Below are 57671 nucleotides of genomic sequence, written 5' to 3' on the forward strand. Positions count from 1 at the left end.
GAGGTGGCGCGCGGACTGATCGACATTCTCGGCGGCAAACGCACGGAATTCCGCCTGGAATACCCCTGCCATTCCCCATATGCGAAACAGTGGTATGAATGCATTGCCTGTGCCACCCCTCTTGGCGTCGAAACGGGAGCCGTTATCATGCATGTGGATATAACGGAGCGTAAACTCGCCGAACTGGCCCTGCAGGATGCATTGGAACAAGCCGAACAGGCGGAACGGACCAAAACCACTTTTGTCGCCACGATGAGCCATGAACTGCGCACCCCCCTTAATGCGGTGATCGGCTATGCGGAAATATTGCGGCAATCCGAACTGACCCCCGAACAGGGCGAAAAAGTCGATATCATTAAACGATCAGGCCAGGCACTGGCGGCTCTCGTCGAAGACATACTGGAACTGTCCAACAATGAACTGACGACCGATGGCGCCGAACTGAATGAAATCGATCTGAGAAATATCATCTCCGATATCCGGGACTTTTTCTCTTCACGGGCAAAGGCACGGCATAATCAGATTGCTGTCCGGATATCGAAAGACATTCCAGAAACACTGTATGGTGACATGCGGCGGATCCGGCAGGTTCTGCTCAGCCTGATCGGTAATGCGCTGAAATTCACCGAAGGCGGCAAGGTCACTGTGGCTGCCGGGTTTACACCTGATATACCACAAGAAGCCTGCTGGATACGGCTGAGCGTGTCGGATACAGGTATCGGTATCCCGGAATCAGACCATGAACGGATTTTCGACCCCTTTGTCCAACTGCATTCCCACATGGCACGGGACCATGGCGGCGCCGGTCTTGGATTGACCATAAGCCGAAAGTTCATCACTCAGATGGGCGGTAGGATCAGCCTGGACAGCCGTCTGGGCGAAGGCACTCGGATCACTGTCGACCTGCCCCTCTTTGAGCCGCATGTTCTGACCGGTAATTCACCGGCCCTGCCACTGGACTGGGATGTCAAGCAGTCCAAGCACACCGTCCGTAAACCTTTACAGCGGCAGAAGAAAAAAGCCTGATCCCTAGTGGACCAATTCCCCCAAAGGCCAATGCGGCACACGACAGTCAGGATCATTCAGATACGCGGTTTCCCACCGCGCACGTGATTGTCGAGCGAGGCAATATCGATGAAACGCTCGATGATGGACATACGAGCCGCCTTCGGTTTTGAACTGTCCCGCCGCTGGCACCGGGCAGTCTGCATTTCGCGAAGGGCGTGACATTCTTCAAGGAGACGGCGAAATTCCGAATTGTCGGGAGATGCCCGACCGCTGAGGATAAAGACTTTGATCCGCTCAACCAAGTCATGCATGCGCGCGTCAGCCTCCTTTTCGTCCGGAGGCAAGACCGGATTATCGTTCCCAGATTGAGACACCGTCCGAACCATGCGGCAATCCGTATTCATTGACAGATTCAGGCAATACTGGCGGCGCGGTAAAATCAGACGGTTTATCAAGGGGAGAGGCGAAGCCCCTCATGAAAGCATCAGTCAGCCATGTCTGCTTTCAATCTCACCCCTCAGGAACGAGGTGGTAATAGCCTTGACGGCATCCACCATTTTCATCTGGTCCTCGGAATCCATTCCTTCGACAATGGCAATAAATTCCTGCACGGATGACAGACTGGCAACCTTGTCCATGATGCCTGCCATATAGGAAGACACCTGAGGATCACACTTCCTGAAGGCACGAACGAGATTTCTCTCTTCCATTGTCAGAGTCGTTGTGTCTGCTTTTTTAGCACTACCGACAATAGAATTGTCCAATAACTCTACAATGTCAACTCTGTAACGTGCCGCAATTACAGACAAAAGGTCAACGGTGCAGGGCCGGTCGCCCGTCTCTATATCGAGCAGGGAACGATAATTAATACCCAGTTCCTCAGCGAGTTGCTGTGCAGTTTCGCCATTTTTTTCCCGTACTTCTCTAATATAGACAGGGATGCGGGGAAGTTGATTGATCTGAAAACGCATTGACTATAAATCCTTCATTACACATATTTAAATGTACAATAATATGCCATTAATAGCCGATGACTTTTTAAAGGCATCATATATATTTTAGCAAAATGCAAACAAAAATTAAGACTCAACTTTCAAGAAAAAAATATCGACAATACTTGAAATGAGTTTTCCGATGGTGTCCGGGTACGACGCAGCGGTCAAAGCGCGGAGAACCGGCGCTTCGCTGGAATGTCAGATCAAGCAGATGAGGAATGTCAGCTAGAGGGCTCTTGCAAAAGCTGTGTTTTGCCGGATGCATAGACGTAGATTGTGGTCAAGGGACGGCGTTTAAGCGAATGAGACGCAGTGTATTTGTACAATCTTTTATTGCATGCATGACGCTGCCGGGCCCAGGCACGTCCCTGCCCTTCACGGACAACAATGACATCATTGCCGCCGTCCCGTTTGAGACGACGGGCAAGATCGTTGATGGCCGTGTTCTGCAAACGCCAGAACTGTGCCGTATCCTGAAGAACCAGGGCACAGTCATCCAAGGACGCATCGGGCGCGGCCGGACCTGCATATTCCGACAATTCAAAAAGTACATATCGCGACAGAGGTTGCTCCGCCGCATAATGATTCCGTATGCCGATAGAAGAATAGGCCCAGCTTTCGCCACGACAGAGTGACCGGGCCCATGCCCGGATCTGCGCAGGCACAAGCGTTGTCAAGGCTTCCGCCAGGTCGCGGTCAAGACCATGATCACGGATCAGAGCATGGACTTCAATATCCAGCCCGCCAACAGCGACCATGGTCAGGATCTGACGTGCCGTCATGCTCAAAGCACAGGACAATCCACTGACGGAGACACCGGTCATGACCAGACCATGCAAACTGCGGCAGCGCAGAATGTATTCACCCCGCCGGGCAGATCCGGCCAGCGATTTGATATATTCCATGAGACCGTCGGGGCTTTCGAGGCCAATATCGCATTCCGTATAAGCGATATCGGGCGCACACTCGGGGTCCGGAAAACATCTTTTCAATGCCTTAAGGCGCTGGTAACCATCCACCAACAGGGGCACACCATTCACATTGGTGATCCGCAACGGACCACCATAGACTTCAAACGGTTTTTTCTGGTCAAGGGCACGGCGCAAACGGGAAACGAGGAATTGAAAACGATCACCGTCTTCAATAACCGATATGGCCGGATCGGCAAAATAGTCGTAAACATTAAGACAATCAGCCAAGACTGCATCCCCTGGGAAATATTTTTAATATTCCCAATTATTTTTTAACTTTAATTGTCCTATATCGTAAAAAATATATCAATAATTATGTCAATTTTTAGGAAAATTTTTGTTCAATTAATCGCAAATATTCTTTCAGTCTTCTGGAAAGCGATTAAAACTCTGCGACGCTAGATCATTCCATGCTTTCTTCTGCTGTCATGGACAAACGCGGCGAGCCACCCAGATACAAGCAGGATACAGGCCATGTTCTCAGCAAAATGCGCCGGTATATCGAACGTCCAACTTCCGCAGCGAGAACACGCCCCCTCGCCAATAACCAATCCCCCGTCTGTAGGATCATATATGCGACAGACTGGAAGTCAGGCGGGTGAACAAGCAGGTCGGTACTGCCGATCGGATCATGAACCGGACATGCCGCTGACAAGGGAAACAGGGGGTAATCCTTCAAGAGCAACAACCTTGCCGGACAACCGACCACGTCAGCACGTGCCCCATCAGATGAACGGACCAGGGCATGTGCGTATTTGTAGGACCTGGCCGACCCGTATACTATGAACCCTGCCTTAATGAAAACAGGCCTTATCGCTATCTCCAGGGGTTCTCGGCAGCGATCAGAACAAGAACTGTGGCATGGTTTTCTGAAGCGGGTTTTGCCGGTTCGGAGAATTACGGATCGGCAATGAATACAGAAAAGCAGAGCAAACCAGTGGCCTGAGAGCAGGAGAAAGGCCGGATATGGGGAGGTAGATGGCTGGGGCGGCAGGATTCGAACCTGCGAATGCCGGTACCAAAAACCGGTGCCTTACCGCTTGGCGACGCCCCATCATACATTGCCTGAGTGCTGGCGTGGAGCGGGTTTTAATGAATGGAGGACGGTGTGTAAAGCCCCTTTCTGGGGAAAAGAAGCCGGCCGATCAAAAATATCATCCGGTAGATATCAGGCCCCCCTGTCCAGACGCAAACGATCCGGCCAAAGCCACCAACCAGGATACTTTCGCCCGAGATCGGCGGCAGCAACTGCTGCCGCCTCGGCACTGTCAAACAAGACAAAACAGGTCGGCCCGCTGCCCGACAAACGGGCAAGGCGGGCCCCGTTCAAGGCCGCCAGAATATCAAGCATATCCGCAATGGACGGCAGACATGCCAACGCCGCCTCAGTCAGACCGTTGACCGTGTCACGGGCAATCCTGTCCATATCCCAGACTGGTACATCCTCCAATACAGCGGAAAAGGCACGGTCGGAGTGCCGGTAGGCACGAAAAACATCCGGCGTCGCAAGCGGGACCCCCGGGTTCACCAGCATGATATGCGACGGCATGTCCAACCGGACTGGGGTACAAATCTCGCCGATACCAGCGACGCGTTGCGGATGCGGAGACAGACATGCCGGCACATCTGCGCCAAGTGAAAGGGCCAGCGCCGCCAGACGCTCTGGGTCCATGTCAAGTCCCCACCAGTCGCTGAGCGCGGTCAGAAGGGTCGCGGCATCGGACGATCCACCGCCAAGCCCCGCAGCAACCGGAAGCTTTTTATCCAGTCTCATATGGACAGTAAGGTCACGGTTCGTTTCCCGTGCCAGCAACCGTGCCGCCCTGACCATCAGATTGCCGTCACCGGCGCCGCCGGCATTCTTCAGCGCCCCGGCGAAACGGCCGTCAAGGGTGAAGGAAAATACCAGGCCATCCTGCAGGTACACCCTGTCGCCGCCTTCGGTAAAAACGAACAGACTGTCAATGAGATGGTATCCATCCGGTCTGCGGCCCGTGAGGTGCAGAAAAAGATTGACCTTGGCCGGGGCAACCCGGGTCAACGGTTTCACGAGGGATCTGCCCCGGATGCAATGGTCGTCTCCGGAAGTCCCCGGTCCAGTTTCATCAGAATTTCCGAGCGTTCTTCGGGACTGGTGACACGGATCAGAGCATGCCGCCACTGAAAGCGGGCCTCGAACCGGCGTCCCACGCGCCAATAGGCATCCCCCAGATGGTGATTGATCGTGGGGTCTTCCGGCTCAAGGCGCACGGCACGCTCCAAAGCGTCGACCGCCTGACCGTACTCACCTGTCAGATAATAAACCCAGCCCAAGGAATCGACAATGAAACCGTCATCGGGCCGGGCTTCGACGGCACGCAGGATCATCGTTTTTGCCTCGGCTATCCGCTCACCCCGATCAATCCAGCTATATCCCAGATAGTTGAGTACGCTGGGTTCATCGGGATTCAGTCGCAGCGCCGTAATCAGGTCGGCTTCAGCCCGGGGCCAATCATCCATGCGTTCGTAACAGACGCCCCGCGCGAAAAAGAGAAACCAGTCGCGTTCCTGTGGCTGGGGCAGTGTTTCTATGGCCCGGGTATAATATACCGCTGCCTCTTCAAAGGCGGAAGCGGACCGCTGGATATCCCCCAACACCGCCAAGAGGGTACGATTTTGCGGCTCATCCCGCAAAGCCTCGTGAATCAGACCGATGGCTTCGTTATCACGTCCGCCGGCGCGCAGGGCCTCGACCCGTCGGGTGCGGGCCGTGCGCCATAAGGGATTGCTGCGCGGCACGGCCTCATATGCGACCGACGCATTGTCAAAGGATTCCATTTTTTCATACAGAGACCCGATCAGCAGATGGACATCGGCTGCCGCCGGATCGAGATAGCTGGCAAGCTGCAGATAGATCAGGGCCGCCTGGGTGGACGGACCCTGGGCAAATTCACTGCCCAGGCGGTAAAAAACCAGACTGGCGGCTCCGAGCGGCGTGGCGGCGTGGCGCGAAGGGCCGCTTCCCCGAATGATCCGCGCCCCCTCGCGCAGCAAAAACGCATTATTGTCATAGCGCTGTACCTGCGCGTCCAGCATGCTGCGCGCCTTGTCGAGCGAAGCTTTGCGCCTGAGATAGTAGGCATAAGCGACAATGGGCTGCAGGGAGGCCATATCGCCACTGTCCACCAGGTTACGGTAAAGAACGCCGGCTTCATCCGAGCCCATATAGTCCAGCATATAGGCCAGTTGCTCATCGCCAATGGCCTTCAGGCGCGGATGACGCAGCAGGGGGCCCAATGCCTCGCGCGCAGCGGCTTCGTTTTTTTCCGCGGCATGGCTCCAGGCCGTCAGGACGGGCATGAACAGGCTGGCAAAACCTGATTGGGTATCATTTGCCGCCCGCTCCCGCACCAGTGACCAATTGCCGTCGCGGTAGGCGTCCAGCACACGCACAAGGTCGACCAGGTCATCGCTTTCCGTGATCTCGCCCTGCATCAGATCATCGGCGACCTGCGATGCATCATCCACATGACCCGCGAGCAAAAGCTGAAAAAAGGCACGGTCGGCGACAAAGCGGCTGGAAGGGTCCTGAACATGAGCCGCCAGATAAAACCGCGCGGCATCCGTCAGAGAGACCCCCTGACTGGCCAGCGTGGCGGCAAGGAAGGGACCGAACCGGCTGTCACCGTCACCGTCCCGGGTGCGGAATTCGGTGTGCCAGGGTGACGGCAGGGGTTGTGGACCAAGCGCCGTCTGCGTGCCGGCGGAGCAGGCAGACAGGCCCAGAAGCACTCCGGCCAAGAGTGGCCTGTAATTTCGCATTTCTTTCATCCTGTGCCCGGTCTTTGGGCTGAATCCAGGCATCCATCCTGTACCGGCGATCCCCCAGCGCCGTTCTACAAGCAACCTGGAACGTCGTGAAATATCCTTATCGATATAAGGCTGTAACGCGGCGATACAACAGGCATCGCCATACTGCCGCAGCGATGGACTTAGACGAAAAATCCACACCCTGCATAATAGGCCTCACATATTGGGATAATTCGGTCCGCCGCCCCCTTCAGGCACCACCCAATTGATGTTCTGGGTCATATCCTTGATATCGCAGGTTTTGCAATGGACACAGTTCTGCGCATTGATCTGCAATTGCCTGCCATTGTCTCCATCCACATATTCATAAACACCCGCCGGGCAGTAACGCTGCTCGGGGCCGTCATAATCGGGCAAATTGATCGCCGTCGGAACGCTGTCATCCTTCAGGGTCAGGTGGACCGGCTGATCCTCTTCATGATTGGTGTTGGAAAGAAACACACTGGACAGTTTGTCAAAGGACACCACGCCATCGGGCTTGGGATAATCGATCGGCTTGGCCTCGGAGGTTTTTTTCGTTGCTTCATTGTCACGGTGTGTGTGCCGGAAGGTCCAGGGCAACAGAAAACCGAGGCCTATGCTGTTCATCCACATGTCGAACCCCGCATAAATCGTCCCAAGTGTCGCACCGAACCTGGACAATGCGGGTCTCGCATTCCGCACTTTTTTAAGGTCGTCGTATATCCAGCTTGACTTGTAGGCCTGTTCATAGCTGTCGAGCAGAACTTCGCCCTCGGACCCGGCCTGCAACGCGGCAAAGGCACTTTCAGCCGCCAGCATGCCCGATTTCATCGCATTGTGACTGCCCTTGATCCGGGGCACATTCACAAAGCCGGCGGCACAGCCCACAAGCGCGCCACCGGGGAAAAACAGTTTCGGCACCGATTGCAGGCCGCCCTCATTGATCGCCCGCGCGCCGTAGGCCACACGGCGGCCGCCTTCCAGAAGAGGCCGGATCGCGGGATGGGTCTTGAAACGCTGCATCTCATCAAAAGGGGAAAGATAAGGATTTTCATAGTCCAGCGTTACCACGAAACCGATGGCGACCTGATTATTCTCCTGATGATAGATAAACCCGCCGCCCGCAGTGTCTTCCAGCGGCCAGCCCTGAGTGTGGATCACCGTACCGGGTACGTGTTTTTCAGGGTCGATATCCCACAGCTCCTTGATACCGATACCGTAAGTCTGAAAATCACTGTCGGCACGAAGATCAAACTGACTTTCAAGATGTTTGGTCAGCGACCCACGGCACCCTTCGGCGAACAGGGTGTATTTGGCGTGCAGTTCCATACCCGCCTGATAACCGTCCTTATGACTGCCGTCACGCGCCACCCCCATGTCCCCGGTGGCAATGCCCTTAACGCGACCATCTTCATGATAGAGCACCTCGGCGGCGGCAAAACCGGGGTAGATTTCGACGCCCAGGGCCTCCGCCTGTTCAGCCAGCCAGCGGGTCAGATTACCGAGGGAAAGCGTGTACATGCCCTTGTTGGACATCAGGGGCGGCAACAGCATGTGCGGCATTTCGGTCTTGCCGCTTTCGCTTAAAATCCAGTGATGATTATGCGTGACCGGCGTGTTGAGCGGCGCGCCTTTTTCCTTCCAGTCCGGGATCAGTTCATTCAGCGCCTTGGGATCGACAACGGCGCCCGATAAAATATGCGCACCGATTTCGGACCCTTTTTCAACGACGCAAACCATCAGTTCCCGGTCATTCTCCCCGGCCAATTGCATCAGCCGGATCGCGGTTGACAAACCGGCGGGGCCACCGCCCACGATCACCACGTCGAACTCCATGGACTCTCGTTCCATGCCCCGCTCCTCTCACATGCAATGCGGCCGACATTCCCGGCCGACCGCTTTCATCAACTTCAAAGGACCCAATGGCTCACGCCTCAAAACCGCCTCAAGGTCTTTCAAGGCGGCCTCCCGGCGTTTATGCCCGCTACACCAGTCCGCGTCAAACCTCAGCGTGTCGCATGGCTTTATCATGCCATGCGACATATTCTCCATCTTCTCACGGCAAAACCATTTTTTAAGATATATGTGATTTAGAGACATTGGGTCGTGTCTCAAGTCGCCTGGACACACAGCATCTTGCAAAACGCGGCAAATTGACAGAAATATTAAATAGATATTCTTAAAAGCGGCGCCTGCAAGGCAGGCAAACGGAGCAGAAGGAAGGCCGGCACCACCATGTCGCCAAGCGAAAACACAGCCTTGGCCGCACTGGATTGGCTTGTTGCCATGGGGGCGGACGATATGGTGGGAACTGTGCCTGTCAACCGTTTCGCACCACCGCCGGTAACGGACGCCGCGGCTCAGGACCGGATACAGGGCCAGTCGGGTCCGCCGCCGAAAGCAACCCCGACACCCATCGCCGCAAAACCGGTACAACCTGCCTTTGGCGCGGGTCCCGTCGCGGCGGCGGAAGCGGCGGCGCGCGTGTCGAGCCTGGACGAATTGCATGATGCGATGAGAGCCATCGATGGCGGCGTATACAAAAGGTCTGCCAAGTCCTTTGTTTTTTCCGATGGAACCCGCAAGGCTCCCCTTATGGTGATTGGCGAGGCCCCCGGCGCGGAAGAGGACCGGACCGGCAAACCCTTTGTCGGTCCATCCGGCCATCTGTTGGACAAAATGCTGGCAGCCGCAGGCTATAGCAGGGACAGGAACGCCTACATCACCAACATCGTGCCGTGGCGGCCGCTCGGAAACCGCAACCCTGAACCGGCCATGGTCAGCATGTATTTGCCATTTCTGCATAAACATATAGAGTTGTCTGGCCCGAAAGTCGTTTTGCTGATGGGGGCGGTGGCAGCCAAAACACTTCTGGAAACGGAAGAAGGCATTACACGCATGCGCGGAAAATGGCGGGAAATCCGGCTGGGTAGCGGCGTTTTCGACGCCATGCCGACTTATCATCCGGCCTATTTGCTGCGCCAACCCCATGCCAAGGGGCTGGCATGGCGCGACCTTCTGACCGTCAGGGACCGTATAAAGGCATGATTACCTCTACCATAACCGGGCGCAGCCTGATCGTTTCCTTGACAATACTGGCGATGTCAATCGCTGTTGCCGGTATTGCCCCGTCCGCGCGGGCTGCCCGGCAGGTCGGGGCGGAACTGGTGCCCCGTGTGCTGAGTGTGGAGGATATCGACAAATACCGCCGTATTCTGGAGGTGCAGGCCGATGGGCGGTGGAAAGAAGCGGACGCCCTTATCGACAGTCTGGAAAGCGATATCCTGATGGGGCATGTGCTGTTCCAGCGCTATATGCATCCAACCGCTTATCGCAGCAAATACAGCGAACTGGCCGCCTGGCTGAAAAACTATGCCGATCATCCAAGCGCCTGGCGGGTTTACCGTCTTGCCCGGCGGCGCCAGGCACGCGCCCATGCGCCGCGCCGTCCGGAAGAAACACGCTATCCCGGTGTCACCGGCCAGTCGGCGGCGCCAAAACCGGCCGCACCGAAACGGGCCAAGGCAGAACGCACCAGTGTAAACCGCATGCTGTCGCGCGTACGCCGCCATGTCCGCCGGGGCGAACCGGAACGCGCCGAAAAACGATACTGGGCCATGCATGCGCGCGACATTCTGGTCCCCCACGAGGAGGCCGATGCCCTGGAGCGCATCGCCGCCAGTTACTATTATAAAGGTAACGACATCAAAGCCCGCGCCCTGTCCATGGAAGCGGCAAGACTGGCCCGCGCTTTTGAACCCACCAGTGACTGGACGGCGGGGCTGGCCCATTGGCGGCTGGGCGATCCATCGGGTGCCTACAGTCATTTCGATACGCTAGCCCGCAGTGACCGGGCCAGCAAATGGCTGTTGGCCGCAGGCCATTTCTGGGCCGCGCGCGCAGCCCTTCAGATCAACCGTGCGGGACTGGCGCAGGACCACCTTCTGGACGCCGCCGGATACACGGAAACCTTTTACGGCCTGATCGCCGCCCGCCAGTTGGGGCTTGATCCGGTCATTGACTGGACGCCACCGCCATTGACAGCCAAGGCGATGGACAAACTGCTGGAACACAGGGCGATAACGCGCGCCATCGCCCTGACCGAGATCCGGCGCGACGACATCGCGGATGAAGAATTGCGTTTGCTCTGGGGCCGCGAGGGCACGGATGTGCAGGACGCACTGCTGGCGTTTGCAGCGGCTGTAAACCTGCCTGCCATACAGATACGTCTGGGCCGTGTCGGCGGCACCGGACATATAGCCCCGACAGCGGTACGCTATCCCCTGCCGGAATGGGCGCCTGTGGACGGGTTTCGCATTGACCGGGCCCTGATTTTCGCCATGGTGCGCCAGGAAAGCGATTTCCGCACCCGCGGCCTCTCCCGCGCCGGTGCGCGCGGCCTGATGCAGGTGATGCCAGCCACCGCCAGTTATATCGCCAGAGATCGCTCCCTCTTCAGGCGCAACCGAAACCGCCTGTACGAACCCGAGTTCAACATGGCATTGGGCCAGCAATATATCGAACATCTGCTGGCCGAAGACTATGTCGAGGGTAATCTGTTCATGCTGCTGGCCGCCTACAATGGCGGTCCGGGCAGCCTGATCAACTGGAAAACGGAAGTCCCTTATGAACAGGACCCGCTTCTGTTCATTGAATCCATAGGATTTTACGAGACAAGGATATATATCGAACGGGTGATGGCCAATCTTTGGCTGTACCGCATGCGCCTAGGTCAGGACACACCCAGCCTGGACGCCATTGCATCCGGTGCCTGGCCTGTCCTGGAACTTCTGGATACAGCGGATGAAAGGCAGATCACAGCCCAGCGCGCCGCCCGCCTTGCGGCACGTGTCCGTCATATTGCCGATGACTAGATCAAGCACCGCAAACCAGAGCCCGTCAGCGAGACAGCGATGCCAGACGACAGCCCACGCTTCATCCCCGTCAATATAGCCGTTCTTACAGTATCGGACACGCGGACGCTGGATGATGACAAGTCAGGCCGGACGCTTGTCAAACGGATTGAGAAAGCGGGGCATTATGTTGCCGCGCGTACCATCGTGTCCGACGACGCCAAGGATATCAAAAGCCAGATCAAGAACTGGCTGACCGATGATCAGATCCAGGTCATCATTTCAACGGGCGGCACGGGCATAACGGGGCGCGATGTAACCCCGGATGTCTTTGAGGCCCTTTATGACAAAGCCATTCCCGGCTTCGGCGAACTGTTCCGCATGTTGTCCTACGAGACCATCGGCACCAGCACGATCCAGAGCCGCGCGACCGCCGGCCTCGCCAAGGGAACACTGCTGTTCGCCCTGCCGGGCTCGACCGGGGCGGTCAAGGACGCCTGGGACAAAATACTGGTCAGTCAGCTGGACAACCGCCACCGACCCTGCAATTTCGTCGAATTGATGCCCCGTTTTGCGGAAGGCTGACCCACGGCACCGAACGGGTGTGCCCACCGCGCGAACGGCCTTGTGCAACCATGCATACTTTCTCCTTTGCGCACTGCTTCACCGTCGCCTAATGTCAGCCTGGACATGACAGTTTCGTGACGGACGGGGCGGCTTTCGTACCGGCAAACGGTCGCCGCCGCAGGGCCGCACAGTGGGGGTAAAACAGCGTGGACGATACGGTTACGGCAGGATCGGGCGAGGATCGCGGCGGCTTTATCAATTTTCTAGTGGATCTGATCCGTCTTCTTGACAGCTTCGTCTTCAGCGAAGTGACCGTTGCCGGCATTTCCATCGCCTGGATTGTGGTGTGGATGGCGGCACCGATGGTGGTGCTGACCTTTTATTTCGGCTTCATCAATTTGCGCAGCTTCAAACGCGCCTACAAAGTATTGACGGGGCGGTATCACGACAGCACTGCCCCCGGTGAGGTGACGCAGTTTCAGGCCCTGTCAACCGCTTTGTCCGGCACAGTGGGTCTGGGCAATATTGCCGGCGTGGCGGTGGCCATATCCCTCGGCGGGCCAGGCGCCACATTCTGGATGATACTGATCGGCCTGTTCGCCATGACACTGAAATTCGCCGAATGTACGCTGGGTGTAAAATACAGGGAAATCCGCGCCGACGGCACCGTCGCGGGCGGCCCCATGTATTATCTGGAAAAAGGGTTGAAAGGGCGCGGCCTTGGCCGGTTGGGCAAGGGGCTGGCATGGACCTATGCCCTGCTGGCTGTGCCGACCCTGCTACAGGTGGCCCAGGTCAACCAGGCATACAGCCAGGTCAGTGCCGTTACCGGCCTGAACGGCCAGGGTTGGGCCTGGAGTTTCGGCGTGGCAATCGCGCTGTTGACGGCGGTTGTCATCATCGGCGGCATTCGTTCCATCGCCAGTGTCACAGCCCGTCTGGTGCCGCTCATGACGGCAGTGTACATTACCGCCGCCATAACCATCCTTATAGGCCATGCGGGCGCTATTCCGGATGCATTCATGACCATTATGGCAGGAGCTTTCAATCCTGATAGCATCACAGGCGGCATCGCCGGCGTGATTATCATCGGGATGCAGCGCGCCGTCTATTCCACGGAAGCGGGCCTCGGGTCGGCCACCATGGCGCATGCGGCAGCCAAGACCAACGAACCCGTGTCGGAGGGCATGGTGGCCCTTATGGAACCTTTCGTGGATACAGTGGTGGTATCGACCATGACGGCACTGGTGATCATCGTCACCGGTCTGTACCGCGTTGAAGGGTTGAATGATATCCAAATGACATCCGCCGCTTTCGGATCGGTCATAAGCTGGTTTCCCTATGTCCTGGCCATCGCGGTTCTGATGTTCGCGTTTTCGACCATCATCAGTTGGGGCTATTATTCCGGCAAAATCTGGGAATTTGTCTTCGGCGGGTCGGAGCGATCGATGAATCTGTTCAAGATTGTCTTCTGTACGGCCCTCGTACCGGGCGCCGTTTTTTCCGTCCGTGAGGTTTACATGTTGATGGACAGCCTGTTTTTTCTGATGGCCATTCCCAACATTATCGGCATCTATTTCATGGCAGGAGAGTTGAAAAGCGACCTGAAAAGCTATCTCGCACGTTTGAAATCCGGCGAAATCGCCGAACGGATGCCCGAAAGCCGCTCTCTCGCCAAGGAGACAAGCGCACCATGATAAAGCGGGTCATTTTCTGCATCGCCGCGCCGATCGCGATTGCCCTAAGCGCCCTTGTTATGTCCAAGTTCACGGACTTCACACCGGTCCAAGCGGATCCCGCATCGGATATAACGGAAATCGCAATAACACTGGACCAGCTTCATGACTATGCGGCAAGTGCCGATTGGCCGCGCTATTTCGCACTGTATCACGCTGATGCCGTTTTTCTGGGGACGGACGCGGGCGAGCGCTGGGACAAGCCTACATTCCAGGCCTATGCCGCCCGCACCAAAGGCTGGATCTACACGCCGAGGGAACGGCACATCAATCTGACGCCAGACGGTCGGACAGCCTATTTCGACGAAATTCTCGACAGCCGGAATTACGGCACATCGCGCGGTACCGGCGTGCTGATTCGCGATAATGGCGCCTGGCGGCTGCTCCAATACCATCTGACCTTTCCGATCCCGAATGATCTGGCCAAAGAAATCACCATGATGATTCAGGGATTTGAGAGGAAAGCAACGGATACGGACGGATAACGGAACGGGTTTGTCTTGAAACTGAAGCCGTCGCCCCGCAAGCTGAAAAAAGGGATGGGACGCAAACGCGGTCAGGTCATTAACGGCCGACAAGGTTAACCGGAAACGGGTTGAGACCTTTCGGGGCTTTTTGTGCTCTGTGGAGATACCGCATGTTCAGCTCGGCGCTCGGCACAGGTGAAATGGCTGACAGCCTGAAAGAATTTTTTGCTTACTGGGGCCATCTCAGAGGCGAAAAAGACATGCTTGTGCCTTTTCATTTTACCTTTGACCTTGGCCGACTGGGCGCAATCCTGCCGCGTATGTGCCTGATGAAAAGGCTGACGCCGGACGACATCACCGTTGGACTGGCCGGCTCCGCCATGGATCAGGGATTTGCCCAACCGCTTACGGGTATGAATGTGTTTGACCTGACCGCCGCCGGCGAGCGCCCGCTTGCCAGACGGTTTTACAACGCCCTTCTGGATTGGCCATGTGGCGCCCACTTTCTGGAGACACGCCGCATCATGCGCAGCGGCGGAACAATGGCCATCGCCACGTCGGAAGTGATGCTTCTACCCCTGGCCGATCGCAAGGGCATGCCCGCCTACCTTATCGGGTCCGCCAGAATTTCCGGCGAGGTCGGTCCCCTACGGCTGACCGACCATATCTTTCACGATGACGCCGAACGTCGGCATATCCGCTTTCTGGATATCGGGCGGGGCACACCGCCCATCCACATGGAAATACCACCAAAGACCCCATTTGCGGCAGAACGTGCCGCCCGGCGCTGGTGGGAGCGTTTCCTGCCGCAGGGCCTGCGCCCAGCAACCTGGGCAAAGGCGCCGAAACCGGCCCACCAGGACAGTTGTGTGGAGACCTACGTTGAAGGTCTGGCGAATGAACGGACCGCACAGGGACCCGCTATAACATCCGGTGATCATATCACCAAACGCGGCGACACACAGGCGGTTCCCCTGTCGAAAGGCACCGGGGCAAAAACGCGCATTGTCTGAAACCGGTTCGGCAGAACGATCAGGCGGATTTCATTGCTCGGCCTGACCGATGCGCGAGGCCACCTTGAACATGAGGCGCGGGAAAAACCGCTTGATCCACAAGGCATGCATTTCCGCACCCTTGCCTACGGGTATTTCCGGCGTTCCTTTGTCAAATCCTCGCATGATGACCCTGGCGCAGTCTCCGACATCCATACCGCCGGCAATATTGTTGTCGGTCTGGCCGAAGCGGCTGCCATCCCCTTTCAACGCATTCTGTGAGATCGCTGTGCGGATAAACCCGGGGGTGATGGTCGTGACCTTGATACCCCGATGCGCGACCTCGGCACGCAAGGCATCGAAGAAACCCATCATGGCGTGTTTGGCGGCGCAATAACCGGTCCGCTGCGGCGCCCCAACCTTACCCGCGACAGAGGCGGTCACCGCCAGATGGCCGGATTCCTGCTCAAGCATGATTGGCAGCACAGCCTTGGTCAGGGCGATCTGGCCAAACACATCCACTTCGAACAACCGGCGGTATGTAGCCATGTCGGTGTCAATACAAAGGGCCCGCTGCGAAATACCGGCATTGTTGATCAGCATATCTATGCGCCCGGTAAACGCCTTGGCCGTCTGTACAATATCAGGCAAAGCCGTTTCATTCGTCACATCCAACGGCAGGATCATCACGGCATTCGCCTCTGTCCCTCGCTCCACACAAAGGTTTTTAACCCGTGCCAGTTCATCTTCCCGCCGGGCGGACAGAATCAAGGGGGTCCCGCGCGACGCAAATTCGAGCGCAAGTGCCTCGCCAATCCCGGAAGAAGCCCCAGTGATCCAGACCGTGTCACCGTTTGTCATCATACGTCCCCCTTGAAAGATCGGCCTCAGGCGATCAGACCGCGTGCGCGCCATGATTGTCTGAGGCTGCCATCAATTCCCAGTTCGGACAATATCTCATCTGTGTGTTGACCCAGAAGCGGCGGGGCCATATCCGCATGCATCAGTTCGCCGTCCAGACGCAATGGGGGCGCCACCTGGGGAACCGCGCCGGACAAGGGGTGCGGCAAGTCAAAACGCAAACCACGCGCAACGGCGCTCGGCTCGGCGAAGGCCGCATCCAAGGCATTGACCGGCCCGGCCGGCACACCCGCCGCCTTCAGGGACGATACCCAGTCAGACGTGGTGCGGCATGCCATGATCCCGGCCAGAACCGGTACAATATCGGCCCGGTTTTCCACACGGGCCCGGTTGGTGGCGAAACGCGCATCGTCTGCCAGACCCGGACGGCCGGCCACACGGGCAAAGGCCCGAAACTGGCCGTCATTGCCGGCTGCCAGCACCATCTGTCCATCCAGGGTCGCAAACACCTGATATGGAACGATATTGGGGTGTGCATTACCGCTGGGTCCGGGAACGTTGTCACCGATCAGATAATTCATCGCCTGATTGGCCATCAGTCCCAGACTGGCATCGAACAATGCCATATCGATATGGCGTCCACGCCGCCTGCCTGCCTGATCCGCCCGCCCGCGTTCATTCAGGGCCGCAAGAATGGCGATAACGGCATACAGACCTGTCGCAAGGTCAGCCATGGCAATACCGGCCTTGTGCGGGACGGCATCCACGCCCGTATCGGGCCCGGTGACGGACATCAGGCCGGCCATGGCCTGAATGACAAAGTCATACCCCGGGCGAACCGCATCAGGTCCGCTCTGACCAAACCCGGTGATCGAACAATAGACAATGGACGGGTTCAGTGCAGACAGGCTTTCATAGTCCAACCCATGGCGTTTCAGCCCGCCAGCCTTGAAATTCTCGATCAGCACATCACTGTCGGCAGCCAGACGGCGGATGATATCCCGACCTTCCGGCGTGGCAATATCCAGGGCCAGCGAGCGTTTGCCCCGGTTTGCCGCCAGATAATAGGCGGCCTCATCGGTTTCCCGGCCATCGGTGTCACGCAGGTAAGGCGGCCCCCAGCCCCGGGTGTCATCGCCACTGCCCGGACGCTCCACCTTGATGACATCGGCACCCAGATCCGCCAGCACCTGCCCGGCCCACGGTCCGGCAAGAACGCGCGACATATCCAGTACCCGCACACCCTGAAGCGGTTTCATACCTTACCCTCCCAACCTGGCCCGGCATGGAAAACCGGCCCCTTTGTCAAACACAGCATCACGTCATGTGCAACATGTTGCCGTTGCCATAACAGATGCGGCAGAGAGGGGCATTGCATTTGCAGCCCGATCCGACATAGCTTCGGGCGCAGGGCTCTTGTGCCCGTCTCCGAGTGAAAGGCCCCATGGGCAGGACAGACTTGATGCGCGACGCCATGCCGACACCGCCGACCCTGCAAAATATCCTGTCTCACGGTCTTGAAAAGGCCCGGCAGGAAGCCGGTATCCTCTGTCTGCTGACGGTGTTTTTCGGCCTGGTGGCCACCATTCTCTTAGCACCCGCCATTCAGGCACTGGAATCCATTGCCATATTGGCCGAACGCGCCAGCGAAACGCCCGACGCGCAACTTACCCGCATAGCCGAGATGCTGAAGGAAAAAAGCGGCCTGCTAATCGTCAGCCAGGCAATCGTTACACTGGCCATGGCCGTAATGCTGGTGCCATGGGCGCGGATCGCCGCCGGGCGCCCCCTGCCCCCGCTGGCAGGCGGAATGCCGGCGCTTGCCAAACGCAGCGTACGGGGTTTCTGGCACCTCATCCTGGCATGGTTGCTGAGCGTTTTGGCCTTTGTTATTGCTTTAACCATCGCCGAACTGACCGGCATGCTGTTCCGCCCTCTTGGCATGGCGCTGTTTTTTGCCGGGGCTTTATTCGCCCTGTGGTTCAGCATCGCCATCAATGCCCTTGCCCATTTCTCGTTAACGGCGGAGGCCCGTGGCAGACAGGAAACCCTGACGAGCAGCCTGATCCGCGGCCGCCTATTCCTGCGTCCCATGACGGCAAGCTTTGCCGTTCTGTTTATCGGCCTGCTGGTCGTCAATACGCTGGCCGGCACCGCGATCACCGTCCTGGTGCCCCCGTCCGTTGCCAATACGCTTTCCTATGTGGTCAGTTTCGGCCTGTGGTATCTGGCGACAGCCCTTTTCATCGCCGGAACGGGTCTGATTCCCGACCTGGGGATGATCCTCGGGACAGGCGAACAGGATCGCGGGCACTAGAGAATTCTCGGTACGGGACTGAAGGCACAACGGGAACGCCTGACGCACGCAGCCTGCAATGCCAACGCTGGGTATAGCCTCAAAGCTCTTTCGGATCAGGCTCTTCAAGACGTGAAACGCGGTGTCCGCTTGTCGAGAAAAGCGGCGATGCCTTCGGTGGCATCGGGGCCGGTATGAGCCTCGAGAAACAGACGGATACTTTCGGCATCTTCGTCCAGTTGTCCATTGGCGACACTCCGGATGGTTGCCTTCACGGCTTTCAGGGAAAAGGGCGACAAACCGGCAATCTTGTCCGCCAGATCCGCAACAGCACCGTCAAAATCGGCATCCTCATGAACGAAGTCCACAAGACCCATGCTTTTCGCCTCATCCGCCGGGATCAGGGCGGCTGTCAGCAGCAGGCGGCTTGCGCCCGCCATACCTGCCAGTTCCACGACCCGGCGCGTATCGCTTAACGGATACACCAGACCGATTTTTGCCGGCGTGATCCCAAAACGGGCACGGCGGCTGGCCACGCGCAAATCAGCGTGTAACGCCAGCCCGCAACCACCGCCCACGCAGGCACCGGGTATCGCGGCGATGACCGGCTTGGGTGAATACAGCAGGCGCTGCTGCGCTGCCCGGATGGCGCGCCGGTTTGCTTCACACCGGTCCGCATCGCCGGCAATGGCTTTCAGCTCGGCCAGATCGGCCCCGGCGCAAAATATGCCGTCAACGGCCGATCCCAGTATGATGACATGGACACCGGCCTCAGCTTCGAGGAGATCCAGCGCCACCGGGACAGCTTCCCACATGGCCTGGCTGAGGGCATTGCGTTTGTCCGCCCGGTTGATGAGAAGGCGACCGACAGCACCATCCACCCGGATATACAGAGGGCTGGAAGGATCGCGGATATCTATGGGGCGGTCGGGCGCAGGGACGGCGGTCATGACATCTCCTCAAAACATCAAAGGGGCCCGAAAAGATCGGGCTGGCGAGGTTGCGGCGGCGGTGGATCGGCGGCAGGGGCGTCCAGACAGGCCGGGTCATCGTGGGAGATCGCATTGACCCTGCGGGAAACCGGACGCCATTCGAAAGCCTCCTCGCCTGCCCATGAGAAACTGTCCAGAAAGCCGCGCGGCAGAGGGTCATGGGGTTCCAGCCAGCGCACATAATCAGACGGCTCCAGCACCAGAGGTTTGCGCGGATGCAGTTCGGCCATGGCACCGGGAGCCGGCCCCGTCAGAATCGCCATGGTCTCAAGGGCGCTGGCACCGTCCGGCCCCTGCCAGACGGACCAGATACCGGCAAAGGCCATGGGGCCGCGCCTCGGGGTGATTGCCCAGGGCTGCTTGCCGCCGTGGGACGCCCCCGCCTGACGCCCGCCGGTTTTTCCGCCGGCAGCCTGCCATTCATACCAACCATCAAACGGTACCAGACAACGGCGCCGGACGAGGCTGGCCCGGAAAGACGGTTTTTCGGCCACGGTTTCCACACGGGCATTGATAAGCGGCCTATCCGTGCGGCGTCCGGTTCTGGACCATTCCGGCACCAGCCCCCATTCGACCGCAGCCAGTTCCCGCCCGCCTTTGCGGCCCAGCGTATCGTCAGCGCACTGGCGCACCACCAGAACCGGCTGTGTCGGGGCGATATTGTAACGGGGCGGGATCGGGTGTGGCGTGTCCACATCGAACAGCGCGCGAAGGGTGTCGATCAGCGATGTCAGAAAATACCGGCCGCACATATCGCCACCCCCACAGGCAAAACACTGGTGTTCAATGCGGCGTCACTATAGAAGCGGGAACACCATGCGCCAAGACAGAGATGACAGAACCGCCGGAGAGCACCCGCAGAACACCATCCGCCCTGTACTGGGCGTGGGCGCCGTGGCGTTGCACGATGGCAAAGTGTTGCTGATCCGGCGCGCAAAACCGCCGCGCAAAGGGGAATGGAGCCTGCCGGGCGGACGGGTCGAACCGGGCGAAACGTGCAGACAGGCTGTCATCCGCGAAGTGGCGGAGGAAACCGGTATGACGGTTCGTATCCTGCGGCTTATTGACGTGGTCGACCTGATCGACCATGACACGGACGGGCGCCTTACCTATCATTACGCCCTGGCCGATTATGAAGCCGACGTCATCGGTGGCACGCTGACGGCTGCCTCCGACGCACTGGAGGCCGCTTTTTTCGACGCGGCTGCGGCCGTTCATATGCCGGCAGCCGCCGATACACGGCGCATCATCGCCAGCGTTCTGAAAGCACGCGGCCTGCTGACAGACGAAACGGAACAGACAGACGGACCAACGGCATGAGTGTTGAGCGGCCCAGACTTACCAATCTTCTCGGCATGGCCGGGCTGATAACCGGGCTCATGCTGTATGCGTTCCTGGCCGCAGCCATCGGTGACCGAATGGTGGACTGGCCGCTGGCCGTGCAGATGGTCTATTATGCCGCTGCCGGAGTCGTCTGGATATGGCCGGCCAAGAAAGTGCTCGACCTGCTGTCAAAAAAAGCAAACAGCCGCGACGGAAACAAGACGTGAATTCAGTCTGACGCCTTATTCAGCCGAGGCTTCCGAAGTAATGGCCTCAAGACCTTTGGTCATGGCGGTGATCTGTGGTGGAACCGGGTCCAGACCATGGCCGGCAACAAGCGCGCGCGGCTGCCGGTAAATCAGGCTGACGGCACCGTCATCGCCCTGTGTGACAAGGATTTTCAGCGGCAGATCAAGACCCGTTGTCTGGGCCTGCGCCATAACCGGCGCGCCCACTTTGGGGTGTCCGAAAACGACCAGCGTCGTCGGACGCAGATCAACGCCGACATCCTCCGCGCCCGACGCATGATCGATAACGGCGAACTGTTTCAGTCCGCGCTTGGCGATAGCAGCCGTCAGGCGTTCCAGCGTGGTGTCAAAATCATAAGAACTGGAAACGGTGACCAGAGTATCGTCGGCTGCCCGTACATACCCGGGCCCGCCTACAAAAAGCAGGATGCCCACAGTCAGAACACCAAGTAACACCCTCATCACCGCTTCCCCTTTTCCATCTTTGGCAGTCCTGCTTCAAACGGTCGGCAGGCTGTAATCCTTGAACCGGTCACGCAGATCCTTTTTGGAAATCTTGCCGGTTGCCGTGTGGGGAATATCGTCCACCACAATCATGTCGTCGGGCAACCACCATTTGGCCACATGGTCGCTCAAATGGGCGTGAACATCGTCCAGACTGACGCTTTCGCCGTCCTCCAGCGTGACCACCAGCAGCGGGCGTTCGTCCCATTTGGGGTGAGCGATGCCGATAACGGCCGCTTCCGAGATCGCGGGATGGGATATCGCGGCATTTTCCAGATCGATAGAGCTGATCCATTCACCGCCGGACTTGATCACATCCTTGGAGCGATCCGTGATCTGCATATAGCCATATTCGTCAATACAGGCGACATCGCCGGTGTCGAACCACCCATCCTGGTCAAGGATGTCACCGCCTTCATGACGGAAATAACTTTCCACCGTCCAGGGCCCGCGCACCATCAAATGGCCGGAGGATTTGCCATCGCGCGGCAGAATATTGCCGTTCGTGTCCTTGACGCACATCTCCACACCCAGAACGGCCCGGCCCTGCTTGCACTTGACGTCCAGCTTTTCCGCGTCCGACAATGTTTCAACAGCCGCATTGTAACTGCCAAGGGAACCGAGGGGGCTGAGCTCGGTCATGCCCCAGGCATGGTTGACGGAGACACCGTATTTCTCCTGGAACGCCTGGATCATTGTCCGAGGCGCCGCGGAACCACCGATGGTCACACGCTCCAGCCTGCCACAATCCTTTCCCGTGGTTTCCAGATATTTGAGCATGCCCATCCAGATGGTCGGCACGGCGGCCGTGACGGTGACGCCTTCCTCCATCATCAGTTTGTGCAGGACATCCGGTTCATGGTGAGGACCGTTGAAAACGATCTTGGCGCCGGTGGCCGCCGCAGCATAGGGAATGCCCCAAGCATTGGCATGGAACATGGGCACGACGGGCAATATGACACTGAGCGCGCCGATACCCAGCGTATCGCCGCATATCGCCGCCATGGTGTGCAGATAATTGGACCGATGGGAATAAAGCACGCCTTTGGGATGCCCTGTCGTACCGGAAGTGTAGCACAGGCCGCATGCGGTATTTTCATCGAACTCGGGCCAGTTCAACACACCGTCTTCCGCCGCCAGAAGCGTTTCGTAACAGTGGACGTTTTTCAGGCCGGTCTCCGGCATGTGATCCGCCCCCACCATGATGACGAAATGCTCCACCGTCGTCAGGTGCTCGGCCAGTTTTTCGATAAGCGGCACGAAGGTGACATCGAGGAACAGAATCTTATCTTCCGCGTGGTTCATGATATAGACGATCTGTTCGGCGAACAGGCGCGGATTGATGGTATGGGCAACCGCGCCAATACCGGAAATGCCGTACCAGCATTCCATATGGCGATGCGTGTTCCAGGCCAGTGTGCCGACCCGGTCCCCGAACTTTACGCCGAGGCGCGTGATGGCCTGGGACAGTTGACGGGACCGTTTGGCGACCTCACGGTAATTGGTCCTGATCTGACCGCCTTCCGGCAGCATCGAGACAAGCTCGCGGTCAGCGTGGTTCAGTTCCGCGTGTTCAAGCATTTTGGTGACCAAAAGTGGCCAGTCCTGCATTTGACCAAGCACTATACCCTCCCAAGGCTGGCTGATTTCCACATGCGACTATAGAGCGACCGGACCCGAGTTCAATCCCCTGCGACAAGGCTTTCCATCACTGCGGCCCCACAGCGGGCACAAGGGTGCCCATTCGGGTCACAAATCCGCCCTTTTTCCGGTTATTGTCATTACGATCAGAGGCATCGCGGATTTAAAGAGCACGACCCTGACCGATCGGCCCAATGCCTGTCTACAAAACGGACACGGCCGATTGATCCCGACAAAACGGCTCTTTATTGTGGCGATGCAATACCGGTATCCATGTCAGACCGTTGGCCAGATTATAAAAACGGACAGTTGCTTATGACCGCATATCTCCTTCGCCCGAACATATCGCGAAACGAACAACATGGGGCTGACGGGCTTCGCGTAGTCCTTTTCATGGTCATGGCGATCATTTTTCTGGCGTTTGCCCTGCCCCTGTCCGCGCAGGACGATCCCCCTGAAAGTACGGACGAAAACACTTATGACGAGGATACAATCGTCACCGAGGCGACCGACTATCTGGGCGAAGGCGCGGAAGGAATCGCCAAGGCGATCGAAGACATCTTCAAGAAGAACGGGCGGCCAAACGCCTATATCACCGGGTCCGAGGCCGGCGGCGGGCTGGTTGTCGGCCTGCGCTATGGCGGCGGCGAACTGCATCACAAGATCGAAGGCACACGCCCCGTCCACTGGACCGGACCGTCTGTCGGCTTTGATGTGGGCGCCAACGCGGTCAAGACCTTTGCCCTTGTCTACAATATTTACGATACGGAAGAAATGTTCGGACGTATCGGTGCGGTTGAGGGTTCGGCCTATTATGTCGGGGGCCTTGGCATCAGTGCTTACGGGGGCGGCACCAAAACGGTTGTCATGATCCGGCTGGGTGTCGGACTGAGACTGCAGGCATCCCTCGGTTACATCAATTTCACCAAGAAACGGAAGATCATCCCCTTTTAGGCGGAGACCTTCAGGACTAGGCGCCGCAAGTCCCGCGGCGCTTCTTCCATCGCCCAGAAAGCACCGGTTTCCAAATCCGTACCCGTGTCACCGGCAGGGATGGCCGTGATCAGCCAGACCCAGCCGCCCATGACGGAACGGCTTCTGTCATCCGGGGATGGCCGGGCCGGGCCGGTAGGGTGGGAATGCCAAACCCCGACAAGCGCCGGACCGCCCGTGCGCGCCGCTTTTTGCAGCCGGACATGCAAGGATGGGTCAATCTCGAAACTGCGGGCCGGATCGCCGTTTGTCACATTGGGGCTGAGAGCCACATCAGTGATTCGCACGCCGGCGGTTTCCCGCATGCCCAGCAACAATGCGCATGCTTCATGGGGCAAGGCTGCGCGCGCCGCCCCATTCAGGGCCGTCATGTCGGCACCGGCAATCCATACGCCGTCCGGTATTCCGGTCATCGCGGCAGACTGTAGCGCCGGATTTCCCGGCCCGTTTCCGCGTTCACCAGAACCAGATGGTCGCCCGATGCATTCCGGAAATGCAGCAGCAACCCCTCATCGCTCCACGTCGCGGCGATCAGTTCAGCCCCGTCCGGACGCACATGCATGACGGCGGTATCATCGGCCGGTGCCGGCGATACCGCCTGTTCCTGCCCTCCCCCGGACAGGCGGAAGGCAATCGTGGCGACCACAATGCCGAACAGCAGCAGAAATACGAGCCCCAGACCGATAACCAATGCCACCATGCCACGGTGGGCACGGGCAGGCTGTTCACCGTCTTGTGCCGGCGGATTTTCCGCAGTATCGGCAGAGGCTGCATCGAGTGCGGCGTTGGGGGTGACAGGATCGGGCATTGCCGCCATAAGGTGTCTCCATGGAAGAGGCCATCGAAATTCATGTCGCCGCGGAACAGAGCGGCGCCCGTCTGGACAAACTGCTGGCCGACAGCCTTCCGGACATCTCAAGGTCCCGCCTGAAAGCCCTGATCAAGGAAGGTCACGTGACCCTGGCCGGCGAGGCGCAGAGCTTAGTCACACCCTCGCGCACGGTCAAACCGGGCGAGTGTTATCTGGTGTCCATCCCGCCTGCGGCATCCGCCGAACCACTCCCGGAAAACATCCCCCTGACAGTCCTGTATGAAGACAGCCATCTTCTGGTGGTCGACAAGCCGGCGGGCATGGTGGTGCACCCCGCACCGGGGGCGGAACGGGGCACACTGGTCAATGCCCTGCTCCATCACTGCGGCGACAGTCTGAGCGGCATCGGCGGCGTGCGGCGACCCGGTATCGTACACAGGATAGACAAGGATACATCGGGACTGCTGGTGGTCGCCAAGAATGACATAGCCCATCACGGGTTGGCCGCGCTTTTTGCCGCGCATGATATAGACAGGCTGTATACTGCGGTCGTCCACGGTCATCCGGCTCCCGCCGCAGGAAAGATCGAAGGCGCCATAGGCCGCCACCCCCATGACCGCAAGAAAATGGCGATTGTGACCCGTGGCGGCAAGGAGGCCGTTACACACTATCGGACACTGTCCCATTTCACCAACAGAGGGGTCCCCGTCGGAGCCGAGGTCGAATGCCGGCTGGAAACCGGGCGGACCCATCAGGTCCGCGTGCATATGACATCCATCGGTCATCCGCTGATCGGCGATGGGGTCTATGGTGCGCGGCGGGCCGTCAGCCATCGCCTGCCGGCGGACCTGCGCGGCGCCATCCTCGGGTTTGGACGACAGGCCCTGCATGCCCGGCGCCTTGGTTTTCACCACCCGGTGACCGGGGTCTTGCTCGGTTTCGACAGTCCCCTGCCCGTGGACATGGCACGGCTGTTGACCGCCCTGCAGACAGCGTCGGAACAGTGATTTCCCCCATGTCTCGAGGTGCCGGATAAGCCAGACTTCACGAAGACATCACAAAAGCCTTCCCGGCACGGGGGTTTGCGCCAAGGCTCTCACACCCTATATTGGAAGAACAGTGCGGGCCGTCAATTGTCCATAAACAAGGCGTCCAAAGACCCGTACGGCGATAAAAGACAGCCAGGAACCCTTAAGGAACGCTCATTCATGACCTATCAAAGCAATCTGCCCACCCTGTCTCCGGACGGCAGCCTCAGTCAGTATCTTCAGGAAATCCGCAAGTTTCCGATGCTGGAGGCGAACGAGGAATACATGCTGGCCAAGGCCTGGACCGAGCATGACGACCGCGAGGCAGCCCACAAGCTGGTGACAAGCCATCTGCGTCTGGTGGCGAAAATCGCCATGGGCTATCGCGGATACGGCCTGCCTGTGGCCGATCTGATCGCCGAGGGAAATGTGGGCATGATGCAGGCCGTCAAGCGCTTTGATCCGGAACGCGGCTTCCGCCTGGCCACATATGCCATGTGGTGGATTCGCGCGGCCATTCAGGAATATATCTTGCGCTCCTGGTCGCTGGTGAAAATCGGCACCACGGCGGCACAGAAAAAGCTGTTTTTCAACCTTCGGCGTCTGAAAGGCAAAATCCAGGCGGTCGAAGAAGGCGACATGCGTCCAGAGCAGGTTACCCGGATTGCCGAGGAACTGGACGTTTCCGAAACTGATGTGGTGTCGATGAACCGACGCCTGACCGCGCATGATCATTCCCTGAACGCACCGCTGAAAGCCGACGCCGATGGTGAGTGGCAGGACTGGCTTGTGGACGATGCACCGGATCAGGAAACCGTCACGGCGGAAAAGGAAGAGCTAGGCCTGCGCCGCGAAATGCTGGGCACCGCGATGAAGGACCTGAATGAAAGGGAACGCCACATTCTGACCGAGCGACGCCTGAAAGACCCGCCCGTCACACTGGAAGAACTATCCAAGGAATATGGCGTCAGCCGCGAACGCATCCGCCAGATCGAAGTGCGTGCTTTTGAAAAGCTGCAAAAGGCAATGCGCCAGGCAGCGCAGAACATGATGCAGGACAATCTTGCCGGCACCTGAGCGGCCTTGAGTCCGCCCGGCTTCGAGCCTGCCTGAAAGTGCCGATGCCGGCATTGGCGGCAGGCATGCGAGTATACCGCCAACAGGCAGTGAATGGAGGACCGGTCGGCCCCCTTTACACTCAAGGTTTTATGTTAGAGCTTCGGACCGGATGGCAAGCCTAGAGGTCGCCGAGGACATCATTGCCCCATTTTTCGACCAGGCCCTGTTTCTGCTGATTGATCTGTTTCAGTTTGTCTTGAGCCAGGGCCTGTATGATGATGGCCGACACCCACGGTCCGATATACAGCAGAAGATATCCGAACGCGGCCGCACTGAACATCACGGCCAGCGCGATCATATCGGTGAAGATATTGACCATTTCACTTGGCCGCTGCCACAACAGGACCGCATAGGGCATAACGCCGGCTATGTTGCAGAAACCGACACACTGCAACCGTTCAGCCTGCCAGCGCCCGCGTCCTGTCACACCCAGAACGATGGTCGGCAAAAGGCCAACCGCCATAAGCGCCGCCACCTCCCAGCGAAAAAGGGCGATGCTGCCCAGAAGCACGGTAACAAGGGGCAAAAAACCCGATCCGTCCTGCCTGCGACGGCGCATGCGGCGGGCCGCCGCTCTCTGTGCCGGCGATCCGGCGGCCTTTTTGCCCACGCCAGCCTGGGCGGCGGGCGCCGCAGCAGACGGTGCCTGTGCCGGCGATTGTCTGGAGGCCGCCTTTTGCGATGTCGGTCTGGGTTTTACTTTCCGCCTTGGCATAGTGCGTTCCTAAACACCGGCCGCAGATCGCGGCCCCGGATATTCCGGCCTAGAAAATCTGACTGGCTGACACCAGCAGGAAGGTGGCGAATGCCACCACCCTTGCCGCGCGATATCCCTTCTGTTGGGCTTCAGGGTCCTGCGGAGTGACCTTGCGCATCAGGCGTCCCCGTTCACGGTCCAGACGCATGATGGTGGTCCGGGCGACACCGAATTGCCGCTCGTCCTCAAGCTGGATTCTCTCCAGATTGATCTCGCTGACCAGTCGCGAAATATCGCCGCCTTTTTTCGCCTTATCCAGAAGGGATTGGACCTTTTCCCGGCGCGCACGGTCTTTCAGTCCCTTGACCGCAGGCGCCAAGCCGTCAACCACCGCTTCCGTAAGACGCGGCAGGGGCCCCAGTTGCAGACTTTGCTGTAACTGACCGAAGAAATCCGCAGTCATAACCGCAAAACGCCCTCTGTCATTCTGGGCGGAGGCAAGCTTGTAGAACACACCGTCAAGATCCTGACCGTGCGCGGCGCAAAAAGCGGCGACATGACGGTCCAGGAGCACAGTCATAACCTTTACGTCGGCACCCAGGATTTCCATCGTCTTGGTAAACTGCTTGTTGGAGGCGACCCAGAAGCGTTCAAAACGCTGGGACAGGCAGGGCAAGGCGGGGTTCATTTCGTACAGCACACGCTCCATCCCGCGCCCCAGATTCTTGCTGCGGATAAAATCGAACATGCGTTTCATATCGTTGGCATGCTTGATCAGAACCGGGTTCCTGTCTCCAACCACTTCGGCCAGACTGGACAGAAATTTACCGTCCAGGATTTCGGAAATCGCGGAAATGACATCGCGGTCATCACGGGCAAAGGCATCGGCCAGCATGGCAGGCAGACCGTCGATAAAAAAGGACAGGCCCCGGTATCTTATGGGGCCGACAGGATGAAGAAACAGGCAAACCCGCGTCACCATGCGGTTGTCATCGGCCTGGGATGTGGAATACGCCCCCTCGGCCGGCCGCACGCCGAGCATGGACTCGGTGCGTTCGGTCAGCACCTCGTCCCTGAGGGCCGTCTGCGCCCAAACGGGAAAGTCGAGGGAGCGCAGGAAATGCGCCGCCTCCACCGGGTCCTGCCCGAAGGCATCGGCCAGAAGCCGCCGGTCCACATAGGCAACGCCCTTGAAATTGGTGGGCCGGCTCATGGTCCAGGCTTTCAAGCTGGTCCGCTTGGGCTTCTGCAATCCTTCGTACCAGTCAAGGATTTCCTGTGCACCCCACCGCTCTTCAAAGGCATCGGCCATCAACCCCTTGACAAGACTGCCAAGGGCGCCGGGCACATCGCGACCCCCGCTCATCGCCCAGTAAGACCCCTGATTGACCCGGGCCATCAGAAAACTGTCGCGCTGCCGCCCGGTCCATAAGGGTTGCCCGAAATACAGACACATCAGTGTCGCACCCAGTTGGAAATAGTCGGTGGACGCACCGCCACCACCCCGGCCCGTTTCCGTTGTAAACGCGCCCTCAAGCGGTTCCAGCGCCATGGGCTGCCGGAAACCGGGCGGCATGGTGACGCACTCGCCGAGCAGAACCTCGTCACTGTCGGGTGCGGTAAAGAAAATCCGCGACGGCTGGATAAAACGGTGTGTAATTCCCCGCTTATGCAGGCCCGCCAGGGCCTTGAGCAGTGACAGAACGATACTTTGCCGCAAACGGGTCGAATTGACGCGATTGTTCAGCTTGCCGTTCGCATCCAGCAGAACGCCGCCCGTGGGGCGCTGGAAAACGGTAACAAGGCGCTGCCTCCCGGCACCGACGGTAATCTGTGCCAGACCACGGTCCGCAGGGCAGATCAGATTGGGCAGAGGACTGGCCCGCAGGCTTTTATAGACCTCGTTGCGTACAGCGACAGTGGGTTCCTGGACAACGCAATACAGCGACCGTCCCGGCTGATCCGAATCCTTCACGGAATAAGCCGTGCCGCCCGGAGTGTCAAACTCAGGCAGAGGCTTGTCGGTTTCCACCTTGTACCGATCTGAAAAAGCGGTACGGCCCAAGGTATTCGTATCCACAGATGTATTCACAAGCTCCGTTCCCGAGCACCAACAATCCAAATGTGAGGCAAAATCAGTGCCACAGTTGAGTGCGCCACTCGAACCAAAACTACTATCGTATAAATTTTATATATCTCTCAGAATATATAAACAGTCTGAATGAAAAGCAGGAAATATGCAAATCCGGTCAAATTGAATCGATTTTAATCGAATTGATTTTGACCTGTTGCCCTAAAAGCACGCACCACTGCCCGTATGTGTCATTTAGACATACCACAGGCATGGATATTTCCCGCACAGACCAATGGAAAATGCGGGGACAGACTTTATCCCCGCAGCAACACGGTTCATCCCGCGTACAGTTTTCAGACGTAAATACCGGAATCCCGGTTTCGGTTAGTTTTGGAACGGGTCCTTGACCAGGATAGTGTCTTCCCGTTCCGGTGACGTGGACAGCATCGCCACGGGCACACCGATCAGTTCTTCGATCCGGCGAATGTATTTCACCGCCGTGGCCGGCAGATCCGCCCAGCTGCGCGCGCCGAAGGTGCTGTCTTTCCAGCCTTCCAGGCTTTCATATACGGGTTTGACGGCGGCCTGGGCTTCCATGCCGTAGGGCAGGTGGTGCAGTTTCTTGCCGTCCAGTTCATAGCCGACACAAACCTGAATTTCCTCCAGCCCGTCCAGCACGTCCAGCTTGGTCAGCGCGATGCCGTCGACACCCGCGACTGTCAGGCTTTGCCGTACCAGTACCGCGTCAAACCAGCCACAACGACGTGACCGGCCGGTCACGGTCCCGAATTCATGACCGCGTTCGCCAAGATGACGGCCGATATCATTGTCCTGCTCACTGGGAAACGGCCCGGCGCCGACCCGCGTGGTATAGGCCTTGGTAATACCGAGCACATAGTCAAGCGCGCGCGGTCCGGTGCCGGCCCCGCCCGCCGCCTGACCGGCAATCGTATTGGACGAGGTGACAAAGGGATAGGTACCGTGATCCACGTCGAGAAGAATGCCCTGAGCCCCTTCGAACAGGATACGGCTTCCTGTCCGCGCGGCCGCGTCAAGGGTGTGCCATACATTGGTGACAAAAGGCAAAATCTCATCGGCCACCGCCATCAGATCGTCGGCAATGCGCTTGCCGTCGATCTCGCCGTGTCCCAGACCGCGCCTGAGGGCATTGTGATGGGTCAGCGCCACATCAAGGCGGGCTTCGACCAGATCGCGTGACGTCAGATCGCACAGACGCAGGGCCCGCCGGCCGACCTTATCCTCGTAAGCCGGGCCAATGCCGCGCCGGGTGGTGCCGATTTTCACGCCCTTGCCCGCATCCTCGCGCAAGGCGTCGAGCTCGCGGTGATACGGCAGGATCAATGTGGCATTCGCCGCGACCTGCAATGTGTCGGGCGTGATCGTCACCCCTTGCCCGCGCAACGTGGCGATTTCCTTGATCAGGGCCCAGGGGTCCACCACGACACCATTGCCGATGATGCTGGTTTTGCCGCCGCGCACAATACCGGATGGCAGCAAGGAAAGCTTGTAGGTGGTGCCGTCAATAACCAGTGTATGCCCCGCATTGTGACCGCCCTGAAAGCGCACCACAACATCGGCCCGTTCCGACAGCCAGTCGACGATCTTGCCTTTGCCTTCGTCGCCCCACTGCGAACCCACGACCACCACATTGGCCATATTCCGTTCCCTTCATCAATCCTGGTTGTTCCGCGCGGACCGGATATGCGGTCGCGACCGGCTCAGAGTGCCCGAACGGTGCCATCCCGCCAGATATGCGAACATCCAAGCCGACGCGCCTCTTGCCCCGGCTCGGATACTTCTGTCAATCCCGCGACGGTGCGATGGCCGTCTTCGCGCAAGGCGGCGCCGATATCGGTGCCCGTGCCGAAAGGCAGAAAAATCTTTTCCGCCCGGTCCGCCGGCCGGACACTGGCCATCAAGCTGTCCAGATACACGGAAAATCCCGTGCTTTCCTCAAAACCGTCATCCCCGCCATCGATCAGATAGCGCCCGCCACGCGCCAGTTCTCCTTGCGCGCTGGCCGAGAACAGGGCAAAGCCGATGCCGGATTTATATTCAAATCCATGGGTTTCGCAGGGGTCGACCGTCAGCCGGACATCGTCGAGACGACGGTCAAGAGCATCGATCAACCGGCCCAGGCGGGCAACCAGCTGGCCGGCCGCACCGCTCAGGGCCAGTTCCCGCAATTGCGGGAGGACCGTATCCGCCGGCCCCGTACAGCCGATCAGCCGGGTGAACATATCGCGGCTGTGTTCCGGCACCACGGACAGACCGCCCACATCCTTTGCATCCAGGGCCTTTATCAGCGACAGACGGTCTTCCGCGTCCAGATCCAGCCGGTCCACCAGAAGACCAACAAGCGGCGCCAGCGTCAGATCGAGACTGAGACCGGCAATCCCCACTTTTTTCAGGGACGCCACGGCGAGAGCGATCACCTCGACCTCGGCCTCAAGACTGGCGCTGCCGATCAGTTCGACACCGGCCTGGATAAATTGCCGGGTGGGGCGCACCTGGCTGCCCTTTGTCCGCAGAACATTGCCGGCATAGGCCAGGCGCAAGGGACGCGGAGCGGATTTCAGCCGGGTGGCCGCCAGACGCGACATCTGTCCGGTGATATCCCCGCGCAGCGCCATGGGACGCTGTGTATCCGGGTCCATCAGGCGGAACATGGTGGCCGCGCGCACCGCTCCGGGACCGAACAGAATGCTGTCCTCATATTCCACCAGGGGCGGCGCGACACGGTCATACCCGTAGGCAAGGAAGGTTTCCATCAGGGCCGAGACCAGCCGGCCTTCCTGTTCGGCACGTGGTGCCAACTGGTCCCGGAAGCCTTCCGGCAGCAAGGCCCGGCGGGCATAGTGACCCGCCGCATTCTTTGCCATGGACTTGATCATTCGGTGGCCCCTTCGCCCCTGACGGTCATACCCAGCCTTCTAGAAAGACAGGCGTTTTACCTGGCGTACATGGGCGAGCGCAGCGACCTGGTCAAGCACAATATCCCTGAGGGCATCGTCAACGGCCACAAGGGCCACGGCTTCCTCGCCCTCTTCCCGGCGGCCAAGGGCAAAGGTGGCGATGTTGACGCCATTCTGACCGAGAAGCGAGCCCAGCGCCCCGATAAAGCCGGGTTTGTCGTCATTGACCACATACAGCATGTGCGGCGCCAGTTCGGCCTCGAGCCTGACACCGTTCACTTCCACGAGGCGCGGCGCCTGATTGGAAAACAGCGTGCCGGATACCGTGCGCGTGCGCTTTTCCGTTTCCACCGTCAGACGGATCAGAGTGTGATAGTCACCCTCGCGGTCATGGCTGACTTCGGTCAGGTCGATATTGCGTTCCTTGGCGATAACCGGTGCATTGACCATATTGACACTGTCCATCAACGGGCTGAGCAGACCGCACAATATGGCCGCCGTCAGCGGTTTCGTGTTCAACCCGGCGACATGGCCCTCATATTCCACGACAACGCGCTTCAGGCCGGTTTCCGTCAACTGTCCGGCAAAGCTGCCGATTTCGTCGGCCAGTGCCATATAGGGTTTCAGCCTGGGGGCTTCCTCCGCGCTCAAAGACGGCATGTTCAGGGCGTTCATCACCCCGCCGGTCAACAGAAAATCGGCCATTTGCTCAGCCACCTGACGGGCCACATTGACCTGCGCCTCGGTGGTGGCGGCGCCCAGATGCGGTGTACAGATGACGCGCTCATGTCCGAAAAGCGGATTGGCGGTGGCCGGTTCCTCGGCAAACACATCCAGGGCCGCGCCGGCAACCTTGCCGCCGTCAAGGGCCTCCAGAAGCGCGGCCTCATCCACCAGACCGCCGCGCGCGCAGTTGACGATACGCACACCGTCCTTCATCCGTGCAAAGGCCTGTTTGCCGATCAGTCCGCGCGTCTGGTCGGTCAACGGTGTATGCAGGGTAATGAAATCGGCACGGGACAGCAGTTCGTCCAGATCCACCTTGGTCACGCCAAGGTCGGCGGCCCGTTCGACGGACAGATAGGGATCATAGGCCAGGACCTTCATGCGCAGACCGAGCGCACGCTCGGCCACGATGGACCCGATATTGCCGCAGCCGATCAGACCCAGCGTCTTGCCTGTCAGTTCAACCCCCATGAATTTGGACTTTTCCCATTTTCCTTCATGGGTCGAGGCGTTGGCCTGGGGAATCTGGCGCGCCAGCGCCATCAGCATGGCCAGTGCATGTTCGGCCGTGGTGATGGAATTGCCGAAGGGGGTGTTCATCACCACCACGCCGGAATTGGTCGCAGCGGCCACATCGATATTGTCGACACCAATACCGGCGCGGCCGATGACCTTCAGGTTTTTCGCCGCATCCAGAATTTTCGGCGTGACCTTGGTGGACGACCGCACCGCCAGCCCGTCATATTTGGCGATGATGGCGGCCAGCTCGTCCTTGTCCAGGCCGGGTTTGTAGTCCACATCCAGCCCGCGTTCCTTGAACACCTGTTCGGCAAGCGGGCTCATTTTGTCGGAAATCAGCACTTTGGGCATGATCATATCCTTTGCAAATCTGTCTGCATGATGGAGGCCATCCCGTGCCGGACACACGCCGTCCGCCGTCGCACGGAATGCCGAAATTCTTTCAGCGGGTCAGGCCGACGCCTTGACGGTCGCGAATGCCCAGTCCAGCCACGGCATAAGGCGGGCCATATCCTCAACCTCGACCGTACCGCCGGCCCAGAGCCGGAGACCCGGCGGGGCATCGCGGTAAGCACCGATGTCATAGGCCACACCCTCGGCGTCCAGAAGACTGGCAAGGGTCTTGGCTTCCGCCGCCTGTTCTTCCGCGCTCAGCCCGGTGAACCACGGATCAACGATTTTCAGACAGACGGACGTGGTGGACCGGGTTTCCGGCGCGCGGGCCAGAAAATCAACCCAGTCGGTGCGGTCGGCCCATTCGTCAATAACGGCGAAATTGGCTTCCGACCGCCTGATCATGCCCGTCAGGCCGCCCTCCTCCTCAGCCCACAAAAGGGCGTCGATATAGTCTTCCACACACAGCATGGAAGGGGTGTTGATGGTCGCGCCCTCGAAAATGCCCTCGATCAGCCGGCCGCCCTTGGTCAGACGGAAGATTTTCGGCAGCGGCCAGGGGGGCACATGGCTTTCCAGACGGTCCACGGCACGCGGTGACAGGACCAGGACGCCATGAGCGGCCTCCCCGCCCAGCACTTTCTGCCAGCTGTATGTGACCACATCCAGCTTGTCCCACGGCAGGTCCATGGCGAAGGCAGCCGAAGTGGCGTCGCAGATGGTCAGGCCGGCGCGGTCGTCCGCAATCCAGTCGCCGTCGGGCACGCGGACGCCCGATGTGGTGCCGTTCCAGGTAAAGACGATATCGCGGTCGGCATCAACCGCGTCCAAATCCGGCAGGGTTCCGTAATCGGCCTCGAACAGTCGCACGTCGTCCAGCTTCAACTGCTTGACCACGTCGCTCACCCAGCCCTTGCCGAAGCTTTCCCAGGCCAGCATGTCGACACCACGGGCCCCCAGCAGGGACCACAGGGCCATTTCCACGGCACCGGTATCGGAGGCAGGCACGATACCGATCCGATACCCGTCGGGCACGCCGAGGATCTCGCGCGTTTTGTCGGTGGCGAATTTCAGCTTGGCCTTGCCGGGCCGGGATCGGTGTGATCGGCCAAGGGCCGCATTTTTCAGCGCCGTCTCCGCCGTCCACCCCGGACGTTTGGCACAGGGCCCGGACGAAAATTCCGGACGCAGGGGTTTAACACCCGGCTTGGCGGGTGTTTCGGTCTTCGTCGTCATATGTCTATCCTTCCAGATAGTTGCGCTGCGTTGGGGCAGCGTGTCCCGATGAAATGCCGACCTTGCAGACGGCTGCGTCCCGGTGGGGGGACGTACCCGTGGCTGACGCTACAGGAAGCTCGGGCCATGTCAACGGGATTTCCCGGAAAATCGGATGGGCCGGACCATCGGATGGGCGGAAAATCAGGCGGGACTGTTTTGACGACTGTAACAAAGGCTGTGCGCCTTTGCGGGACGGCCCTTTTTAAGCACGATCATACCGGACAGCGCCTGACGGCACACCCCCATAGGTTTTTACAGCTTACGTCATAGTTTATACCTATGCCGTGATCCACTATCATCTTATAGTGGCAAATATCACGCCCAATCATTGATTTATGAAATCCACTGATCTTGACGGAAAACATGTTTCGCAGCGAAGCCATTGAAGCCCAAAAACAAAAACTGCACGGCGACGTATTTCTGACGCAGCCCCTGCCCTTTTCCCTGATCACCCTGGCCGTGGCCGGGATTGTTTTTCTCGTCTTTTTCCTGCTTCTGAGCGGGTCTTACGCCCGCAGCGAACACGTCACGGGGCATCTGGTGCCGTCGAAAGGGCTGGTCAAACTACAGGCCAGCCAGTTCGGCACCCTGGCCGGCCTGCATATCCGCGAAGGCGATTTTGTCACCACGGGCCAGGCATTGGCGTCCATTCTGATTTCGCAAAATACGCCCGATGGCGACTCACCGACGCAAAAGGCGCTCGACGCCATTTTCCGGCAGAAAACCACGCTGCAAACCCAGATGACACTGGAACAGAACCAGTTGGAGACGGAAACCGCCCGGCTGGCGTCCGAAAGGGCCGAGGCGGCGCTGCGCATTGCCTCGCTGGACCGGCAAATTCAGCTTCAGGAACAGATCACGGCATCGGCTGAAAGTGCCTACATGGATGTGCAGGAGCTGCTGGAACGCGGCTATATCAGCAAGATCGAGTCCGAGCGGCGGCGCCAGACATGGCTGTCGCAGCAAAATCAGGAACAGCTGAAACAACAGGAACGGGCCGAAGCCCAGGCCAATCTGGACCGGCTGAACATCCGCCTTGAACAACTGCCCAATGAAAGCAGGCAGCGGCTGGCGCGTCTCAGGTCCCAGCAATCGGAACTGGATGCCAAACAGGCGGAACTGGAAGGCCGCCGTGCCTATGCCGTGACCTCGCCGGTGGACGGCAAGGTCGTCTCCATATCAAGCGCCGGCGTAGGCCGGTCGGTGGCCGCGGGACAACCTCTATTGACCATTCTGCCACGGGACAGCCATCTGGAGGCGGAGCTTTTCATTCCCAGCAGAGCCGCCGGCTTTGTCGAGGAAGGGCAAGAAGTCAGACTGCTGTATGATGCGTTTCCGTATCAGCGCTTCGGCTCCTTTCCCGCGACGATCACACAGGTTACCGAAAGCATCCTGTCGCCGGAGGAAGTGCTGGCGCCCTTCGCGGTGACGCAGCCGGTATACCGGGTCAAGGCCGCGATCGGAACGGACAGCATCGACATCAACAGCCGCAGGATCGCATTGCAAAGCGGCATGACCCTTCAGGCCAATATCATTCTGGAACGGCGCTCGTTCCTTGACTGGCTTCTCGATCCCTTGCGCGCCGTCGGAGACAGATCATGAGCATGTCGCCCCTGAATCTGTCCGGCCGGAACCGGCTGCCCATTATTCGTCAGAACGAAGCGGCGGAATGCGGCCTCGCGTGTCTGGCCATGGTCGCGACCTATTACGGCTTGAAAACCGACCTCGCCACCCTGCGCCGCAGATATGCCGCCAGCCTTCAGGGCATGACACTCAAGAACGTTATTGACGTCGCCGGCCGGATGGATTTCACATCGCGCCCCATCAAGGTGCCGCTGGACATGATCGCCCAGGTAAAACTGCCGGCCATCCTGCACTGGGACATGAACCATTTCGTGGTGTTGAAGTCGGTCTCGCGGGGCAAACTTGTGGTGCATGACCCGGCTTTTGGCGAGCGGGTCTTCAACCGGGACGAATTTTCGCAACATTTTACCGGCATCGCGCTGGAACTGACGCCGGCGGAAACCTTCGAAAAACGCGATGAAAGGGTGACACTGCGCCTCAGCGACCTGTGGGGCCGGATGTTCGGGCTGAAACGCAATCTGGTGCAGGTGTTTATCTTGTCGGTCATCCTGCAGCTTTTCGTGCTGACCAGCCCGTTCTATCTGCAGATCGCGGTGGATGAGGTTCTGTCCAAGTTCGACACCGATCTCCTTCTGGTCATCGCGCTCGGCTTTGCCGGTTTCACGCTGATCAACTTCATCACCGAGGCCCTGCGGGGATATGTGCTCCTGTATTTCGGCAGCATGATGTCCTATCAGATGGTCGGCAATCTGTTCCGGCATCTGATCAAGCTGCCGGTCGATTTTTTCGAAAAACGCCATATCGGCGATATCATCTCGCGGTTCGGCTCGATGGAACCCATCAAGGGCATGCTGACCGAAGGTCTGATCGCCAGCCTGATCGACGGTATCATGGCGGTGACCACCCTGATCCTGATGTTTGTTTACAGTCCGCTTCTGGCGATGATTTCGCTCGGGGCCTGGCTGATCTATTTCTGCCTGCGCATGATACTGTACCGGCCTTTCCGCACGGCGGAGGAAGACGCCATCGTCAGCCGCGCCAAGGAAAATTCCACCTTCATCGAGACCGTGCGCGGCATCACCAGTCTGAAATTGTTCGGCGCCGAAAGGCAGCGCGAAGCCGTCTGGCAGAATCGCTACGGCGACGTGATCAACATGAACGCCCGGGCGGAAAAGCTGAAAATCTGGTTCGAAAGCGCAAATGCCGGTATTTTCGGCCTTGAGCATATCATCCTGATTTATGTGGCCGCGAAAATGGTCATGGCCGGCGATTTCACCGTGGGCATGATTTTCGCCTTCATGGCTTATAAGCAGAATTTCACCGACAAGGCATCGGCCCTTGTTGAAAAAGCCATCGACTTCCGCATGCTGAACCTGCATCTGGAACGCATCGCCGACATCGCCCATGCCGAACAGGAAGATCAGGGCACGGACCTGCCGGATCATATGGATACAAAGCCCCTGGACGGCCGGATGACATTGCGGGATATCCGCTACCGCTATGCGGACAATACCCCCTTTGTCCTGAAAGGCGTCAGCCTGGACATCCGGGCTGGCGAGTCCGTCGCCATCATCGGTCCGTCCGGGTGCGGCAAGACCACGCTGCTGAAAATCATGACGGGACTGTTCCGGCCGACGGACGGCGAAATCCTGCTGGACGGCGTACCGCTTGGCGATTACGGCCTGGGCCAGTATCGCCGGCAGATCGGTGTGGTGATGCAGGAAGACGAGCTGTTCTCGGGCTCACTCGCGGAAAATATCGCCTTTTTCGACCCGGAAACGGATATGGCCCGTGTGGTGGCGGCGGCCAAGGCGGCCATGATTCACGATGAAATCATGGCCATACCGATGAAATACGAAAGCCTGGTCGGCGACATGGGCACCACCCTGTCCGGTGGACAGAAACAGCGCATCATGCTGGCCCGCGCCCTGTACCGTCAGCCGAAAATCCTGTTCATGGACGAAGGCACCGCCCATCTGGATGTGGCGACGGAGCGCACGGTCAACGACTCTGTCGCCAGCCTTGGCATCACGCGGATCATCATCGCCCACAGACCCGATACAATCCGCATGGCGGGCCGCGTCATGGAAATGCAGGACGGCTGCCTGAAGGAAATGGATTTCGCCGACCTTGCCCATATCGGCACCGGCCAGCCGGATAAAACAGCCGGTAAAAACACGCTTCCGGTTGATGAGCCGGAAGCTGTGTAAAGGCAACGGGAAGAAACCGGACACATCAGCCGACGCGCCCGGCGAACACCCGGGTCTTACGCCACGGTCGCAACGGTGTCGACCGCACCCGTCCCGATTTTGCGGCTGAGTTTTTGTTCCACGATCACCGCGAAATGATCGCATACATCCTGCAGGGTGCCCGTGGCAGCCGCCGCATACCACTGTCCCTCCGGATTGCATTCAAGAAAGACATGGCGACCGTCAGACGTTTCAATCGTGTCAAAGGCGGCATATTCAAGGTCGCTCCGCTCAAGAAACTCGCGCACGGCCTCGCCGAGCCCCTGCGGTGGATCAACGGCCACGAATTGAGCGCCGTACAGGCTGACCCCGCGATATTCCCCGCCGAAAAGCACACGCTCATCAGGCAGATAGCGGTCTTCGACCCTGGTCCGGTACCGGTATGAAAAAATCCGGTCACGGAAGCCGAAGGTCCGGTATTCGACCCCCTCGGCGATACGCTCCTGAAAGAATTGCGGGCAGTGGGAAAACTCGCCGTCATCGGCCTGGCTGATCGTATCGGCGTCAACGGGCATGGTGGGCAGGTTGATATATGTGTCTATACTGCCTGCCTGCGCCGGGACGGACCGTGCCTGGATGGGCTTGGCCACAGAGCGGGGATAGGCCCGGATAAAATCCCGGGCGTGCTGCTCGCCAACAAAATATGCGGTGTTCGGGATGGAAAAGCCCGCCTTTGCCGCCAGCGGAAACTGAAACATCTTGCAATCGGCCCTGCGGGCATGACGCGGCTGATAAATCTGTTCCCCTTCATAATGATATGCGAGTTCCGACAGAAATCCGGCCCATTCATTTCTTTTGATATATTCATCCGCCACCTCGGGGCCGGCCTGTCCGAGCAGCGTTCCTATCTTGATGCGCGTCCAGACCAGTGCCGGACGGCCCAGCGCCCTTCCATCGACGGACAGACTGCTGCGGCCGTTTTCCTCCACTGAAAAGCGGACGTCCCGGACGGTATCCGCGTCCAGAAACACATATGGCACATTCCGCTTTTTCAGGCAGTCAAGCACGCCGACCATCTGACCATCGGCAGACGCGCCAAGGACAAGCACATAAGAAGAATCAGACATTTCAGATTGCTTTCAACGTGTGTCTTAGAATCACAAAAAGAAGCCGGACAGCGCATGGTCGCTCCGCGACACGCCGCCCGGCAATCGATATGGAAAGTCCGCCCAAGTCAGGGCCCGACAATAGTATCGGAAATTGTTTGAGTGGTATCATTGTGGGACGGGTCCAGTCCGCCTCCGCTGCTCGGGTCCCACTCGGGGCTCAGGTCAAAACCGTTGGTGTTCGTTCCCCCGGCGATCTGGTCGAGTTCCACCTCGGACATTTCGGAAATAATCTCCTCACGCCGGTGGCGCGCCTTGGCAGTGGTCGTGATGCAGCTGGACCGCAGGATGAAAGGCTTAGGCATTATTTTCTCCCATATTTTTGAAAGAGAGAAAATACAACTTTTAAAATTAAACCACAACAAAAAACACCCAAAAGATGCATTATATAGAATACATGCATCAATCATACGCAAGAATTTTTTGAAAAAAGAATCTATACAAAACTTTACTCCAAAGGAATTACAATTAAATTTATTATAGATTTTATAAAACCAAAAAGGGAAGCCTTAAAAAGACTTCCCTTTTACTGTATTATGAAATCCCGGCATCAAAACCTGGGTGTGTGCTGACGGGATCGGAATTGGATGTGCTGTGATCACCGCCACTGCCCGGATCCCATTCGGGACTGATATCAAAACCATTGGTGCCACCGGCGATCTGGTCAAGTTCCACCTCGGACATTTCGGAAATAATTTCCTCACGCCGCTGATGTGCCTTGGCATCGCCCACAATCGTACTGGAGCGCAGAATGAAAGGTTTGGGCATAGTTTCCTCCTTGATCATGATCGGACAAGAAATACTACCATGGGATTCATTATCACCATTCACCTCTCCCAAAAAGGGATTTCCTTTTGTATGAGGGAAGAAAAAACACACCATCGACACCAAGATAATTTGGCAAAGGCTCCGGGGCACCGGTCAGCTTAATCCGGGCTGGCATCATGGCTTGGACCAATCACCCCTTCGCCGATCAGTTCCGTCCAGAAACTTATCGTTTCAGGACGCCCAACGGCATCGCCGACAGCCGTCAACACATCGGACAGGGTGAATTTCGGCCTGGACAGTATGAAATCAAGAATTGGTCGTGCTTCAACGGCGAAAACCCACTGGCGTTTGCCAAATTCCAGACAAACGCCGTCCTCGATCTGTTTCAGCCGGGAGGGGAAGAGCGAAAGGCATTCAAAATTCCGACCGTCATTTTCGACCACCCCGGCCTCATTCAGCAATGGCAGCGAATGCCGCTGTTTGGGCGGTAAAGTGGCCAGATGATTTTCCATGAACTCCCGCAGAGCACCTTGGCTGATCACGTCATCGATGAAAGCCGTCAGCTTTTCACGCAAGTCACTCTCATCACAGTGCAGTTGAAGGCCGGTGGCATCGCGCCCAAAATCCTGGCGCACCCAGTCCAGTTCGGCGGCCCTGGATGACAGAAAATACAGAAAATCTATTGGCCTGCGATTGGTGAAACCCACGGTGATATGCACCGAACCCTTGCCGGTTGACGCCGCATGATGCCACCACCCGCGTGGAATATAGAGAACATCGCCCTTTTTCAGCAGGCCCGACCAGTACGGTTTGATTGACGCCACATCCAGATCATAAACAAGATCCTCTTTCAGCGGAAACTCGCGAGTCTGTTCAAAGACCGCCCATTCCTTTTCCCCCTCCGTCTGGATGATGAAGACATCGTGATTGTCCCAGTGCGTGGCGAAACACTTATCCTGCTGGTAAGAGGCATAAATGTTAAGTCCGACATATTCCCCGAGCGCGGCGGTAAATGCCTCGGCAAGGGGCCGGGCCCGCAAGTCGGAATTCTGCACCTGGGTTACGACAAGGGAATATCCTTCCCTGAATGCGCGTGAAACCGCCGCCGGGGAAATACGGCTAAGCCCTTCGACCAGGGTACGGTCGACAAAACGATGTTTGGGCAGGCGGTTGCCGTCCTTGACCAGGTCCACGGCATCGGAACGCTCGCCACTGGCTTCGAGCAGGCGGTTCACACCGTTCCAGTCATAAACCAGGGCGGAAGGATTTGCCGCACGGGGAAAGTATGCGGGTCGACGGCCCCGTATCCCGCGGTTAAAAGCCGCAAGATCAATTCGGATGAAGCCATCCAGTTGGGTGTTTTCCAGCACTCTTTGGGTGTCCGGCATTCTTATTTATCCTTGCTTGCGTTTTTCCAGCCAAAATAGTCAGCCACTGCATCGGGATGCCACGCCAGAAGCTTGTCGGCATTGCTGCGGACCAGACGGTCCACCCGGCCGAAGACAAAGCCCTTGGCCCTTACCCAACCGGTCGGTGCGAAATCGGGACACCGGTGCCGGGACGGTTCATCGGATACGCTCATCGTCTTTGTCTCCCTCAAACAGGCCATGGCTCGTAAAACCACATCACCCAGATCCATTTCTCGCCTGCGCGCACCGGCGCGCCCCCATGCAGGGCACTCGGGTCAAGCACGCCCTCATCCGTGAAATTCCGGAAAATCACCCCCGCGCCGGCACGGGGTGTGATCTTCAGCCTTGCCTTGGGGAAAATGGTTTCGCCGCCGTCAAAACCGTCGTTCAGATAGCCGATAAAGGAATACGTCCGCCGGAGGCCGGGGCGTAAATCCGTGGACCGCGGGGCTTCGTCATAATGCGGTTTAAAGTGATCGCCGGGCCCATAGCGGATAACGGCGACGGTTTTGGTCAGATGCAGGGAACATCCGGTTTGACGGGCAATGGTTTCCGCGATGAAACGATACACCAGATCACCGGCGGACAGCGCCCAGATCGCTTCTTCTGATTGCCGTACCTCGGTCTGCCGGTCATCCGTCGGATCGCGGCCGCGTACGGTTGAAGGCTGTAGCAAGGGCCGTGACGTCATCTCGATATATGCAATCATAAGAGGTGAAAATATCCCATCAAACACCCTTAGGGACGGCTCTGATTTAGCGATCAACGGTTTCGGTATTTCAGCGGGGTCATGCTTTAAAATAAGGCCTTTTAAAACCTCCCAGTCAATATCGTTTTCACCGTCATTGAAACCTGAAAACTCCCCGTATTCCTCCATGAAATCGAGAATATACGAGGATATTTCGTCTCCTTCCGAAGCGGAAGTTTCCAAAACATTTCTTGTCAAATCAGGAATTTCTTGATTTTCAGGATGACTTAAAAGCGAAACAATCGCCAGCTGCCGCATGGAAATACAACAACCATCTTCCGCTGCCTTACAGCGAGTGGCTACCTCTTCCTGATAAGACAAGGTATGATGCGACAAGACAAAACCACTTTTAAAAGAAAAAATATTTTGATTCCAACCATAGCATGTGCCTTGGATTTCACAAGCGCTTGCGCATGTCAAAGGCCGACTCGGAGCATGAACCGGAAAATATCCATGGGATGAAAGGGGTTTCACCGGTCACGCCGTACCAAGGCGAAAGACGATGCCGTCGTAATGAACCGGGACCCACTGCCATGAGCGCTTCCATATCCGACACCGCCGCCAGTACCATGCCGGCTTCCATATTGCTGATCCTGATTGTTTCGATGACCATCACGGCCTGCGCCGGGAAACCGGACAGACCCGGTTTCGCCGGAAACGGGGCCGGCAGAATGCCGCCTGAACGGATCGATGCGATACGGGAAACCATGCTGGCGCGTTTCGATGCGGACGGGGACGGTGCCATGACCTGTGCCGATGTGACCACGGCCCGCTCGGAACTGTTCGTCAAACTGGATACGAACGGGGATGACAGCCTGTCGCCGAAAGAATACGGTGCCGTCAGTTTCGAGGACCGGTCCTTCCGCTTCTTCGAATGGAATACGGTGGACAGTGACCGTTCCGGTAGCATCAGCCTGGCCGAGTTCAAGGCCGTACCGGCAAGCCGGTTTTCCAACATCGACACGGATGACAACTGCATCGTGACAACGGAAGAAATCGTCGCCTTTGCCCGCGAACAGATGGCGGGGGGCAATCCCACCGGCGGACAAAGGCCGGGCGGACCCGGTGGGCGCCGCCCCCGCAATGTGGGTGTCTGAGCGGACCGCCCTCTTTGAAAGGACGTCGCCGATCCCGTGACTTTGGGGCATGGCAGACCGGCACACACTGATAAGGTATCCTCGCATCGCAACAGCCTGAAACTCTTGGAGCGAAGACAGCCGATGCAGCGTGCCATGACCAATATTCTCAGCAGTGATATCGGTATCAGCGCCCGGTTTTACCGGCGACTTCTGGGCATGGCGGATCATTACACGTCCGACTGGTTCATCATCCTGACCCACCCGGATATGCCGGGACTGGAGTTCGGTATTCTACAGGCGGACCATGAGATCGTGCCGGAAGCCGTGCGGGCAAAACCGTCCGGCGTCATGCTGACCTTTGTGGTTGAGGACTGCGATGCCGTTTTCAGCAGGGCCAGAACCATGGATGCAGACATCGTGGAAGAACCGCGAGACCTGTTTTACGGCCAGCGCCGGTTGCTGCTGCGAGACCCGGACGGCACACTGATAGATATCAGCGCCCCAATCGCGCCCAAGACGGCCTGACAGCGACAACCGGAAACCGCGTTACCCGGCGCCCTGTGGAACAACAGCTCACAGGCATATGTGCCTGCATGCGCCTAAAACATAGGGGGTTCAGCGTCCCTGCGCCGTCCTGATTTCAAACAGGTCGGCCCAGAAATGGGTGGCCAGTTCGTTGATGACGCGGCTTTCCGCATTGATCAGGATGGCAAGGCCGATATCGTGCTCGCGCGAATAGGCAAGGCTGGCACGAAACCCCTCAATCCCGCCGCCATGGTGGACAAGCATTTCGTCGCCGAACCGGTAAAGACGCCAGCCGACGCCGTAATGGGCCTCGGTCAGATAGTCGCGCCAGTAGCGGCGATACAGCTCGCGCCGGGTGCGGGTCTGCGGTGTGGTGAGCGTGTCAATCACATCCGGACTGAGGACATCGGCACGATACCCCATCTGGGCGATCAGCCATTTGGCCAGGTCGGTGATGCTGGCATTGACGCCGGCGGCCGGCGCCACGCGGTAATAATTTTTCGACGCGCGCACGGGCCGCCAGGTCTTGCCGCGACGGATATGGGGACTGGCATGATTGTCCGTGTCGAGAAAAGCGTCATAGCCGATAGAGGCATCGTCCATGCCAAGCGGGGCGAATAAACGGTCCCGCACCAAGGCGTCATAGCTTTGCCCCGTGGATTTTTCGATCACCGGCTCGATCAGGCTGAAGACGATATTCTGATAACCATAGCAACGTCCGGGACGGCAGAGGGGCTTAACGCTGCGGAACTTGGGTATGATCTTGTCAACCGACTGTCCCGCTTCGAGCAGATTGTCATAGGCATTGGGTACCAGCCCCGTGGAATGGCTGAGCGCGTGCCGCACCGTCAGCCGCCCGGCCCCTGCAGGGTCCTTCAGGCGGAAATCGGGGACATAGCGGACAAGCGGGTCTTCCCAGGTAAAGCGGTCCTCCGCCACCAGCATGGCGGTCAGCGTCCCGGCAAAGGTTTTGGATACGGACGCGATGGGAAAAACCGTGTCCGCATTGACAGGCGCCCCCTTCAGTGCGTCACGGGTCCCGAATGTGGCGATATGGACGATGCGCCCGCCGGCCACAACGGCAAACGCCCCGCCGGGCAACGGAGCGCTGTTCAGCCGGTCGGAAAAATAGCGGTCATAGCGTTGGACATAAGATTCAAGAGGCTCAGCGGAAACACCGGCCTGTCCGGCGGAAAAGCCCAGTCCGACAGCAAAACAAAGCGCAAGGCCGGCCAAATAACCCACAGTTTCCAACAAACGTTCCATCACCCGGATACCATGCCTGCAAAATATTGATTTAAGGTGAATCCAGAAATTTAACGATCTGCCTTATCGTCATGTCGGGTTTCTCCGCATGAAACCAATGCCCCGCCTGTTCGATTGTGCGGACACTTGCCTTTGGAAACAAGGCTAAAATTCTGTCCCGATGTTCGGGCCCAACATAATCGGACACCCCGCCGCGCAGAAACAGCGCCGGTCCGGCAAAGGGCATGCCGTCATCATTGCCGGCGGCAATGGCACCGTAATCCCGCACCAGCACCGGCAGGTTCAACCGCCACCCCCACAGACCGTCCTCCGCACGGCGCCAATTGGTCAAAAGAAAACCGCGTACGGCATCGGTTTCAACATAGGCTTTCAGAATATCGTCAGCGCCCTTGCGACTGTCGGGCGCGGCGGCGGCCACCTTTTCCATACCGCGCAGGATATCAGTGTGGTGAGAGGGATAGGTAACCGGAGCAATGTCGCCGACAATCAGCCGATGTACACGGTCCCCGTGGTCCAGCGCCAATTGCATGGCCACCTTACCGCCCATGGAATGGCCGAACAGATCGACACGATCCAGACCCAGCCGGTCCATTAATGCGATCACATCGTCCGCCATGACACCATATCCCATGGCATCCACATGAGGGCTGCGCCCATGGTTCCGCAGATCAGCGGCGATCACCCGCCGGTCACCCGACAGACCGCGCACCAGTGCACCCAGATTGTCTGCAGATCCGAACAGGCCGTGCAGCAGTATCAGCGGCACCGCGTCCCTGACAGCGCCCGTATCATTGCTATCGCGGTAAAACAGGTCCGTCATTATGCCACCTCTGCCCGCTCATGGCCGAGAGGCCCGTGCCCTGCCCCAAACCCCGGCGCGTTTTCAATAGCACTGCGGACAAAGGCATGGGCCAGGCGGCAGGCCTCCGGCAAAGGCAGCCCCGCTGCCAGGCCGGTTGCGGCAGCGCTTGATAATGTGCATCCCGTACCATGGGTATGGCGTGTCTCGATGCGCGGTCCCGTCAGACGCATGCAGCTGTCGGGCGTGACCAGAATATCGGTCAGCACGGTCTCCCGACCGTGCCCGCCTTTGATCAGGGCAGCACCGGCACCGGCGGCTATCAGGGCCTGTCCGGCCTGTTCCATGGCCGCCTTGGTATCCATGCCCAGCCCGGTCAGCACCGTGGCTTCCGGCAGGTTGGGTGTGACCAGACTGGCACGTGGCAACAGACGGGTTTTCAGGGCATCCACCGCATCGTCTGCCAGCAGGCGGTCCCCGCTGGTGGCCACCATGACCGGGTCCAAAACCACGGGTCCGGTATAACCGGCGGCGTCCAGGCTGTCCGCCACCGCCGTGATGATATCGGCATTGGCCAGCATGCCGATTTTCACGGCGTCCGCACCGATATCATCGAGAACGGCGGAAATCTGACCGCGCACGATGTCTTCCGGCACCAGATGAACGCCGCTGACGCCGGTCGTATTTTGTACCGTCAGTGCCACGATCGCCGCAGCCGCATAGTGTCCCAGACGGGTAACCGTCTTGATGTCGGCCTGAATACCGGCGCCGCCGGATGGATCGGACCCGGCAATGATCAGCACACGCCCGGGACCATCCGGCGACCGGGTCCCGCTGTCCTCCCCCTTTATTGCGGTCATCGGGTCGCGGCCTCGATTTCCCGGCAGATATCGTCGACAAGCCGGGTGATCTGCGCGTCATTGTCGCCTTCGGCCATGACACGGATCAGCGGCTCGGTTCCCGATTTCCGGATGACCAGACGGCCGCTGTCGCCGATTTCAGCCTCTGCCGCCCGGATGGACCGGGCCACGCCGTCCGCGGACAATGGATCGCCACCACTGTAACGGACATTTTTCAGAAGCTGGGGCACGGCTGTAAACTGGGCGCAAACCTCGGACGCCGGACGGCCGGCACGCTGCATTTCCGTCATCACCTGCAAGGCAGCCACCAGACCGTCACCCGTTGTTGTGAAATCGGACAACACGATGTGACCGGACTGTTCACCGCCCACATTGAACCCGCCCCGGCGCATGCGTTCAACCACATAGCGGTCACCGACGCGGGTCCGTTCCAGTGTCAGACCGTCACCGGACAGCACCCGTTCCAGTCCCAGATTGGACATGACGGTGGTCACCAGGCCGCCGCCCTTCAACCGCCCGTCGCGGGCCCAGGTCCGGGCGATCAACGCCATGATCTGATCGCCATCGACAATACGCCCGGTTTCATCGCACAGGATCAGACGGTCGGCATCCCCGTCAAGTGCGATACCCAGATCGGCGCCCTCTGCCCGTACGCGCGTGCACATCGCCTCCGGCGCGGTGGACCCGCAGGCGTCATTGATGTTGAAGCCATCGGGCGCCACACCGACCGGCACCACCTCGGCCCCCAATTCCCAAAGAACGGTGGGGGCCACCTTGTATGCGGCACCGTGAGCGCAGTCCACGACCACTTTCAGCCCGTCAAACGTGACACCGGCGGGCACCGTCGCCTTGGCGAATTCCACATAGCGGCCGCGCGCATCTTCCAGCCTCGTGGCCTTGCCCAGAGCGTCCGGCGCCGCCAGATGATCGTCGCCCGCCGCGTCGATCAGGTCTTCGATGGCATGTTCCTGAGCGTCGGACAGTTTATATCCGTCAGGTCCGAAAAATTTCAGACCGTTGTCATAATGCGGATTGTGACTGGCGGAAATCATGACGCCAAGGTCGGCCCGCAAGGATTTGACCAGCATGGCCACCGCCGGTGTCGGCATGGGCCCGACCATGATCACATCCATGCCGGCAGCGGTGAACCCCGCGGCCAGTGCCGGTTCATACATATATCCGGAGCGGCGCGTATCCTTGCCGATGACCACGCGGTGGACGTGGTCCCCGCGGATGAAATGGCGTCCGGCTGCCAGCCCGACATGCAATGCCGCATACGGTGTCATCGCGCCCTGATTGACCCGGCCGCGTATTCCGTCGGTGCCGAAATAGCGTCGTTCCATACGTCTGATACTCCATTAACCGGATGGATTGGCGCACGCTTTTTCCAGCGCCGCCATAAAATGTGGCGGAGTTTAACGCCCGGGTCGCCACGCGTCCATGCCGGCCATATCCATCTGTGCACCATCGGCAAGTGCCTGCGCAAGGCTGAGAGCCTGACGGGTTTCAGCGACGTCGTGAACACGGACAATCTGCACCCCGGCCAGCGCCGCCGCCTGTGCCGCCGCCAACGATCCCGCCAGCCGGTCGCCCGCCTCGTCGACACCGGTGAGGGCACCGATAAAGCGCTTGCGCGACGCCCCCACAAGCAATGGGCAGCCCAGACTGTGGAACAGCGCCGCACCGGCCAACAGGGCCACATTGTCCCGCACCACCCGCTTGCCGAACCCAAGTCCAGGATCAAGGATCAGCCGGCTCCGCTCGATTCCGGCGGCTTCAACGCGGCGGACATGGGTGTCCAGCGCGTCGAACACATCGAGCAGCACATCGTCATAGGCCGGCGCATCCTGCATATCGGCGGGGGTACCCTTGGCATGCATCAGGACCACAGGGGCATCGCTGCCGGCGGCAACGGCCAGACTGTCCGGGTCATGGGTCAGGGCCGACACATCATTCAGGATATGAACGCCGGCCGTCAGCGCCTGACGCATCACCTCGGCATGGCGGGTATCGACGCTGACAGTCAGACCGTCGGCCACCAGTCGCGCAATCACGGGAATGACACGTGCGGCTTCCTCGCCTTCCCATACCGGTGTGGCGCCGGGCCGCGTGGATTCACCGCCGACATCGATGATATCGGCTCCAGCGGCCGCCATGGCACGGGCGTGAGCCACGGCTCTGTCCACATCGACGAATTTGCCGCCATCGGAAAAGCTGTCGGGTGTGACGTTCAGCACGCCCATGATACGGGCACGCGTGAAGGGCATACTGACGGCGTCGCCCCGGTCGTTTGCGGTATCGAATACGAGCGGTGGACGCGCCGCCGTCATCCGGGCCAACTGGGCATCAAAGACTGGCCCAAGGCCGGACGGCAGCGTTTCGCGGAACGCCCGCAAATCGTCATAGGGCACAAGGGTATCCGTCAACCGTGAGCCGGGCGCCGACATATCGCGGACAACCGCACGCACGGCCAGGGCGCGCAGGGCGGCGCCCGCGACGGGCAATCCCTTACCTCCATAAAGAAAACCGGCGGGCTGAAGATAAATCCTCAGCCCGCCGGCATCCTGTATATTCGTGTCGTCCGTCATCGACATGTCATCCGCGACACACGACGCCCGCAGGCATCAGCCTTCGGGCTGGGGTTCACCATGATCAAGTCCCGCGCTGGGCACCGCGCTTGTCGGGGCGGCGGATTGCGGCGGACGCGCGGACGGTCCGGGGCCTTCATCCTTGCGGATATCCTCGCCCTTCAACAAGGCCTTGATCTCGTCACCGCTCAGAGTTTCATATTCCAAGAGGGCCACGGCCAGGGTGTGCAGATCGTCCAGATGGTCCTTCAGAATCTGCATGGCCCGATCATGCGCGCCGCCGACAAAGGTCTTGATCTCGGAATCGATCAGATTGGCGGTGTCCTCGGACACATTCTGCTGGCGTGCCACGGAATGGCCGAGGAAAACCTCTTCCTCGTTGGCGGAATATTGCAGCGGGCCCAGCTTGTCCGACATGCCCCACTGTGTGACCATGTTTCGGGCCAGATTGGTGGCGTACTGGATATCGCTGGCCGCGCCGCTTGTCACCGCCTCATGACCGAAGATCAGTTCTTCGGCCGCGCGGCCGCCCATGGCAATGGCCAGATTGTCATGCATCTTCTCGCGGCTTTGGGAATATTCGTCCCGCTCCGGCAGGCGCATCACCATGCCAAGCGCGCGGCCGCGCGGAATGATGGTCGCCTTGTGGATGGGGTCGGACGACTTGCAGTGCAGCGAGACCAGCGCGTGGCCCCCTTCGTGATAGGCGGTCAGCTTTTTCTCGTCCTCCGTCATCACCATGGTGCGACGCTCGGTGCCCATCATCACCTTGTCCTTGGCGTCCTCGAATTCTGCCATGGAGACGAGCTTTTTACCGCGCCGGGCCGCCATCAACGCCGCCTCATTGACCAGATTGGCCAGATCAGCGCCGGAAAAACCGGGTGTGCCGCGGGCAATGGTGTTGGCGTCCACATTGGGTGCCATGGGAATCTTGCGCATGTGCACGGCAAGAATTTTCTCGCGGCCTTTAATATCGGGATTGGGCACAACGACCTGACGGTCGAACCGTCCCGGACGCAGCAGAGCCGGGTCGAGAACGTCGGGGCGGTTGGTGGCGGCAATAATGATGATGCCTTCGTTCGCCTCGAATCCGTCCATTTCGACCAGCAACTGGTTCAATGTCTGTTCGCGTTCGTCATTGCCGCCGCCCAGGCCCGCGCCGCGGTGCCGGCCAACCGCGTCAATCTCGTCGATAAAGATGATGCAGGGGGCATTTTTCTTGGCCTGTTCGAACATATCGCGGACACGGCTGGCGCCGACACCGACAAACATTTCGACAAAATCGGAGCCGGAAATGGTGAAGAAGGGCACATTGGCCTCGCCGGCAATGGCGCGGGCCAGCAGTGTCTTACCGGTCCCCGGCGGTCCGACGAGCAGCGCGCCCTTGGGGATTTTGCCGCCCAGGCGCTGGAATTTTTGCGGATCCTTCAGGAAATCGACGATTTCCTCCAGTTCCTCCTTGGCTTCCTCGATACCGGCCACATCCTCGAAGGTGACGCGACCCTGCTTTTCCGTCAGCAGGCGTGCACGTGACTTGCCGAAGCCCATGGCGCCGCCGCCGCCGCCCCGGCCCTGCATCTGCCGCATGAAGAAAATCCAGATCGCGATGATCAGCAGGAAAGGCAACCAGGACAAAAGCATGCCGACGAAGATGCCGCTGTCTTCCTTCTTGACCTCCATGATCACATTGTTGGCGGTCAGGCGATCAACCAGTTTGTTGTCGTAGGGCATGACCGAGCGGAAGCGTTCGCCGCTGGTATATTCGCCGGTCAGGTCCTGGCCCTCGATCTCAACCCGTGCGACCCGGTTCTGCTCCACCGCTTCAAGGAACTGGCTGTAGGCGATTTCGGGCACCTGGGCATTGTTGCCCTGGAACAGGTTGAAGAGCGCCAGAAGCAGGAGGATAATCAACCCCCATACCAGCGCATTTCGCATAAGTCCGTTCACGATCGTTACCTTTTCTGTTGGGAAGGCGGCGTTGCCCCGCCCGTCCTGTCAAGGTTGTGACTGTCACGTCCCGTGCGCCGGGACGGTTTGCCGATGCCGCATATACCATGTACGCATGCCATGGACATGCGGATACAAAAAAAGCACGCTCCCACATCCCGGTGGGGTGAGAGCCGGCATCCGGCGCACGTCCTTCCTGCTAGACATAAGGTGCCCGGCCGTGCTTGCAAGAACAATTGACCGTGAGCGCCCCGTTTTTCCGTGAAAACGTAAACGCTCGGCCTAAGCCCCTGAAAAAGGAGGCGGACCGGCAGGGGCAATCCGGATTGCCGGCGCAGATACCGACCCGGGGATCAGATCCGGCCAGTGGGGAATGCTCACCAGCCTGTCCCCGCTGAAGACGGCCGGCAGGACCACGGCCACATCGTGCGGCAATTTGTCCCGGCAGACCGCCACGGATGGCGCAGGCAGACTGTTCCAGCCCGCTGTTCCGAGGGGGGCCGCCACAAACGCCGAAGACGATGGCATGACATCCGGCATGTGCACGCGGAAACGCCCGTCATATAGCAGAGTTTGCCCTGGGGTCAGCGTCGTGGATGGCATCGCGGCCAGTTCCCGCACGATAAACAGACTGCCACGCCGGATGAGAAACCGTGTCCCCGCCAGTGTCGCGCCCCTGAAAGCGGGATCGCGCAGGGCCAGCAATAGGTCTTCCAGACGGTCCCCGCGCGGGCCGTAAACGCCGCCTGCGCCACCCTGTGTCCCCATACCCTTTCCCGACACCCATTTCACCGTGGCGGCGAGCGCGCGCAATATCACCTCATCCGGGGCAAGGGCCAGACCGGCGCGGTCAAGAGAGGCAAAGCCCTCGGCCGCACAGACGATATACTGGCGCCCCCACTGATCCACATAATGGTCCAGCGCATCGCGGGCCCGGGCCAGACGCCGGGCGGTATCGGCCAGACGGGCCGGTGTCAGCCCTTCGAGGGGCGGCGCCTTCAGCAACCGGCGCGCCTGAACCCGCGTGTAGGACGGATCTTCGTTGGACGGGTCTTCAATCCAGTCGATATTTTCAGCCTTGAGAAAAGCGGTCAGGCGGCTTTTCGGCTGATCGAGAAGGGGCCGCACCAGGGCGGTCTCGCGGCACCCGGGCACAAGTGTACGACCGCGCATGGCAGCCAGGCCGGTCAGGCCGCTGCCGCGCGCCAGCCGCAGCAGCACTGTCTCGGCCTGATCTTCGCGGTGGTGGGCGGTCGCCAGCGTGTCGATGCCGTTGTCACGGCACCAGGCGGCCATCAGGCCGTAACGGGCCGCACGCGCCGCCGCTTGCACGCCGGTGGCCGGTTTTACCCCCTGCCAGGCAAGACGGTGATGGGCAATCCCGGCCTGTCCCAGCAAACGGGCGACAAAAGCGGCCTCGGACGCGGAAGCGGGTCTGAGACCGTGATCCACCGTCAGCGCCACCACCGGACGGCAACGTGCCGCGAGATGAACCAGCGCCATGCTGTCAGCCCCGCCCGACACGGCCACGGCCAGTCCGGCGGACACGGCAACGCCAAGACGGGACAGGGCCGCGTCCAGTTCAGAAGCGGTAAAAGGATCACCTGTGTCGGTGGTCAGGTGCGGCATCCGGCGGTTTCGCCAAGACGGCGGGCACGCGCCTGAAGGCGGGGGCTAACATTGTCGCCGATCCGGCGAAATTCGGCTAGCGCGTCGCAGGCTTCGGTATTGCTGTCAAGCTGGATCAGGGCATCCGCCAGTTCCACCAGCGCATCGCCGCGCTTTTCATGGTCCGGATGGTCGTCGATCACGGACAGAAGATGCCGCGCTGCCTGCGCGGGACGGCCCTGACGCAGCTCCACACGGCCCATCCAGTATTTTGCATTGCCGGTCAACTCGCCCGTCGGGTGAGCCTCGAGAAACAGGCCAAGCGCTTTTTGCGCCCGGTCCAGATCGTTGCTGCGGACAAAGCCGAAGGCATATTGATACCGGGCTTCCATATTGCCGTCCGGCAGGGCCACGGGCGCATTTTCCGGCACTGCGGGCGCGGCGGTGGGCGGCGATGCTGCCGTTGCCCCGGCAGCGGTTCCGGATGCCGCATCCGGTTCGGCGTCATCGGCCGGGGGCGCGGTGGTCCGCAGGGCCATCACCGCCTGCTCCGTACGGGACAAGGCATTGCTGACACGGCGCTGATCGAATTCAAGCTTTTCCAGACGCCCAGTCAGGTCACGCATCTGCCGCTCCACCGCGCCGACCTGGACCGCAAGATCGGCCAGCAGGCGACGGGTGTCGGCCGCGCCCGAACCGGTTGCGGCGGGGGCGTCCGGCAGAGGGGCCGCGGGCTCGCCTTCCGTGCCGAAAACACGCCTCTGCAAGGCACGCAACTGACGCTCAATGCGGTCAATACGGCGGTCCAGGTCGCGGCCCTGCGCCGACACATCGTCGCCCGTGACCATTGTCAGGGTGACCAACGCGGCGCAGGACGCAGCGATCATGAAAACATATCGCGGACGGAAAAAGACTTTGTCACGGCTCACGGTACTCTCCCTGTCGTCTTTGCGGTTGCCCGCTGTACCGGTGCACTGACATGGCGATCCCATCGCCCCGCAGACACCGGCACCGTGGATACCCGGCATATACAAATGTTTACACAGCCAAAATCTTTACATCGTCCCTGCCGAACCATGACCGGAAACATTTTGCCGCGACCCGGTTGTCCCCACTACCGGAATGCCGGATCTTCAGGCCGGCAGGCAAATCAGATGGCTGTCGGCAATACTCAAACCGCCTTATAGAGGCTGAGCATATTTGTAATACTGGGCACAATAATGGCCATATTCATAAATGCGAAAACCCCGCCCCGGCAAGACCGGAGCGGGGCCTGATCAAGACGAACGCTGCGCTTTACTCGACGACCAGAACGCCGCGGCGGTTCTGGCGCCAGTATTGTTCGCTGTTGCCGACAACGGCCGGACGTTCCTTGCCGTAGGATATAGTGCCAAGACGGCTGGACGGCACACCCAGAGCGACCAGATAATTCTTTACCGCATTGGCCCGGCGCTCGCCCAGGGCCAGATTGTATTCGCGGGTTCCACGCTCGTCACAATGCCCTTCGATGGTCACGCGCTGACGGGGGAAATGGTTCAGCCAATCGGCCTGCTTGCGCAATACATCGCGGGAGCGGGCGGTCAGTTCTGAACTGTCATAATCAAAGAAGATACGATCACCGGCATAGGCCGTCAGGCTTTCCTGATCGGCCGTCCCATACGGGTCCACCTGATCCTGGATCACCTGATCCTGATCGACACTGTCCGGGCGACCGGATTCGGTCTCACCCTGGTCAATCTCCGTGTCGACGGTTTCTGTTTCCGGTTCCGGCGTTTGGCTGCAGGCGGCCAGCAGCAGGGTCGCAATGGTTATAAAGGCAAATTTCGAGCCCAGGCGCTTGGACGTCATGCTTGCTCCCTCCAACAGATCGGGTCGCATCAAGGTAATTACAGACCCAAAGGACCATTATCATTACGCGCGGAAACCCTTGAAGCCCCTGGTAGACAGGCTTCCGCACAGTGGCGTCGCGGCAACTATACTGCCCGACTCCGCAAGGATCAAGCACGCAGGGGCGGCAAAAATCCAAGCAATGCCAAGAACTTTCATAGAATTGTCATTAGATATATTCCACAGGGCCGGTGGATTGCCCCATAAGCACGCACCCAGGGGCCCTTACGGGACCAACCCCAAAGCATCATTTCCGACTGCCGGACCGGTCAACGGTCCGGGGAGACCCACAAGGTCACACCGGTATGTGGAAGAAGACACTGAGGGCCGCGGCACCGGCGAAAAGCCCGATCAAAACGGCGGACCCCCGGTTCAACCGCAGCAGAAGTTCGTCATTGATCCGGCCGCGCAGTGAAAGGCCGATGCCCGACAGACAGACCCACCAGACCGCAGCCCCGAGAAAAACCCCAAGGACAAGGCCGCTGGCATCCATGAACGGATGACCGCTGTCCGCTCCCAGGTCGCCGATACCCGCCGCCGTGTAAAAGGCCAGCAGGCCGAAAAAGACCCCAGGATTGGTCAATGTGATCATGAAACAGGCCACCGTGCTGCGAAAAACCCCACCCTTCAGCGGGCGCATCCGGTCCACCGTTTCCATATGCGGGTGGGCCCGCCAGATATAAACGGCAAGCCCCCCCATGATCGCGGCGCCGAGGATTTTCAGGACAAGGACGTGGGTGTCGATAATGTCGTGCACGAAGTTCAGACCGAATGCGGCCAGACCGGCGTAAAAGGCATCGCCCAATGCGGCGCCAAGACCGATGACCACACCGTGCCGGGCCCGGCCGAACAGGGTACGTTGCAGCACCACGATATTGACGGGCCCGAAAGGCGCGGACAGGGCAAAACCGAACGCCAGCCCCCACAGCATATATCCCACCCAGTCGATCATACCCGTCATCCCGTTACCGGAACACCGTCAGGACATGTGGCGAACCATGGCAGCCGCCGCGCAAATAAAGAGTGGCATCGGTCGCGGTTCCTCGCCACAAGGGCCGGCAGGCTGACAGCACAGTCATTGCGGAAAAGGCACATGGGAATCCTTTACACCCGGTGCGGCACATTTGGAGCAATATGGCCGCCCTGTATGACGGGTCTTCTCTGTACGGGTCTTGGGGTATCTGTGTATGCGGCTGTTGTAGCCAAGAGACCGGGCCGGGCACAAGCACAGCCTGCGAGGCAGGCGCGATTGTCCCGAAGTCCCTTGACCCCGACGGAAAACTGGCCCATGTGAACCCTAATAACGGACCAATTTTGTCCTGATTTAACCCATGTATTCTTTCCCCTGATATGAGGCCTGCCATGCCGTTCCAGTGTCTTCCCCTTGACGACCGCGCCGTCCTGCGTCTG

Annotated in this window: 54 protein-coding genes and 1 tRNA gene (2 of these 55 cut by a window edge); 18 read left to right on the forward strand and 37 right to left on the reverse strand. The window is 59.1% G+C overall.

What is annotated here, in order from left to right; genetic code table 11:
- On the forward strand, positions 1-1026 hold the 3' end of the coding sequence (locus tag BXY39_RS01405; RefSeq protein WP_121937051.1) for a CheR family methyltransferase. It extends 2733 nt beyond the left edge of the window; the window shows 1026 of its 3759 coding nt (coding positions 2734-3759); its start codon lies off the left edge, out of view; it ends in the stop codon at positions 1024-1026.
- Between the two features lie 56 nt (positions 1027-1082).
- Here BXY39_RS01405 and BXY39_RS01410 read toward each other — a convergent pair whose 3' ends face one another.
- The 7 genes from BXY39_RS01410 to BXY39_RS01440 all read right to left on the reverse strand — a co-directional run bounded on the left by BXY39_RS01410 (position 1083) and on the right by BXY39_RS01440 (position 8635).
- Positions 1083-1319, reverse strand: a complete 237-nt coding sequence (locus BXY39_RS01410; protein WP_147453423.1) for a hypothetical protein — start codon at positions 1317-1319, stop codon at positions 1083-1085.
- 177 nt (positions 1320-1496) lie between these two features.
- Positions 1497-1979, reverse strand: a complete 483-nt coding sequence (locus BXY39_RS01415; protein WP_121937053.1) for a helix-turn-helix domain-containing protein — start codon at positions 1977-1979, stop codon at positions 1497-1499.
- Between the two features lie 245 nt (positions 1980-2224).
- A complete protein-coding gene (locus tag BXY39_RS01420; protein WP_121937054.1) occupies positions 2225-3202 on the reverse strand; it encodes a hypothetical protein in 978 nt (325 codons plus the stop codon).
- 751 nt (positions 3203-3953) lie between these two features.
- Positions 3954-4028 (reverse strand) — tRNA-Gln (locus BXY39_RS01425).
- A gap of 114 nt (positions 4029-4142) precedes the next feature.
- Positions 4143-5024, reverse strand: coding sequence for a 4-(cytidine 5'-diphospho)-2-C-methyl-D-erythritol kinase (locus BXY39_RS01430; protein ID WP_211332029.1), 882 nt, complete (start codon positions 5022-5024; stop codon positions 4143-4145).
- Positions 5021-6775, reverse strand: a complete 1755-nt coding sequence (locus BXY39_RS01435; RefSeq protein ID WP_170163538.1) for a tetratricopeptide repeat protein — start codon at positions 6773-6775, stop codon at positions 5021-5023. Before BXY39_RS01435 ends, BXY39_RS01430 begins: the two co-directional genes overlap by 4 nt.
- Positions 6776-6979: 204 nt before the next feature.
- Complete coding sequence (locus BXY39_RS01440) at positions 6980-8635, reverse strand: electron transfer flavoprotein-ubiquinone oxidoreductase (RefSeq protein WP_121937056.1); 1656 nt, start codon at positions 8633-8635, stop codon at positions 6980-6982.
- Positions 8636-9019: 384 nt separating this feature from the next.
- On the opposite strand from BXY39_RS01440, the gene BXY39_RS01450 reads away from it, so the two are divergent.
- The 6 genes from BXY39_RS01450 (at position 9020) to BXY39_RS01475 (ending at position 15420) form a co-directional block, all read left to right on the forward strand.
- Positions 9020-9832, forward strand: coding sequence for a uracil-DNA glycosylase (locus BXY39_RS01450; protein WP_121937058.1), 813 nt, complete (start codon positions 9020-9022; stop codon positions 9830-9832).
- Positions 9829-11658 (forward strand): lytic transglycosylase domain-containing protein, encoded by a 1830-nt coding sequence (locus BXY39_RS01455; RefSeq protein ID WP_170163539.1) that lies wholly within the window; start codon positions 9829-9831, stop codon positions 11656-11658. The genes BXY39_RS01450 and BXY39_RS01455 overlap by 4 nt, the downstream gene beginning before the upstream one ends.
- Before the next feature lie 39 nt (positions 11659-11697).
- Positions 11698-12222: a molybdenum cofactor biosynthesis protein B gene (gene moaB, locus BXY39_RS01460; RefSeq protein ID WP_121937060.1), complete on the forward strand. Its 525-nt coding sequence runs from the start codon at positions 11698-11700 to the stop codon at positions 12220-12222.
- 188 nt (positions 12223-12410) lie between these two features.
- On the forward strand, positions 12411-13901 hold the full coding sequence (locus BXY39_RS01465; protein ID WP_121937061.1) for an alanine/glycine:cation symporter family protein: 1491 nt from the start codon (positions 12411-12413) through the stop codon (positions 13899-13901).
- Positions 13898-14425 carry a nuclear transport factor 2 family protein gene (locus tag BXY39_RS01470; protein WP_245998938.1) on the forward strand — a complete coding sequence of 176 codons (528 nt, stop codon included), beginning with the start codon at positions 13898-13900 and terminating at the stop codon, positions 14423-14425. Before BXY39_RS01465 ends, BXY39_RS01470 begins: the two co-directional genes overlap by 4 nt.
- A gap of 152 nt (positions 14426-14577) precedes the next feature.
- A complete protein-coding gene (locus tag BXY39_RS01475) occupies positions 14578-15420 on the forward strand; it encodes a PAS domain-containing protein (protein ID WP_121937062.1) in 843 nt (280 codons plus the stop codon).
- Positions 15421-15450: 30 nt separating this feature from the next.
- Here the strand turns inward: BXY39_RS01475 and BXY39_RS01480 are convergent, their stop codons facing one another.
- Both BXY39_RS01480 and BXY39_RS01485 read right to left on the reverse strand, forming a co-directional pair.
- Positions 15451-16260, reverse strand: coding sequence for an SDR family oxidoreductase (locus tag BXY39_RS01480; protein ID WP_121937686.1), 810 nt, complete (start codon positions 16258-16260; stop codon positions 15451-15453).
- 26 nt (positions 16261-16286) lie between these two features.
- A complete protein-coding gene (locus tag BXY39_RS01485; protein WP_121937063.1) occupies positions 16287-17519 on the reverse strand; it encodes a CaiB/BaiF CoA transferase family protein in 1233 nt (410 codons plus the stop codon).
- Positions 17520-17704: 185 nt separating this feature from the next.
- On the opposite strand from BXY39_RS01485, the gene BXY39_RS01490 reads away from it, so the two are divergent.
- Complete coding sequence (locus BXY39_RS01490; RefSeq protein WP_121937064.1) at positions 17705-18577, forward strand: hypothetical protein; 873 nt, start codon at positions 17705-17707, stop codon at positions 18575-18577.
- A 104-nt stretch (positions 18578-18681) separates the two neighbouring features.
- Here BXY39_RS01490 and BXY39_RS01495 read toward each other — a convergent pair whose 3' ends face one another.
- Together BXY39_RS01495 and BXY39_RS01500 are read right to left on the reverse strand one after the other, a co-directional pair.
- Positions 18682-19506 (reverse strand): enoyl-CoA hydratase/isomerase family protein, encoded by an 825-nt coding sequence (locus BXY39_RS01495; RefSeq protein WP_121937065.1) that lies wholly within the window; start codon positions 19504-19506, stop codon positions 18682-18684.
- 17 nt (positions 19507-19523) lie between these two features.
- Entirely contained in the window at positions 19524-20300 is a 777-nt protein-coding gene (locus BXY39_RS01500; RefSeq protein WP_121937066.1) for an SOS response-associated peptidase, read from the reverse strand.
- Between the two features lie 64 nt (positions 20301-20364).
- On the opposite strand from BXY39_RS01500, the gene BXY39_RS01505 reads away from it, so the two are divergent.
- The gene (locus BXY39_RS01505) at positions 20365-20868 is read left to right on the forward strand and encodes an NUDIX hydrolase (RefSeq protein ID WP_121937067.1); all 504 of its coding nucleotides are present in this window, start codon (positions 20365-20367) and stop codon (positions 20866-20868) included.
- The gene (locus tag BXY39_RS01510; protein ID WP_121937068.1) at positions 20865-21098 is read left to right on the forward strand and encodes a DUF2842 domain-containing protein; all 234 of its coding nucleotides are present in this window, start codon (positions 20865-20867) and stop codon (positions 21096-21098) included. The genes BXY39_RS01505 and BXY39_RS01510 overlap by 4 nt, the downstream gene beginning before the upstream one ends.
- Before the next feature lie 15 nt (positions 21099-21113).
- On the opposite strand, the gene BXY39_RS01515 is transcribed toward BXY39_RS01510, so the two are convergent.
- Together BXY39_RS01515 and BXY39_RS01520 are read right to left on the reverse strand one after the other, a co-directional pair.
- Positions 21114-21581 carry a DUF302 domain-containing protein gene (locus tag BXY39_RS01515; RefSeq protein WP_121937069.1) on the reverse strand — a complete coding sequence of 156 codons (468 nt, stop codon included), beginning with the start codon at positions 21579-21581 and terminating at the stop codon, positions 21114-21116.
- Between the two features lie 36 nt (positions 21582-21617).
- The gene (locus BXY39_RS01520; RefSeq protein ID WP_211332086.1) at positions 21618-23234 is read right to left on the reverse strand and encodes a long-chain fatty acid--CoA ligase; all 1617 of its coding nucleotides are present in this window, start codon (positions 23232-23234) and stop codon (positions 21618-21620) included.
- A 345-nt stretch (positions 23235-23579) separates the two neighbouring features.
- Here BXY39_RS01520 and BXY39_RS01525 point away from each other — a divergent pair, with 345 nt between their 5' ends.
- On the forward strand, positions 23580-24218 hold the full coding sequence (locus BXY39_RS01525; RefSeq protein WP_170163541.1) for a DUF1134 domain-containing protein: 639 nt from the start codon (positions 23580-23582) through the stop codon (positions 24216-24218).
- Here BXY39_RS01525 and BXY39_RS01530 read toward each other — a convergent pair.
- Positions 24215-24670: a M67 family metallopeptidase gene (locus BXY39_RS01530; protein WP_121937072.1), complete on the reverse strand. Its 456-nt coding sequence runs from the start codon at positions 24668-24670 to the stop codon at positions 24215-24217. The genes BXY39_RS01525 and BXY39_RS01530 overlap by 4 nt on opposite strands.
- On the reverse strand, positions 24667-25074 hold the full coding sequence (locus BXY39_RS01535) for a hypothetical protein (protein WP_121937073.1): 408 nt from the start codon (positions 25072-25074) through the stop codon (positions 24667-24669). The genes BXY39_RS01530 and BXY39_RS01535 overlap by 4 nt, the downstream gene beginning before the upstream one ends.
- 11 nt (positions 25075-25085) lie before the next feature.
- On the opposite strand from BXY39_RS01535, the gene BXY39_RS01540 reads away from it, so the two are divergent.
- Together BXY39_RS01540 and rpoH are read left to right on the forward strand one after the other, a co-directional pair.
- Entirely contained in the window at positions 25086-26075 is a 990-nt protein-coding gene (locus BXY39_RS01540; RefSeq protein WP_121937074.1) for an RluA family pseudouridine synthase, read from the forward strand.
- 201 nt (positions 26076-26276) lie between these two features.
- On the forward strand, positions 26277-27173 hold the full coding sequence (rpoH, locus tag BXY39_RS01545; RefSeq protein WP_121937075.1) for an RNA polymerase sigma factor RpoH: 897 nt from the start codon (positions 26277-26279) through the stop codon (positions 27171-27173).
- Positions 27174-27333: 160 nt separating this feature from the next.
- Here the strand turns inward: rpoH and BXY39_RS01550 are convergent, their stop codons facing one another.
- The 6 genes from BXY39_RS01550 to BXY39_RS01575 form a co-directional block, all read right to left on the reverse strand.
- A complete protein-coding gene (locus BXY39_RS01550; RefSeq protein ID WP_147453424.1) occupies positions 27334-27930 on the reverse strand; it encodes a hypothetical protein in 597 nt (198 codons plus the stop codon).
- Positions 27931-27979: 49 nt separating this feature from the next.
- Entirely contained in the window at positions 27980-29992 is a 2013-nt protein-coding gene (locus BXY39_RS01555; protein WP_147453425.1) for a serine/threonine-protein kinase, read from the reverse strand.
- Positions 29993-30370: 378 nt separating this feature from the next.
- Positions 30371-31663: an adenylosuccinate synthase gene (locus tag BXY39_RS01560; protein ID WP_121937078.1), complete on the reverse strand. Its 1293-nt coding sequence runs from the start codon at positions 31661-31663 to the stop codon at positions 30371-30373.
- 62 nt (positions 31664-31725) lie between these two features.
- A complete protein-coding gene (locus BXY39_RS01565; protein ID WP_121937079.1) occupies positions 31726-32901 on the reverse strand; it encodes an ATP phosphoribosyltransferase regulatory subunit in 1176 nt (391 codons plus the stop codon).
- A gap of 39 nt (positions 32902-32940) precedes the next feature.
- The gene (gene serA, locus BXY39_RS01570) at positions 32941-34518 is read right to left on the reverse strand and encodes a phosphoglycerate dehydrogenase (protein ID WP_121937687.1); all 1578 of its coding nucleotides are present in this window, start codon (positions 34516-34518) and stop codon (positions 32941-32943) included.
- A 99-nt stretch (positions 34519-34617) separates the two neighbouring features.
- A complete protein-coding gene (locus BXY39_RS01575; RefSeq protein ID WP_121937080.1) occupies positions 34618-35796 on the reverse strand; it encodes a phosphoserine transaminase in 1179 nt (392 codons plus the stop codon).
- Positions 35797-36189: 393 nt separating this feature from the next.
- Between BXY39_RS01575 and BXY39_RS01580 the strand changes: the two genes are divergently transcribed.
- Together BXY39_RS01580 and BXY39_RS01585 are read left to right on the forward strand one after the other, a co-directional pair.
- On the forward strand, positions 36190-37440 hold the full coding sequence (locus BXY39_RS01580) for a beta-barrel domain-containing protein (protein WP_147453426.1): 1251 nt from the start codon (positions 36190-36192) through the stop codon (positions 37438-37440).
- The gene (locus tag BXY39_RS01585; RefSeq protein ID WP_121937082.1) at positions 37437-39632 is read left to right on the forward strand and encodes a peptidase domain-containing ABC transporter; all 2196 of its coding nucleotides are present in this window, start codon (positions 37437-37439) and stop codon (positions 39630-39632) included. Before BXY39_RS01580 ends, BXY39_RS01585 begins: the two co-directional genes overlap by 4 nt.
- A 56-nt stretch (positions 39633-39688) precedes the next feature.
- Here BXY39_RS01585 and BXY39_RS01590 read toward each other — a convergent pair whose 3' ends face one another.
- From BXY39_RS01590 to BXY39_RS01615, 6 genes are all read right to left on the reverse strand, one after another.
- Positions 39689-40738 carry an MvdC/MvdD family ATP grasp protein gene (locus BXY39_RS01590; protein WP_121937083.1) on the reverse strand — a complete coding sequence of 350 codons (1050 nt, stop codon included), beginning with the start codon at positions 40736-40738 and terminating at the stop codon, positions 39689-39691.
- A 107-nt stretch (positions 40739-40845) separates the two neighbouring features.
- Positions 40846-41082, reverse strand: a complete 237-nt coding sequence (locus BXY39_RS01595) for a hypothetical protein (protein WP_121937084.1) — start codon at positions 41080-41082, stop codon at positions 40846-40848.
- A gap of 229 nt (positions 41083-41311) precedes the next feature.
- A complete protein-coding gene (locus tag BXY39_RS01600; RefSeq protein ID WP_147453427.1) occupies positions 41312-41617 on the reverse strand; it encodes a hypothetical protein in 306 nt (101 codons plus the stop codon).
- Positions 41618-41703: 86 nt separating this feature from the next.
- A complete protein-coding gene (locus tag BXY39_RS01605; protein ID WP_121937086.1) occupies positions 41704-42933 on the reverse strand; it encodes a JmjC domain-containing protein in 1230 nt (409 codons plus the stop codon).
- A gap of 2 nt (positions 42934-42935) precedes the next feature.
- Entirely contained in the window at positions 42936-43127 is a 192-nt protein-coding gene (locus BXY39_RS01610; RefSeq protein WP_121937087.1) for a hypothetical protein, read from the reverse strand.
- Between the two features lie 14 nt (positions 43128-43141).
- The gene (locus BXY39_RS01615) at positions 43142-44038 is read right to left on the reverse strand and encodes a prolyl hydroxylase family protein (protein WP_147453428.1); all 897 of its coding nucleotides are present in this window, start codon (positions 44036-44038) and stop codon (positions 43142-43144) included.
- A gap of 197 nt (positions 44039-44235) precedes the next feature.
- Here BXY39_RS01615 and BXY39_RS01620 point away from each other — a divergent pair, with 197 nt between their 5' ends.
- Positions 44236-44799, forward strand: coding sequence for an EF-hand domain-containing protein (locus tag BXY39_RS01620; RefSeq protein WP_170163542.1), 564 nt, complete (start codon positions 44236-44238; stop codon positions 44797-44799).
- A 123-nt stretch (positions 44800-44922) separates the two neighbouring features.
- Positions 44923-45306 (forward strand): VOC family protein, encoded by a 384-nt coding sequence (locus tag BXY39_RS01625; RefSeq protein WP_121937090.1) that lies wholly within the window; start codon positions 44923-44925, stop codon positions 45304-45306.
- 90 nt (positions 45307-45396) lie between these two features.
- On the opposite strand, the gene BXY39_RS01630 is transcribed toward BXY39_RS01625, so the two are convergent.
- The 10 genes from BXY39_RS01630 to BXY39_RS01675 all read right to left on the reverse strand — a co-directional run bounded on the left by BXY39_RS01630 (position 45397) and on the right by BXY39_RS01675 (position 57213).
- On the reverse strand, positions 45397-46572 hold the full coding sequence (locus BXY39_RS01630; protein WP_121937091.1) for a serine hydrolase domain-containing protein: 1176 nt from the start codon (positions 46570-46572) through the stop codon (positions 45397-45399).
- Between the two features lie 31 nt (positions 46573-46603).
- A complete protein-coding gene (locus BXY39_RS01635; RefSeq protein ID WP_121937092.1) occupies positions 46604-47392 on the reverse strand; it encodes an alpha/beta fold hydrolase in 789 nt (262 codons plus the stop codon).
- Positions 47392-48231 (reverse strand): bifunctional hydroxymethylpyrimidine kinase/phosphomethylpyrimidine kinase, encoded by an 840-nt coding sequence (thiD, locus tag BXY39_RS01640; protein ID WP_121937093.1) that lies wholly within the window; start codon positions 48229-48231, stop codon positions 47392-47394. Before thiD ends, BXY39_RS01635 begins: the two co-directional genes overlap by 1 nt.
- Positions 48228-49574, reverse strand: coding sequence for a phosphoglucosamine mutase (glmM, locus tag BXY39_RS01645; RefSeq protein ID WP_121937094.1), 1347 nt, complete (start codon positions 49572-49574; stop codon positions 48228-48230). The genes thiD and glmM overlap by 4 nt, the downstream gene beginning before the upstream one ends.
- Before the next feature lie 72 nt (positions 49575-49646).
- On the reverse strand, positions 49647-50819 hold the full coding sequence (gene folP, locus BXY39_RS01650) for a dihydropteroate synthase (protein ID WP_245998941.1): 1173 nt from the start codon (positions 50817-50819) through the stop codon (positions 49647-49649).
- 36 nt (positions 50820-50855) lie between these two features.
- Positions 50856-52766, reverse strand: coding sequence for an ATP-dependent zinc metalloprotease FtsH (gene ftsH / locus BXY39_RS01655; protein WP_281269990.1), 1911 nt, complete (start codon positions 52764-52766; stop codon positions 50856-50858).
- A 282-nt stretch (positions 52767-53048) separates the two neighbouring features.
- Positions 53049-54395, reverse strand: a complete 1347-nt coding sequence (gene tilS, locus BXY39_RS01660; protein ID WP_121937096.1) for a tRNA lysidine(34) synthetase TilS — start codon at positions 54393-54395, stop codon at positions 53049-53051.
- On the reverse strand, positions 54383-55303 hold the full coding sequence (locus tag BXY39_RS01665; RefSeq protein WP_170163543.1) for a tetratricopeptide repeat protein: 921 nt from the start codon (positions 55301-55303) through the stop codon (positions 54383-54385). Before BXY39_RS01665 ends, tilS begins: the two co-directional genes overlap by 13 nt.
- Positions 55304-55670: 367 nt before the next feature.
- Complete coding sequence (pal, locus tag BXY39_RS01670) at positions 55671-56222, reverse strand: peptidoglycan-associated lipoprotein Pal (RefSeq protein ID WP_121937098.1); 552 nt, start codon at positions 56220-56222, stop codon at positions 55671-55673.
- A gap of 334 nt (positions 56223-56556) precedes the next feature.
- On the reverse strand, positions 56557-57213 hold the full coding sequence (locus tag BXY39_RS01675; protein ID WP_170163544.1) for a LysE family translocator: 657 nt from the start codon (positions 57211-57213) through the stop codon (positions 56557-56559).
- Positions 57214-57623: 410 nt separating this feature from the next.
- On the opposite strand from BXY39_RS01675, the gene ygfZ reads away from it, so the two are divergent.
- On the forward strand, positions 57624-57671 hold the beginning of the coding sequence (gene ygfZ, locus BXY39_RS01680) for a CAF17-like 4Fe-4S cluster assembly/insertion protein YgfZ (protein WP_170163545.1). Its footprint extends 768 nt past the window's final position; only the first 48 of its 816 coding nucleotides appear in the window; the start codon lies at positions 57624-57626; the stop codon falls past the right edge of the window.

This window comes from Eilatimonas milleporae (genome assembly GCF_003688555.1).
Lineage (GTDB): Bacteria > Pseudomonadota > Alphaproteobacteria > Sphingomonadales > Kordiimonadaceae > Eilatimonas > Eilatimonas milleporae.

Bases quoted from the DNA above. Each gene is read 5' to 3' on its own strand.
- BXY39_RS01410 (WP_147453423.1), bottom strand. From the start codon at position 1,319: ATGCATGACTTGGTTGAGCGGATCAAAGTCTTTATCCTCAGCGGTCGG.
- BXY39_RS01415 (WP_121937053.1), bottom strand. From the start codon at position 1,979: ATGCGTTTTCAGATCAATCAACTTCCCCGCATCCCTGTCTATATTAGA.
- BXY39_RS01435 (WP_170163538.1), bottom strand. From the start codon at position 6,775: ATGCGAAATTACAGGCCACTCTTGGCCGGAGTGCTTCTGGGCCTGTCT.
- BXY39_RS01440 (WP_121937056.1), bottom strand. From the start codon at position 8,635: ATGGAACGAGAGTCCATGGAGTTCGACGTGGTGATCGTGGGCGGTGGC.
- BXY39_RS01450 (WP_121937058.1), top strand. From the start codon at position 9,020: ATGTCGCCAAGCGAAAACACAGCCTTGGCCGCACTGGATTGGCTTGTT.
- BXY39_RS01455 (WP_170163539.1), top strand. From the start codon at position 9,829: ATGATTACCTCTACCATAACCGGGCGCAGCCTGATCGTTTCCTTGACA.
- moaB (WP_121937060.1), top strand. From the start codon at position 11,698: ATGCCAGACGACAGCCCACGCTTCATCCCCGTCAATATAGCCGTTCTT.
- BXY39_RS01470 (WP_245998938.1), top strand. From the start codon at position 13,898: ATGATAAAGCGGGTCATTTTCTGCATCGCCGCGCCGATCGCGATTGCC.
- BXY39_RS01475 (WP_121937062.1), top strand. From the start codon at position 14,578: ATGTTCAGCTCGGCGCTCGGCACAGGTGAAATGGCTGACAGCCTGAAA.
- BXY39_RS01480 (WP_121937686.1), bottom strand. From the start codon at position 16,260: ATGACAAACGGTGACACGGTCTGGATCACTGGGGCTTCTTCCGGGATT.
- BXY39_RS01485 (WP_121937063.1), bottom strand. From the start codon at position 17,519: ATGAAACCGCTTCAGGGTGTGCGGGTACTGGATATGTCGCGCGTTCTT.
- BXY39_RS01490 (WP_121937064.1), top strand. From the start codon at position 17,705: ATGGGCAGGACAGACTTGATGCGCGACGCCATGCCGACACCGCCGACC.
- BXY39_RS01495 (WP_121937065.1), bottom strand. From the start codon at position 19,506: ATGACCGCCGTCCCTGCGCCCGACCGCCCCATAGATATCCGCGATCCT.
- BXY39_RS01500 (WP_121937066.1), bottom strand. From the start codon at position 20,300: ATGTGCGGCCGGTATTTTCTGACATCGCTGATCGACACCCTTCGCGCG.
- BXY39_RS01505 (WP_121937067.1), top strand. From the start codon at position 20,365: ATGCGCCAAGACAGAGATGACAGAACCGCCGGAGAGCACCCGCAGAAC.
- BXY39_RS01510 (WP_121937068.1), top strand. From the start codon at position 20,865: ATGAGTGTTGAGCGGCCCAGACTTACCAATCTTCTCGGCATGGCCGGG.
- BXY39_RS01515 (WP_121937069.1), bottom strand. From the start codon at position 21,581: ATGAGGGTGTTACTTGGTGTTCTGACTGTGGGCATCCTGCTTTTTGTA.
- BXY39_RS01520 (WP_211332086.1), bottom strand. From the start codon at position 23,234: ATGCAGGACTGGCCACTTTTGGTCACCAAAATGCTTGAACACGCGGAA.
- BXY39_RS01525 (WP_170163541.1), top strand. From the start codon at position 23,580: ATGACCGCATATCTCCTTCGCCCGAACATATCGCGAAACGAACAACAT.
- BXY39_RS01530 (WP_121937072.1), bottom strand. From the start codon at position 24,670: ATGACCGGAATACCGGACGGCGTATGGATTGCCGGTGCCGACATGACG.
- BXY39_RS01535 (WP_121937073.1), bottom strand. From the start codon at position 25,074: ATGGCGGCAATGCCCGATCCTGTCACCCCCAACGCCGCACTCGATGCA.
- BXY39_RS01540 (WP_121937074.1), top strand. From the start codon at position 25,086: ATGGAAGAGGCCATCGAAATTCATGTCGCCGCGGAACAGAGCGGCGCC.
- rpoH (WP_121937075.1), top strand. From the start codon at position 26,277: ATGACCTATCAAAGCAATCTGCCCACCCTGTCTCCGGACGGCAGCCTC.
- BXY39_RS01550 (WP_147453424.1), bottom strand. From the start codon at position 27,930: ATGCCAAGGCGGAAAGTAAAACCCAGACCGACATCGCAAAAGGCGGCC.
- BXY39_RS01560 (WP_121937078.1), bottom strand. From the start codon at position 31,663: ATGGCCAATGTGGTGGTCGTGGGTTCGCAGTGGGGCGACGAAGGCAAA.
- BXY39_RS01565 (WP_121937079.1), bottom strand. From the start codon at position 32,901: ATGATCAAGTCCATGGCAAAGAATGCGGCGGGTCACTATGCCCGCCGG.
- serA (WP_121937687.1), bottom strand. From the start codon at position 34,518: ATGCCCAAAGTGCTGATTTCCGACAAAATGAGCCCGCTTGCCGAACAG.
- BXY39_RS01575 (WP_121937080.1), bottom strand. From the start codon at position 35,796: ATGACGACGAAGACCGAAACACCCGCCAAGCCGGGTGTTAAACCCCTG.
- BXY39_RS01585 (WP_121937082.1), top strand. From the start codon at position 37,437: ATGAGCATGTCGCCCCTGAATCTGTCCGGCCGGAACCGGCTGCCCATT.
- BXY39_RS01590 (WP_121937083.1), bottom strand. From the start codon at position 40,738: ATGTCTGATTCTTCTTATGTGCTTGTCCTTGGCGCGTCTGCCGATGGT.
- BXY39_RS01595 (WP_121937084.1), bottom strand. From the start codon at position 41,082: ATGCCTAAGCCTTTCATCCTGCGGTCCAGCTGCATCACGACCACTGCC.
- BXY39_RS01605 (WP_121937086.1), bottom strand. From the start codon at position 42,933: ATGCCGGACACCCAAAGAGTGCTGGAAAACACCCAACTGGATGGCTTC.
- BXY39_RS01610 (WP_121937087.1), bottom strand. From the start codon at position 43,127: ATGAGCGTATCCGATGAACCGTCCCGGCACCGGTGTCCCGATTTCGCA.
- BXY39_RS01620 (WP_170163542.1), top strand. From the start codon at position 44,236: ATGAGCGCTTCCATATCCGACACCGCCGCCAGTACCATGCCGGCTTCC.
- BXY39_RS01625 (WP_121937090.1), top strand. From the start codon at position 44,923: ATGCAGCGTGCCATGACCAATATTCTCAGCAGTGATATCGGTATCAGC.
- BXY39_RS01630 (WP_121937091.1), bottom strand. From the start codon at position 46,572: ATGGAACGTTTGTTGGAAACTGTGGGTTATTTGGCCGGCCTTGCGCTT.
- BXY39_RS01635 (WP_121937092.1), bottom strand. From the start codon at position 47,392: ATGACGGACCTGTTTTACCGCGATAGCAATGATACGGGCGCTGTCAGG.
- thiD (WP_121937093.1), bottom strand. From the start codon at position 48,231: ATGACCGCAATAAAGGGGGAGGACAGCGGGACCCGGTCGCCGGATGGT.
- glmM (WP_121937094.1), bottom strand. From the start codon at position 49,574: ATGGAACGACGCTATTTCGGCACCGACGGAATACGCGGCCGGGTCAAT.
- folP (WP_245998941.1), bottom strand. From the start codon at position 50,819: ATGACGGACGACACGAATATACAGGATGCCGGCGGGCTGAGGATTTAT.
- tilS (WP_121937096.1), bottom strand. From the start codon at position 54,395: ATGCCGCACCTGACCACCGACACAGGTGATCCTTTTACCGCTTCTGAA.
- pal (WP_121937098.1), bottom strand. From the start codon at position 56,222: ATGACGTCCAAGCGCCTGGGCTCGAAATTTGCCTTTATAACCATTGCG.
- BXY39_RS01675 (WP_170163544.1), bottom strand. From the start codon at position 57,213: ATGATCGACTGGGTGGGATATATGCTGTGGGGGCTGGCGTTCGGTTTT.